59 protein-coding genes and 1 tRNA gene (1 of these 60 running past the window's edge) are annotated in these 54,293 nt (G+C 63.5%); 28 read left to right on the forward strand and 32 right to left on the reverse strand.

Translation table 11 applies throughout. From position 1 onward, the window contains the following. Window positions 1-189 precede the first annotated feature (189 nt). Complete coding sequence (locus LB525_RS24435; RefSeq protein WP_224548195.1) at window positions 190-741, forward strand: ankyrin repeat domain-containing protein; 552 nt, start codon at window positions 190-192, stop codon at window positions 739-741. Window positions 742-769: 28 nt separating this feature from the next. On the opposite strand, the gene LB525_RS24440 is transcribed toward LB525_RS24435, so the two are convergent. Both LB525_RS24440 and LB525_RS24445 read right to left on the reverse strand, forming a co-directional pair. Further along, window positions 770-1,297 (reverse strand): gamma carbonic anhydrase family protein, encoded by a 528-nt coding sequence (locus LB525_RS24440; protein ID WP_224548197.1) that lies wholly within the window; start codon window positions 1,295-1,297, stop codon window positions 770-772. A 19-nt stretch (window positions 1,298-1,316) separates the two neighbouring features. Continuing rightward, window positions 1,317-1,661, reverse strand: a complete 345-nt coding sequence (locus LB525_RS24445) for a DUF6949 family protein (RefSeq protein ID WP_224548198.1) — start codon at window positions 1,659-1,661, stop codon at window positions 1,317-1,319. Between the two features lie 110 nt (window positions 1,662-1,771). Here LB525_RS24445 and LB525_RS24450 point away from each other — a divergent pair, with 110 nt between their 5' ends. The 3 genes from LB525_RS24450 (at window position 1,772) to LB525_RS24460 (ending at window position 4,660) form a co-directional block, all read left to right on the forward strand. Then, on the forward strand, window positions 1,772-2,500 hold the full coding sequence (locus LB525_RS24450) for a hypothetical protein (RefSeq protein ID WP_224548200.1): 729 nt from the start codon (window positions 1,772-1,774) through the stop codon (window positions 2,498-2,500). A gap of 162 nt (window positions 2,501-2,662) precedes the next feature. After that, window positions 2,663-3,901: a cytochrome P450 gene (locus LB525_RS24455; protein WP_224548212.1), complete on the forward strand. Its 1,239-nt coding sequence runs from the start codon at window positions 2,663-2,665 to the stop codon at window positions 3,899-3,901. 51 nt (window positions 3,902-3,952) lie between these two features. Further along, window positions 3,953-4,660 carry a transporter substrate-binding domain-containing protein gene (locus LB525_RS24460; protein ID WP_224548215.1) on the forward strand — a complete coding sequence of 236 codons (708 nt, stop codon included), beginning with the start codon at window positions 3,953-3,955 and terminating at the stop codon, window positions 4,658-4,660. Window positions 4,661-4,673: 13 nt separating this feature from the next. On the opposite strand, the gene LB525_RS24465 is transcribed toward LB525_RS24460, so the two are convergent. The 4 genes from LB525_RS24465 to LB525_RS24480 all read right to left on the reverse strand — a co-directional run bounded on the left by LB525_RS24465 (window position 4,674) and on the right by LB525_RS24480 (window position 7,918). Continuing rightward, window positions 4,674-5,018, reverse strand: coding sequence for a cupin domain-containing protein (locus tag LB525_RS24465; RefSeq protein ID WP_224548226.1), 345 nt, complete (start codon window positions 5,016-5,018; stop codon window positions 4,674-4,676). A gap of 1 nt (window position 5,019) precedes the next feature. Then, window positions 5,020-6,300, reverse strand: a complete 1,281-nt coding sequence (locus LB525_RS24470; protein WP_224548228.1) for an O-acetylhomoserine aminocarboxypropyltransferase — start codon at window positions 6,298-6,300, stop codon at window positions 5,020-5,022. A gap of 157 nt (window positions 6,301-6,457) precedes the next feature. Further along, on the reverse strand, window positions 6,458-6,979 hold the full coding sequence (locus tag LB525_RS24475; protein WP_224548229.1) for a CoA-binding protein: 522 nt from the start codon (window positions 6,977-6,979) through the stop codon (window positions 6,458-6,460). Between the two features lie 117 nt (window positions 6,980-7,096). Beyond that, window positions 7,097-7,918: an enoyl-CoA hydratase gene (locus LB525_RS24480; RefSeq protein WP_224548232.1), complete on the reverse strand. Its 822-nt coding sequence runs from the start codon at window positions 7,916-7,918 to the stop codon at window positions 7,097-7,099. A gap of 138 nt (window positions 7,919-8,056) precedes the next feature. Here LB525_RS24480 and LB525_RS24485 point away from each other — a divergent pair, with 138 nt between their 5' ends. The 4 genes from LB525_RS24485 to rpsI all read left to right on the forward strand — a co-directional run bounded on the left by LB525_RS24485 (window position 8,057) and on the right by rpsI (window position 10,419). Then, on the forward strand, window positions 8,057-8,521 hold the full coding sequence (locus tag LB525_RS24485) for a PaaI family thioesterase (RefSeq protein WP_095767634.1): 465 nt from the start codon (window positions 8,057-8,059) through the stop codon (window positions 8,519-8,521). 116 nt (window positions 8,522-8,637) lie between these two features. Beyond that, window positions 8,638-9,213: a LysE family translocator gene (locus LB525_RS24490; RefSeq protein WP_224548234.1), complete on the forward strand. Its 576-nt coding sequence runs from the start codon at window positions 8,638-8,640 to the stop codon at window positions 9,211-9,213. 271 nt (window positions 9,214-9,484) lie between these two features. Beyond that, on the forward strand, window positions 9,485-9,949 hold the full coding sequence (gene rplM, locus LB525_RS24495; RefSeq protein ID WP_224548236.1) for a 50S ribosomal protein L13: 465 nt from the start codon (window positions 9,485-9,487) through the stop codon (window positions 9,947-9,949). After that, on the forward strand, window positions 9,949-10,419 hold the full coding sequence (rpsI, locus tag LB525_RS24500; RefSeq protein ID WP_040983171.1) for a 30S ribosomal protein S9: 471 nt from the start codon (window positions 9,949-9,951) through the stop codon (window positions 10,417-10,419). The genes rplM and rpsI overlap by 1 nt, the downstream gene beginning before the upstream one ends. Before the next feature lie 91 nt (window positions 10,420-10,510). On the opposite strand, the gene LB525_RS24505 is transcribed toward rpsI, so the two are convergent. Beyond that, window positions 10,511-11,419: a LysR family transcriptional regulator gene (locus LB525_RS24505; protein WP_224548238.1), complete on the reverse strand. Its 909-nt coding sequence runs from the start codon at window positions 11,417-11,419 to the stop codon at window positions 10,511-10,513. A 95-nt stretch (window positions 11,420-11,514) separates the two neighbouring features. Between LB525_RS24505 and LB525_RS24510 the strand changes: the two genes are divergently transcribed. After that, window positions 11,515-12,387, forward strand: a complete 873-nt coding sequence (locus tag LB525_RS24510; RefSeq protein WP_224548249.1) for an aldo/keto reductase family oxidoreductase — start codon at window positions 11,515-11,517, stop codon at window positions 12,385-12,387. Window positions 12,388-12,601: 214 nt separating this feature from the next. On the opposite strand, the gene LB525_RS24515 is transcribed toward LB525_RS24510, so the two are convergent. Together LB525_RS24515 and LB525_RS24520 are read right to left on the reverse strand one after the other, a co-directional pair. Then, window positions 12,602-13,660, reverse strand: coding sequence for a glycerophosphodiester phosphodiesterase family protein (locus LB525_RS24515; protein ID WP_224548251.1), 1,059 nt, complete (start codon window positions 13,658-13,660; stop codon window positions 12,602-12,604). Between the two features lie 83 nt (window positions 13,661-13,743). After that, on the reverse strand, window positions 13,744-14,958 hold the full coding sequence (locus LB525_RS24520) for an acyltransferase family protein (RefSeq protein WP_224548253.1): 1,215 nt from the start codon (window positions 14,956-14,958) through the stop codon (window positions 13,744-13,746). A 124-nt stretch (window positions 14,959-15,082) separates the two neighbouring features. Here LB525_RS24520 and speB point away from each other — a divergent pair, with 124 nt between their 5' ends. Both speB and argC read left to right on the forward strand, forming a co-directional pair. Next, on the forward strand, window positions 15,083-16,084 hold the full coding sequence (speB, locus tag LB525_RS24525; RefSeq protein WP_224548273.1) for an agmatinase: 1,002 nt from the start codon (window positions 15,083-15,085) through the stop codon (window positions 16,082-16,084). A 29-nt stretch (window positions 16,085-16,113) separates the two neighbouring features. Next, complete coding sequence (gene argC, locus LB525_RS24530; protein ID WP_095767641.1) at window positions 16,114-17,046, forward strand: N-acetyl-gamma-glutamyl-phosphate reductase; 933 nt, start codon at window positions 16,114-16,116, stop codon at window positions 17,044-17,046. Window positions 17,047-17,098: 52 nt separating this feature from the next. Here the strand turns inward: argC and LB525_RS24535 are convergent, their stop codons facing one another. Continuing rightward, entirely contained in the window at window positions 17,099-18,190 is a 1,092-nt protein-coding gene (locus LB525_RS24535; protein ID WP_224530579.1) for a COX15/CtaA family protein, read from the reverse strand. A 151-nt stretch (window positions 18,191-18,341) separates the two neighbouring features. Here LB525_RS24535 and LB525_RS24540 point away from each other — a divergent pair, with 151 nt between their 5' ends. Further along, window positions 18,342-18,557, forward strand: coding sequence for a DUF2842 domain-containing protein (locus LB525_RS24540; protein WP_040999884.1), 216 nt, complete (start codon window positions 18,342-18,344; stop codon window positions 18,555-18,557). 33 nt (window positions 18,558-18,590) lie between these two features. On the opposite strand, the gene LB525_RS24545 is transcribed toward LB525_RS24540, so the two are convergent. Then, entirely contained in the window at window positions 18,591-19,649 is a 1,059-nt protein-coding gene (locus LB525_RS24545) for a polysaccharide deacetylase family protein (protein ID WP_224530582.1), read from the reverse strand. A gap of 90 nt (window positions 19,650-19,739) precedes the next feature. Between LB525_RS24545 and LB525_RS24550 the strand changes: the two genes are divergently transcribed. Next, window positions 19,740-20,969, forward strand: a complete 1,230-nt coding sequence (locus LB525_RS24550; RefSeq protein WP_224548276.1) for a GNAT family N-acetyltransferase — start codon at window positions 19,740-19,742, stop codon at window positions 20,967-20,969. Window positions 20,970-21,091: 122 nt separating this feature from the next. Further along, window positions 21,092-21,328 carry a hypothetical protein gene (locus LB525_RS24555; protein WP_073989633.1) on the forward strand — a complete coding sequence of 79 codons (237 nt, stop codon included), beginning with the start codon at window positions 21,092-21,094 and terminating at the stop codon, window positions 21,326-21,328. 371 nt (window positions 21,329-21,699) lie between these two features. Here LB525_RS24555 and LB525_RS24560 read toward each other — a convergent pair whose 3' ends face one another. Beyond that, entirely contained in the window at window positions 21,700-23,931 is a 2,232-nt protein-coding gene (locus tag LB525_RS24560; RefSeq protein WP_224530588.1) for a GumC family protein, read from the reverse strand. 263 nt (window positions 23,932-24,194) lie between these two features. Between LB525_RS24560 and LB525_RS24565 the strand changes: the two genes are divergently transcribed. The 6 genes from LB525_RS24565 (at window position 24,195) to LB525_RS24590 (ending at window position 30,413) form a co-directional block, all read left to right on the forward strand. Then, on the forward strand, window positions 24,195-24,758 hold the full coding sequence (locus LB525_RS24565) for a polysaccharide biosynthesis/export family protein (protein WP_095767646.1): 564 nt from the start codon (window positions 24,195-24,197) through the stop codon (window positions 24,756-24,758). A gap of 9 nt (window positions 24,759-24,767) precedes the next feature. Continuing rightward, window positions 24,768-25,898: a glycosyltransferase family 4 protein gene (locus tag LB525_RS24570; RefSeq protein WP_224530592.1), complete on the forward strand. Its 1,131-nt coding sequence runs from the start codon at window positions 24,768-24,770 to the stop codon at window positions 25,896-25,898. A 96-nt stretch (window positions 25,899-25,994) separates the two neighbouring features. Further along, a complete protein-coding gene (locus LB525_RS24575; protein WP_140842742.1) occupies window positions 25,995-27,530 on the forward strand; it encodes an undecaprenyl-phosphate glucose phosphotransferase in 1,536 nt (511 codons plus the stop codon). Next, complete coding sequence (locus tag LB525_RS24580) at window positions 27,527-28,795, forward strand: O-antigen ligase family protein (protein ID WP_224548277.1); 1,269 nt, start codon at window positions 27,527-27,529, stop codon at window positions 28,793-28,795. Before LB525_RS24575 ends, LB525_RS24580 begins: the two co-directional genes overlap by 4 nt. A gap of 54 nt (window positions 28,796-28,849) precedes the next feature. After that, a tRNA-Pro gene (locus LB525_RS24585) sits at window positions 28,850-28,926 on the forward strand. A 416-nt stretch (window positions 28,927-29,342) separates the two neighbouring features. Further along, window positions 29,343-30,413: an acyltransferase family protein gene (locus LB525_RS24590; protein ID WP_224548279.1), complete on the forward strand. Its 1,071-nt coding sequence runs from the start codon at window positions 29,343-29,345 to the stop codon at window positions 30,411-30,413. Window position 30,414: 1 nt separating this feature from the next. Here LB525_RS24590 and LB525_RS24595 read toward each other — a convergent pair whose 3' ends face one another. Next, a complete protein-coding gene (locus LB525_RS24595; RefSeq protein WP_224548281.1) occupies window positions 30,415-31,425 on the reverse strand; it encodes a sugar-binding transcriptional regulator in 1,011 nt (336 codons plus the stop codon). Between the two features lie 152 nt (window positions 31,426-31,577). On the opposite strand from LB525_RS24595, the gene LB525_RS24600 reads away from it, so the two are divergent. Further along, window positions 31,578-32,360: a hypothetical protein gene (locus tag LB525_RS24600; protein ID WP_224548283.1), complete on the forward strand. Its 783-nt coding sequence runs from the start codon at window positions 31,578-31,580 to the stop codon at window positions 32,358-32,360. 17 nt (window positions 32,361-32,377) lie between these two features. Here LB525_RS24600 and ptsP read toward each other — a convergent pair whose 3' ends face one another. The 5 genes from ptsP to LB525_RS24625 are packed head-to-tail and all read right to left on the reverse strand — an operon-like array spanning window position 32,378 to window position 37,094. Beyond that, window positions 32,378-34,363: a phosphoenolpyruvate--protein phosphotransferase gene (ptsP, locus tag LB525_RS24605; protein ID WP_224548285.1), complete on the reverse strand. Its 1,986-nt coding sequence runs from the start codon at window positions 34,361-34,363 to the stop codon at window positions 32,378-32,380. A 47-nt stretch (window positions 34,364-34,410) separates the two neighbouring features. Further along, complete coding sequence (locus tag LB525_RS24610; protein ID WP_140842734.1) at window positions 34,411-34,791, reverse strand: PTS glucitol/sorbitol transporter subunit IIA; 381 nt, start codon at window positions 34,789-34,791, stop codon at window positions 34,411-34,413. Window positions 34,792-34,816: 25 nt separating this feature from the next. Then, window positions 34,817-35,821 (reverse strand): PTS glucitol/sorbitol transporter subunit IIB, encoded by a 1,005-nt coding sequence (locus LB525_RS24615; protein WP_224548287.1) that lies wholly within the window; start codon window positions 35,819-35,821, stop codon window positions 34,817-34,819. 15 nt (window positions 35,822-35,836) lie between these two features. Beyond that, complete coding sequence (locus tag LB525_RS24620; RefSeq protein WP_042643976.1) at window positions 35,837-36,604, reverse strand: PTS glucitol/sorbitol transporter subunit IIC; 768 nt, start codon at window positions 36,602-36,604, stop codon at window positions 35,837-35,839. A 52-nt stretch (window positions 36,605-36,656) separates the two neighbouring features. Further along, window positions 36,657-37,094, reverse strand: coding sequence for a transcriptional regulator GutM (locus LB525_RS24625; protein WP_095767894.1), 438 nt, complete (start codon window positions 37,092-37,094; stop codon window positions 36,657-36,659). 189 nt (window positions 37,095-37,283) lie between these two features. Here LB525_RS24625 and LB525_RS24630 point away from each other — a divergent pair, with 189 nt between their 5' ends. Next, on the forward strand, window positions 37,284-37,925 hold the full coding sequence (locus LB525_RS24630; RefSeq protein WP_224548288.1) for a hypothetical protein: 642 nt from the start codon (window positions 37,284-37,286) through the stop codon (window positions 37,923-37,925). A gap of 88 nt (window positions 37,926-38,013) precedes the next feature. Continuing rightward, window positions 38,014-38,685, forward strand: a complete 672-nt coding sequence (locus tag LB525_RS24635) for an HAD family hydrolase (RefSeq protein WP_224548290.1) — start codon at window positions 38,014-38,016, stop codon at window positions 38,683-38,685. Here the strand turns inward: LB525_RS24635 and LB525_RS24640 are convergent, their stop codons facing one another. The 7 genes from LB525_RS24640 to LB525_RS24670 all read right to left on the reverse strand — a co-directional run bounded on the left by LB525_RS24640 (window position 38,686) and on the right by LB525_RS24670 (window position 45,876). Beyond that, complete coding sequence (locus LB525_RS24640) at window positions 38,686-39,828, reverse strand: DUF930 domain-containing protein (RefSeq protein ID WP_224548372.1); 1,143 nt, start codon at window positions 39,826-39,828, stop codon at window positions 38,686-38,688. It abuts the gene before it with no gap. A gap of 135 nt (window positions 39,829-39,963) precedes the next feature. Further along, window positions 39,964-41,334, reverse strand: a complete 1,371-nt coding sequence (locus LB525_RS24645) for a pyruvate dehydrogenase complex dihydrolipoamide acetyltransferase (RefSeq protein WP_224548291.1) — start codon at window positions 41,332-41,334, stop codon at window positions 39,964-39,966. A 3-nt stretch (window positions 41,335-41,337) separates the two neighbouring features. Further along, the gene (locus LB525_RS24650; protein ID WP_224548293.1) at window positions 41,338-42,336 is read right to left on the reverse strand and encodes an alpha-ketoacid dehydrogenase subunit beta; all 999 of its coding nucleotides are present in this window, start codon (window positions 42,334-42,336) and stop codon (window positions 41,338-41,340) included. Then, window positions 42,336-43,367 (reverse strand): thiamine pyrophosphate-dependent dehydrogenase E1 component subunit alpha, encoded by a 1,032-nt coding sequence (locus tag LB525_RS24655; protein WP_224548295.1) that lies wholly within the window; start codon window positions 43,365-43,367, stop codon window positions 42,336-42,338. The genes LB525_RS24650 and LB525_RS24655 overlap by 1 nt, the downstream gene beginning before the upstream one ends. Window positions 43,368-43,369: 2 nt before the next feature. Further along, a complete protein-coding gene (locus tag LB525_RS24660; RefSeq protein ID WP_224548305.1) occupies window positions 43,370-44,698 on the reverse strand; it encodes an NAD(P)H-dependent oxidoreductase in 1,329 nt (442 codons plus the stop codon). 247 nt (window positions 44,699-44,945) lie between these two features. Further along, window positions 44,946-45,404, reverse strand: a complete 459-nt coding sequence (locus tag LB525_RS24665; protein ID WP_224530640.1) for a YbaK/EbsC family protein — start codon at window positions 45,402-45,404, stop codon at window positions 44,946-44,948. 205 nt (window positions 45,405-45,609) lie between these two features. Continuing rightward, window positions 45,610-45,876, reverse strand: a complete 267-nt coding sequence (locus tag LB525_RS24670; RefSeq protein ID WP_095767666.1) for a helix-turn-helix domain-containing protein — start codon at window positions 45,874-45,876, stop codon at window positions 45,610-45,612. A 298-nt stretch (window positions 45,877-46,174) separates the two neighbouring features. Here LB525_RS24670 and LB525_RS24675 point away from each other — a divergent pair, with 298 nt between their 5' ends. Both LB525_RS24675 and LB525_RS24680 read left to right on the forward strand, forming a co-directional pair. Further along, window positions 46,175-46,783 carry a hypothetical protein gene (locus tag LB525_RS24675; RefSeq protein WP_224548307.1) on the forward strand — a complete coding sequence of 203 codons (609 nt, stop codon included), beginning with the start codon at window positions 46,175-46,177 and terminating at the stop codon, window positions 46,781-46,783. 303 nt (window positions 46,784-47,086) lie between these two features. Then, window positions 47,087-47,347 (forward strand): hypothetical protein, encoded by a 261-nt coding sequence (locus tag LB525_RS24680; RefSeq protein WP_224548309.1) that lies wholly within the window; start codon window positions 47,087-47,089, stop codon window positions 47,345-47,347. 71 nt (window positions 47,348-47,418) lie between these two features. Here the strand turns inward: LB525_RS24680 and LB525_RS24685 are convergent, their stop codons facing one another. The 7 genes from LB525_RS24685 to LB525_RS24715 form a co-directional block, all read right to left on the reverse strand. Next, window positions 47,419-47,721 carry a YqjD family protein gene (locus tag LB525_RS24685; protein ID WP_224548311.1) on the reverse strand — a complete coding sequence of 101 codons (303 nt, stop codon included), beginning with the start codon at window positions 47,719-47,721 and terminating at the stop codon, window positions 47,419-47,421. 97 nt (window positions 47,722-47,818) lie between these two features. Further along, complete coding sequence (locus tag LB525_RS24690) at window positions 47,819-48,358, reverse strand: MerR family transcriptional regulator (RefSeq protein ID WP_140842716.1); 540 nt, start codon at window positions 48,356-48,358, stop codon at window positions 47,819-47,821. A 131-nt stretch (window positions 48,359-48,489) separates the two neighbouring features. Continuing rightward, window positions 48,490-48,813 carry an integration host factor subunit alpha gene (locus tag LB525_RS24695; protein WP_040983242.1) on the reverse strand — a complete coding sequence of 108 codons (324 nt, stop codon included), beginning with the start codon at window positions 48,811-48,813 and terminating at the stop codon, window positions 48,490-48,492. Window positions 48,814-48,917: 104 nt separating this feature from the next. Further along, on the reverse strand, window positions 48,918-49,889 hold the full coding sequence (locus LB525_RS24700; protein WP_095767671.1) for a beta-ketoacyl-ACP synthase III: 972 nt from the start codon (window positions 49,887-49,889) through the stop codon (window positions 48,918-48,920). A 9-nt stretch (window positions 49,890-49,898) separates the two neighbouring features. Next, window positions 49,899-50,966 carry a phosphate acyltransferase PlsX gene (plsX, locus tag LB525_RS24705; protein ID WP_224548313.1) on the reverse strand — a complete coding sequence of 356 codons (1,068 nt, stop codon included), beginning with the start codon at window positions 50,964-50,966 and terminating at the stop codon, window positions 49,899-49,901. A 129-nt stretch (window positions 50,967-51,095) separates the two neighbouring features. Continuing rightward, entirely contained in the window at window positions 51,096-51,644 is a 549-nt protein-coding gene (locus LB525_RS24710; protein WP_224548315.1) for a YceD family protein, read from the reverse strand. 11 nt (window positions 51,645-51,655) lie between these two features. Beyond that, window positions 51,656-52,198, reverse strand: coding sequence for a ubiquinol-cytochrome C chaperone family protein (locus tag LB525_RS24715; protein WP_224548316.1), 543 nt, complete (start codon window positions 52,196-52,198; stop codon window positions 51,656-51,658). Between the two features lie 117 nt (window positions 52,199-52,315). Here LB525_RS24715 and LB525_RS24720 point away from each other — a divergent pair, with 117 nt between their 5' ends. The 3 genes from LB525_RS24720 to LB525_RS24730 form a co-directional block, all read left to right on the forward strand. Further along, window positions 52,316-52,840, forward strand: coding sequence for an outer membrane protein assembly factor BamE (locus tag LB525_RS24720; protein ID WP_095767674.1), 525 nt, complete (start codon window positions 52,316-52,318; stop codon window positions 52,838-52,840). Window positions 52,841-52,978: 138 nt separating this feature from the next. Further along, window positions 52,979-53,524 carry a dTDP-4-dehydrorhamnose 3,5-epimerase family protein gene (locus LB525_RS24725; RefSeq protein ID WP_224530664.1) on the forward strand — a complete coding sequence of 182 codons (546 nt, stop codon included), beginning with the start codon at window positions 52,979-52,981 and terminating at the stop codon, window positions 53,522-53,524. 1 nt (window position 53,525) lies between these two features. Next, window positions 53,526-54,293, forward strand: the 5' portion of a protein-coding gene (locus LB525_RS24730) for a glycosyltransferase family 2 protein (protein WP_224530668.1). Its footprint extends 222 nt past the window's final position; the window shows 768 of its 990 coding nt (coding positions 1-768); the start codon lies at window positions 53,526-53,528; its stop codon lies beyond the right edge, outside the window.

A 54,293-nucleotide genomic window follows, 5' to 3' on the forward strand; every position in this document is an offset into this window, starting at 1 on the left:
CACCCTCCCCGTCCCCAACGACCGGGTTTTAGGAGCCGGCCCCTGTCCCCGGGGCCGGCTCCGCCATTTCGGTCGCCGCCCGCCGGCTGCAACCAATCGGCGCGGCGCTGCCGAAGCGCCATGGTCGGCACGCCCTTCCCCGCCGAGGCGGATGGGAGCAGTATGGCTTGTTCGTTGCGGATGAAGGCGATGCTGGAAGTCCCTGAGGATCGCGGCGCAAGACACCGTCTTTTCAAGGCTATCGACAACGCCTTCAAGGCGGGCGACTTCGAAGGCCTTGGCAAGGCGCTCGGCGGCTCTGCGCGCTGGTTCGACGAGCGGATGCCGTTCGAGCTCGGCCTTGGCCATCCGCTGGAATACGCGATCTACTGGAGCCCGGCCGCGTTCATCACTGCGCTTCTCGATGCCGGCACAAACCCGAATTATGAAGACCCGGCCGGGTTTCCATCGATCATTGCCGCGCTGTCGACGGAACGGCCGGACCGGTTGGACGTCATCCATATCCTGCTCGCGCATGGCGCCGACCCGGATATGCGCGGCATGAACGACTGGACTCCCCTGCACTATGCAGTGTCCCGGCGCGACGCCGAGGCGATCAGGCTGCTGCTGTCGGCAGGCGCAGACCCATCACTGAGGACCCGCATCGACGATTATACGACGGCCCTGGAAGGCGCCGAGCAGGCCGGCTTCGAAGCGGGCGCCCTTCTGTTGCGTGAAGCGATGAACAGCCGCCGCGGATGAAGACAGGCGGAGTTGCCGCCTGCCGCCGTCACACTGTCTTGAGCTTGGTCTTGAAGCGTTTGGCATTGGCCACGTAGTGGGTCGCCGAGACGCGCAGCCGCTCGATCGCCGCTTCGTCCAGCGTCCTTATCACCTTGGCGGGCGAGCCGACGATCAGCGAATTGTCCGGAAACACCTTGTTTTCCGTCACTAAGGCGCCGGCGCCGACCAGCGAGTTGTCGCCGATCCTGGCGCCGTTCAGCACGATGGCGCCCATGCCGATCAGGCTGTTGTCCCCGATCGTGCAGCCATGCAGCAGAGCGCGGTGGCCGATCGTGCAGCCTTTGCCGATGGTCAGCGGAAAGCCCGGATCGGTGTGCATGATCGTGTGTTCCTGCACATTGGTGTCGGCGCCGATGATGATCGGTTCGCCATCGCCGCGGATGACAACGCCGAACCAGAAGCCGGCATTGCGGCCGATCCTGATATGGCCGATCAGCGTGGCGTCGGGCGCGATCCAGTTCGTATCGGCGTCCTCGAACTCGGGCGCTTTCCCATCGATCGCATAGACCGGCATTGTTCGTCTCCGAATCGTCTCAACCAGCGAATTCGAAAGACCCTAAGTTGGCTGTCGCCCAGGATGCAATGGCGATGAGGACGACGCCTAGCGCCAGCGCCCAGGCAATGGCCGTGCAGCCGCAGGACAACAGCGCCATCGTGCCGATGCGGCCCTCGCGCCGGGCGGCCAAGGCCTCGTTGGTGAGCATGAACGGCCCGGCACAGGCCGTTGCCGCAAGCGAACGCAGGATATGGACCGGCGAAACATAAGGCTCGGCAAAGGCTAGGCGCCGGCCGGCCAGCAATTCCATGGCCGATCCGGCCAGTCCGCAAGCCGTGAGACCAACCGCGAAAGCGTAAAGAACAAGCACAACGGGATCCATATTTACCAACCGTTTACCATGAAAACGCACAGTCGTGCCACCGCGCTGCAAGAGCCATGCCGCGCAAGCTGTGCCGCCGAAGGACAGGTGGGCGGATCGGGGAAGAGCAAATGAGAGAGGCAAATGTTGCCGAGAGCGCTGACTTCGAGGTCGTCAACTCGACCTTGATGAAGCGGGTCTTTTATATCTTCGCGGCGCTGGCGCTGCTTTCGATTGCCATCAGCGTCGGCGGCAAATGGCTTGGACGGTCGATCGCCATGGCCGGCTATACGGATGACACGACGGTGCGCCAGATCGTCATGGGCAACAATCTCATCAGCGTGCCGGCAAACTTCATCCGCTTCGACCAGGCCAGGCGCGACGGCATCGCCTCGCGGCTCGACCTCTATCTTCGCTATCCCGAGATGGACGGCTACAGCACGGCCGCGCGCGACGACTTCAACCATGCGACGGCCAGGAAGATCATCTTCCTGTCGTTCGAGCCGCGAATGATGTCGCGCGACATGAGCGGCCGTTTCGCGCCCATCTACAGCGCTCTGATCGAAAAGCCGGGGACGCCCGGCCCGGGCGGCACGACGGTTTACGCCTTCACGGAAAAATCAGGCTATCTCAACGAAGTGCTGGCTGTTGCCGAGCGTCCCGGCAAGGATCCGTTCGTCGCCCGCTGCCTGAGCGGCCCGAGTGCCGAGGAATCGCTGGCGCCCTGCGAGCGCGACATCCAGGTCGGCGACGATCTCAGCCTTACCTATCGCTTTCCGCGCGAGCTGCTCGCGAACTGGCCGGCGCTCGACGCGGCGATTGCAGCCAAAGTCGCGAGCATCCTCAAGACAGGCCATTGACAACTCACCCAATCAATTAGCCGGCCATCAAACTAGATCATTTCGGCGCGCAGCCGACCACGATCACATACCCTTCCCGGCTCACCTGGCTCAACGCTTCAGCTTCACGGGCGCCTGGATACGGTCTGGCATCAAGCTGACAAGACGCGCTAATGGTCAAGCATGATGCCAGCTTATCTCGCCTTCGACCCGACCAGTCGCCGCCTGCGTCTCGACCCGCACGAGCCGACCTTCGTGCAGAACCCGTACGAGGCCTACGCCTTCCTGCACGGCACTGCCAACGCGTTTTTCTGGGAAGACTACGGGTTCTGGTGCTTTGGCGGCTTCGATGACGTCAACCGTCTGCTGCGCGACCGCCGTTTCGGCCGCCAGAATCCGGCGGGGATTCCCGACAGCCGGGGCGTCGGCGACGACCGCTCGCACCTCGTCGCCTTCGACGCGATCGAGGCCAATTCCATGCTGGAGCTCGAGCCGCCGGTGCATACGCGGCTCAGAACGCTGGTCAATCGCGCCTTCGTCTCACGTCAGGTCGAGCGGCTCAGGCCGCGCATCGAGATTTTGGCCAACGAGCTGGTCGACCGCTTCGAGCCAAGCGGCATCGACCTTCTGCCCGCCTACGCCTCGCCTTTGCCGATCACCATCATTGCGGAAATGCTCGGCGTACCGGTGGAGATGGGGCCGCAATTGCTCGACTGGTCGCATCGGATGGTCGCCATGTACATGCATGGCCGCACGCGCAAGACCGAGGAGACGGCGAACCGCGCCGCACGCGATTTTTCCGACTTCCTGCGGGGCTATATTGCGGTGCGGCGCAAGAAACCCGGCGACGACCTGCTGTCGCTGCTCATCGAAGCCCAGGACAACGGTCAGAAGCTTTCGGAAGACGAGCTGGTTTCCTCAGCGATCCTGCTTCTCAATGCCGGCCATGAGGCGACCGTGCACCAGACCGGCAATGCGGTGCGCTCGATCCTGGCGCAAGGCGGCGATCCGCGCCGCTTCTTTGCGACACCGGAGGCGAATGTCGCGACGGTCGAGGAATGCCTGCGCTACGACCCGCCGCTGCATATGTTTCTGCGCTATGCCTATGAGGAGATGGAGGTTTCGCCAGGCATCCTGGTCAAACCCGGGGAGATGGTCGCGCTGCTGCTCGGCATGGCGAACCACGATACCCTGGCTTTTGCCGAGCCCGGCATATTCAATCCGGCCCGCACGGATCAGAAGAACGTCTCCTTCGGCGCCGGCATCCATTTCTGCATCGGCGCGCCGCTGGCCAGGCTGGAGTTGCAGGTGTCGCTGAAGACGCTGTTCGATCGGCTGCCCAACTTACGCTTAGCGGAGACACCGCGCTCCCGCGACACTTACCATTTTCACGGGCTGGAACGGGTCGCCGTTACCTTTTGACCGGCGAACGATCCGCCTCGCACAGCTGAAATTATCGTTCGGAACTCAGACATGAAATTCGCCTATCTGCAGGAGCCGCCTTTCTGCTTCACCGATGCCGGGGGCAAGCTCGGCGGCTGCGACGCGGTGCTCGCCGAGAAGGTTTGCCAGATGCTCGACCTGGAGAACTTCTCGCCGATCGAGGCGGAATTCGCCGAACTGCTTCCCGGTTTGGTGGACGGCCGCTGGGACATGACGACCGGCCTGTTCATCTCCGAGGAGCGCAGCAAGCTCGTGGACTTCACGCGGCCGATCTGGTCACTGCCGGACGGGTTGATGGTCGCCAAGGGCAATCCGCTGGAGCTGAACGGCTATCGCTCCGTCGCCCAACATCCTTCCGCCGTGCTCGCAGTTATATCGGGCCAGATCCAGCAACAGACCGCGCTGCAGAACGGCGCTCCGCCCCAGCGGATCAGGATATTCGCCACGCAGGCCGAAGCAGCCGAAGCCGTTGCGGCAGGCCATGCCGACGCGTATGCCAGCGTCGCCATGGCGCATCGCGGCTATGTCAACGGACGGACTGGCGAACCGCTTGCTGTCATCGACATCCCGGCCTTTGAAAAGCAGCCTGCGGCAGGCGCTTTCGCCCTCGCCAAGGGCAACGACGCGCTGCGCCGGCGCGTCGATCAATGTCTCGGCGATCTGCTCGGAAGTGCATGGCACCGGGAGATCATGAGCAAATACGGTTTTTCCGACGGCGATGTCGATCGGCTGCTTTGATTGCTGGAAGCATTCAAAGCCGGATCACATATTCCTTGCGCGTCGTCTCGAGCACTTCCCATGTGCCCTTGAACCCTGGCCTCAGCACGAAACTGTCGCCGGCCCGCACGGTGCGCGCCTCGCCGCCATCCTCGGCGATCACCGAGACACCGGACAGGATGTGGCAGAACTCCCATTCGTCATAGGCGATGCGCCATTTGCCCGGCGTCGCTTCCCAGACGCCGGCATAGAGGCCGCCGTCGCCCTCCTCGACATTCCAGGTGCGGAATTTGGGATCACCCGAAATCACCCGGTCCGGCGGCGGCGCGCCGGCCTCCGGTTCGACCGCATCGATGTTGAGCGCAAGAAAGGCCGACATATCAGACCTTGCCGAGCGCCTGCTCGAGATCGGCAACGATGTCGTTGACGTCCTCGATGCCGACCGAAAGGCGGACGGTGTCAGGTCCGGCGCCGGCCTTGACCTTCTGCTCGTCGGAAAGCTGGCGGTGCGTGGTCGAGGCCGGATGAATGACCAGCGATTTGGTGTCGCCGACATTGGCGAGGTGCGAGAACAGTTCGAGCGCCTCGACGAATTTGATGCCGGCCTCGTAGCCACCCTTGAGGCCGAAGGTGAACACCGCGCCTGCGCCCTGCGGCGAATATTTCTTCTGCAGCGCGTTGTTCTTGTCGCCTGGAAGGCCGGGATAGTTCACCCAGGCTACCTTCGGATGGCTCGACAGCCAGCCGGCAACGCTCGCGGCATTGTCGCAATGACGCTGCATGCGCAGCGGCAGCGTTTCCAGGCCGGTCAGGATCAGGAAGGCGTTGAAGGGCGAGATCGCCGGGCCGATGTCGCGCAAACCAAGCACGCGGGCAGCAATCGCGAAAGCGAAGTTGCCGAAAGTCTCGTGCAGGACGAGGCCGCCATATTCAGGGCGCGGCTCCGACAGCATCGGGTATTTGCCGGACTTCGACCAGTCGAAGGTGCCGCCATCGACGATGACGCCGCCGATCGAATTGCCGTGGCCGCCGATGAACTTGGTCAGCGAATGCACGACGATGTCGGCGCCGTGCTCGATGGGCCGCACCAGATAGGGCGAGGCCAGCGTGTTGTCGACGATTAGCGGCAGGCCATGCTTGCGGGCGATGTCGCCGATCTTCTCGATATCGACGAAGACACCGCCGGGGTTGGCAAGGCTCTCGATGAAGATCGCCTTGGTCCTGTCATCGATCTGGCTCTCGAAGGTCGCCGGATCGTTTGCCTCTGCCCAGCGAACTTCCCAGCCGAAGTTCTTGAAGGCATGGCCGAACTGGTTGATCGAGCCGCCATAAAGCTTGTTGGCGGCGACGAAGTTGTCGCCCGGCTGCATCAGATTGTGGAAGACGATGACCTGCGCGGCGTGGCCCGAGGCGACGGCAAGTGCCGCGGTGCCGCCTTCGAGCGCCGCGACGCGTTCCTCGAGAACCGCCTGGGTCGGATTCATGATGCGCGTGTAGATGTTGCCGAAGGCCTTCAGCCCGAACAGCGAGGCGGCATGGTCGGCATCGTCGAAGACATAGGACGTGGTCTGATAGATCGGCGTAGCGCGGGCGCCGGTTGCCGGGTCGGGCTTTGCGCCGGCATGAACGGCTAAAGTGCTGAAACCAGGCGTACGGGTCATCGAAATCCCTCTCCTAACGTTCGAAAATCGCCGGGCATTCTTGGCGAAGCGCGGCCGGGAATGCAAAGAAGAAAATGCCGTTCGGGGCGCGATCTGCGACGAACGCCCGGGAAAGTCCATTTCGTCCCGGAATAATTTTGCGCGAACTACCGCGTGCTTATTTCTGTCTTACGCCGAAGCTCTGAAATCCCTGGCGCATCAGGGGTTTTTTCGACGACAGCACGCCGGAGTTGACGCCGGTCCAGCCGATCTCGCCGGATAGCTTGCCGTATTCGATCTTCGGGCAGCGGTTCATCACCACCTTGATGCCGACAGCTTCGGCGCGGGCAGCCGCCTCATCGTTGCGCACGCCAAGCTGCATCCAGACGACCTTGGGCAGCGGGTCGAGCTGCAGCACCTTGTCGACGACGCCGGGCACCGCCGCCGAGCCTCGAAAAATATCGACCATGTCGACCGGCTGCGGCAGGTCGGCGAGGCTGGCGTAGACAGTGCGGCCAAGGATTTCCTTGCCGGCATGGCCAGGATTGATCGGGAACACCGAAAAGCCCTTACCTAAAAGATATTTCAGCACGAAGTAGCTTGGCCGCACATCGTTGGGCGAAGCGCCGACCATGGCGATCGTCTTCACCGAATTCAGGATGCCGGCGATGTAGGCGTTGTCGTAGCTATCGTGATTCATGCTGCGATGGTCTTCCTGCGGTAATGGTAGCGATAGAGTTCGCGGTTGAAGCCGAGAGAGTTGTAGAGCGCGCGTGCGGGCGTGTTCAGCGATAGAAAAGCCGGGCATGCGGAAGAACTATTCGTCGGTCCATTCTGGCTTGCGCTTGCCGATGAAGGCGCCGATGCCTTCCTCGGCGTCGCGAGCCAGCATGTTTTCGACCATCACGCGGCCGGTATAGGCATAAGCGTCGGCCAGCCCCATTTCGGCTTGGGCGTAGAAGGCTTCCTTGCCGGTTTTGACGACCAAAGACGATTTCGAAGCAATGGTTTGCGAGTATTTGTTGACAACCTGAATCAGATATTCGCGCGGCACGATGCGGTTGATCAGCCCGAACTCCTTGGCGGTCGCAGCATCGATCGTCTCGCCGGTGAGCAGCATTTCCATGGCCTGCTTGCGCGAGACGTTGCGCGACAGCGCCACCATCGGCGTCGAGCAGAACAGGCCGATGTTGACGCCAGGCGTGCAGAAACTCGCCTCGTGCGAAGCGATGGCAAGATCGCAGCTGGCGACCAGTTGCAGGCCGGCGGCGGTGGCGAGGCCGTCGACCTCAGCGATCACCGGTTTCGGGTGGCGCACGATCGTCTGCATCAGGTTCGCGCAAGCCGCGAAGGTCCTTTCGAAGAAGGCCTTGCCCCGATCCGGCTCGGCGCGATGCGCCGTCATCTCCTTGAGGTCATGACCGGCACAGAACACTTTTCCCGACGCCGCCAGGATGATGACGCGCACGGATCTGTCGGTCTTAACGCGATCGAACTCTGCCTGCAGCGCCGCCATCGTCGCCAGCGAGAGCGCATTGGCCGGCGGGCTGGCGAGCGTCAGGCGCAGGATGTCCTTGTCCTGGCTGGCTAGAACGGGGCCGTCGGCGACGGCGGGCTTGATGGCGACGACTTCGGCCACTTTCAAAAACCTCGTGCTTATGGAGCAACAGAACTAGCACGCTGCCGGTTGAAGAACAGCCGCGAGACGTGTTTTCTCCGTCGCACCGTTTGGTCCAGGCGCACCGCCCGGGACTGCACATTCATATAGGACGCCGCCATGCCCGCCCAAAGCGATCTGAAGCCAATGCTCAACGCGGCGGAAGTCAATGCACTGATGGCAAGCGTCTATCCGCAGCTCAACGACAATTTCACCTCCTATGAGGCGATCGACGTTTTTCCGGGCGGCTGCACAGTGCGGCTGAATGCCGACGAGCGGCATCTGCGCCCCGGCGGCACGGTATCCGGTCCGGCGCTGTTCACGTTGGCCGACATCGGCGGCTATGTCTGCGTGCTCAGCCATGCCGGCCCGGACGCGCTTTCGGTGACGGTCAATCTCGACATCAATTTCATGCGCAAGGCCGAAGCCGGTCCGATAGATGGCCATTGCCGGATCCTGAAGCTCGGCAAGAGCCTGATGGTGTTCGATATCGATATTGTCGCGGGCCCGGACGGACACACTGTCGCGCACGCCACCGGCACCTATTCGATCCCGAGGAAGCGAATAAGCGACAAGCCGGCCTGACATCTTGCCGGAACTCCCAGTCGATAGGTTCGTTCTGCGGCATGCCCGATGTTACGACCTACCTTGCCTTCGTCGGCGCCGTGCTCGCCTATCAGCTTTCTGGTGTCGGTCCGGACATGATGCTGGTGATCAGCCGCGGCGTCGGGCAAGGCTGGCGCCATGCCCTGGCGACTGCAGCGGGCTGCGTATCGGCCGGCGTCGTCCAGATTCCATTGCTGGCAATGGGGCTTGCCTCGCTGATCACATCCTCCCCATCTCTTTACAGCTTCCTTCAGATCGTCGGCGCCATCTATCTGATCGCCATCGGGATCAAATTCCTGTTGGCCCGTCGGTCGGGCAAAGGTGACGGTGCGTCTACCTTTGCCGAGACGAGCAGTATCCCAGCCGCTTTCCGGCAAGGCGTGATCTGCAATCTCACCAATCCGACGACGCTCGCTTTCATGCTGGCCGTGCTGCCGCAATTCGTTCATCCCTGGGTCGGTTCGCCTGCACTGCAGTTCATCATTCTCGGTACGACCATGAAGATGATGGGACTGGTCGTCCTCAGCGCTGTCGCGTTGACCTCCGGTGCGGTTGGCGGCTGGCTGGGGCGCCGAGGCACGTTCGTCGTTTGGCAAGAAAGGCTGGCAGGAGCCTTGATGATCGCGATCGGCGTCAAGCTTCTCCTTGCCGCCGTGACCGGGCGGCGGTGAACGAAAGAGAGCTATTTTGACAAATAGGTGTGAGGTAAAATAATACCTTCTACCTTAGCTATTGAATATAAAAGGCTTTTCGCGACCATAAACCGTAACCGACGCTTGACGCGCCAAACACCCTCGCCTATAAGCCGACCCGAAGCAGCGGCCCGCAAAGGCCGCCGTTTTGTTATTGGCGGAGCGGCTCCGGTCATCCCGTCAATCCAAGCAACAAGAAACGCCTTCTCTGTCCCTCCTGGACGGGAAAGGTCAAACCTGAGAGCAAAACATGGCTACCTTTTCGCAGAAGCCTGCGGATGTGGTGAAGAAGTGGGTGCTGATCGACGCCGAAGGTCTCGTCGTCGGTCGTCTGGCCACTGTCATCGCCAACCATCTGCGCGGCAAGCACAAGCCCACCTTCACCCCGCATGTCGATGACGGCGACAATGTCATCGTCATCAATGCCGACAAGGTGGTGTTCACCGGCAAGAAATACACCGACAAGATCTATTACTGGCACACCGGCCACCCCGGCGGCATCAAGGAGCGTACCGCGCGCCAGCTGCTCGAGGGCCGCTTCCCCGAGCGCGTCGTCGAGAAGGCCGTCGAGCGCATGATCCCGCGCGGCCCGCTTGGCCGTCGCCAGATGAAGAATCTCCGCGTCTATGCCGGCGCCGAGCATCCGCACACCGCCCAGCAGCCCGTCACGCTCGACGTGGCCAAGCTGAACTCCAAGAACAAGAGGGCCTCGTAATGGCTGAGCTTTCCTCGCTCGCAGAACTCGGCACAGTCGCCGCGCAGCCGGCCGCGCCCGTGCATGTCCAGAAGCTCGACAAGTCGGGCCGCGCCTATGCCACCGGCAAGCGCAAGAACGCCATCGCGCGCGTCTGGGTGAAGCCGGGCTCCGGCAAGATCACCGTCAACGACAAGGAATTCGCGAGCTATTTCGCGCGTCCGGTGCTGCAGATGATCCTCAACCAGCCGATCGTCGCGGCCAACCGCGCCGGCCAGTACGACATCGTCGCCACCGTCATCGGCGGCGGCCTCTCCGGCCAGGCGGGTGCGGTGCGTCACGGCATCTCCAAGGCGCTGACCTACTACGAGCCGGGCCTGCGCTCGGTGCTCAAGAAGGGCGGCTTCCTGACCCGCGACAGCCGCGTGGTCGAGCGCAAGAAGTACGGCAAGGCGAAGGCCCGCCGCTCTTTCCAGTTTTCCAAGCGCTAAGGAGCGCTTGGGGGCAAGTTCTCGAAGCGCTAAGCGCCGCGAAGTCCAAGCATTTCGAAAAGGCCGCCTCCGGGCGGCCTTTTTGTTTTTCTTACCAGTGCCCGGCCGGCGTCCTGATGTAGTCGATGAAGGCGCGCAGCGGCGCCGGCACCAAGCGGCGCCCGGGATAGTAGAGAAACGGCCCGGAGAATTCCTGCCACCACGGTTCCAGCACAGGTTCCAGCGCGCCGCTCTCGAAATGCGGGCGTACCCAGTCCTCGAAGAGCCAGAGAATGCCGACGCCGGCGATCGCCGCATCGATGGCGAGATCGACGCCGCCGCCGATGCTGACGACCAATGGCCCCGTGGTATCGACCCGCACCACCTCGCCGTCGCGCTCGAACTCCCAGGGCGTCATGACCCCGCTCGGGAAGCGGCCGCGCACGCAGGCATGGCCAAGCAGGTCACGCGGATGCTGCGGCCGACCGTGCCGATCGAGATAGGCTGGCGCGGCCGAGGTGGTGAAACGCTGCGTGCGCGGCCCGATCGGCACGGCGATCATGTCCTGCTCCAGCCGTTCGTCATAGCGGATGCCAGCATCGCAGCCGGCCACCAGCAGGTCGACAAAGTTCTCCTCCGCGATCACCTCCAGCCGGATGGCCGGATATGCAGCGAGAAATCCCGGAACAATCTTCGGCAGCACCAGCCGCGACGCACTTATAGGCACGTTGAGGCGCAAGGTGCCGGCAGGTCGGTCACGAAAACCGTTCACGACGTCGAGCGCGGCCTGCACCTCACCCAGCGCGGGGCCAAGACGCGCCAGCAGGCTGGCGCCTGCCTCGGTCAGTGCAACACTGCGCGTGGTGCGATTGAAGAGCCGCACACCAAGTTGGGTTTCCAGACGGCGGACGGCTTCGCTGAGCACTGAGGCGCTGCCTGCAGTCACGCGGGCCGCTTCGCGAAAGCCGCCGGCGCGAGCGACGGCCATGAATGCCTGGAGATCGTTGAGATCAGCCGCCATTGTTCTTATTTCCGCACAGGTCGTGCCGGTTATACCCGGTTATCGGGACAGCAGCCATCCCTTATCTCCCTCGCCGACAGCGAAGGAGAGCAACAATGTCCAGTGTAGACAAATCCGGGACTTATAAACTCGGCGACCGCTCGGTGCATCGCCTCGGCTATGGCGCCATGCAGCTTGCGGGCAAAGGCGTGTTCGGCCAGCCGAAAGATCATGACGCGGCGATTGCCGTGCTGCGCGAAGCGGTGTCGCAAGGTGTGAACCATATCGACACCAGCGACTACTACGGGCCTTATGTCACCAACAAGCTGATCCGCGAGGCGTTGGCGCCCTACCCCGACAACCTCACCATCGTCACCAAGATCGGCGCCCGTCGTGGGGAAGACGCCTCCTGGCTGCCGGCTTTTACAGCTGATGAGCTCGAACAGGCCGTGCACGATAATCTTCGCAACCTTGGCCTCGAGGTGATGGACGTCGTCAATCTGCGCATCATGTTCGGTGTGCACGGTCCAGCGGAGGGCTCCATCGAAGCGCAGGTCACCAAGCTTGCCGAGCTTCAGCGCAAGGGCCTCGTGCGCCATATCGGCTTGAGCAACGTCACCCGCGCGCAGATCGCGGAAGGCCGAAAGATCTGCGACATCGTCTGCGTGCAGAACCAGTACAATCTCGCGCACAGGGACGACGACGCGCTGATCGATGAGCTCGCGCGCGACGGTATCGCCTATGTGCCGTTCTTCCCGCTCGGCGGCTTCAGCCCGCTGCAGTCGTCGACGCTCTCGGACGTCGCGGAACGGCTCGGTGCGACGCCGATGCAGGTTGCGCTGGCATGGCTGCTGCAGCGCTCGCCCAACATCCTGCTTATCCCGGGCACGTCGTCGGTCGAGCATCTGCGCGAGAATCTGGCGGCGGCGGAGCTCGAGCTGTCGGGGGATGTGCTGCGGGAGCTGGAGGGCGTGACGAAAGCGGCGTGATGGACGATTAGCTGATCTCCCCCCTTGTGGGGGAGATGGCCGGCAGGCCAGAGGGGGGCGTGAAGGAACGCTAACCTCCGTTACCTGCGAAGGGCCATAACTGACGAAAAGCGTATTGCTATAAACTGAGATGCCGGCGGGACAGCGCCCCCCTCTGCCCTGCCGGGCATCTTCCCCACGAGGGGGAGATTGGCAGCTCCAGCGCCAACGCCAGCTAATTGATGCTCGCCGTATGCGCCGGCTCAGCCTGCTTGATGTCCGTCGTGTAAGGCACGCGATAACCATTGGCCGTCAGCCACGCGATTGCCGCCTTCGGCTCGTCGGTCTGGATGATGGTGGCGCCGCGGTCGACCCAGAAACCCCAGGCTTCGCGCGGCAGGCCGGCGGCGACGGCAAGCTCGTCGCCACGGCCGCCGGCGAGGAAGCCGCCGGGCTTGTTGACGACGGCGTAGGTGTCGGCCCAGAGGTGCCAGTCGCCCCGCGCCGCTTCCGCCCGCATGCCGGTGCTGAACAGCGGCCCGCCGGTCGACGTCAGCGTCTCGGCGCCGTTGCGCCAAGTGATCAATTCGACGGCGCACGGCGCGAAGGCCTTGTCGACCTCGCTGGCGAAAACTGCATCATGCACGGCGTCGTCGGCAAGGATCGGCATGAACTGGAAGCCGCCGCCGGCCTGGGTAAGTGCCGCGCTCGCGGCATCGATGCGCTGCCGGTTCCAGAGATTCTCCTTGACGATCACCTGGTCGGCCATGCCGAGATCGCGCGCCTCCGCGACCATGCCAGGCAGGTCGGTCACCTCCAGCTTGTTGTCGAGGTTGATCAGGATCCTGTCCCTGGTCGTCAGCAGCATCTCGCGCAGTGTCGACACGGTCTCTTTGGTGACGGTGCCCGTGCCCTCGACGACCAGCCGGCATTTCTTAAGCTCGGCCAGCGTGTATTTCACCACCTCGCCCTTGCACGTGGTCGTGCGGTCGAGCCAGCTGTCATGCATGATGACGAATTCGCCGTCTTTCGCGCGCCGGACGTCGACCTCGACGATCTCGGCGCCGATCGCGATCGAGCCCTCGACCGCGGCCAGCGAATTCTCGGCGTAAAGCGTCTTGCCGGCCTGCATGCTGCCGGCGCGATGCGCGGCGATCATCACATGGTCACGCCACTGGTTGGCATGCTCGAACCGGTCGAGGATCTGGCTGGCGCGGCTTTCACCGGCTAAGCTTTGCCCCGCAACGGTGGCAAGGGCGGAGGATAAGGCAAGGCTCAGCCAGAGTGTTCGCATCGGGGAATCGCTCCGTTCCGGGTTGGGACCCGGTTAGGCGATGCCAATGACAGCCCAGTGAACGAAGCCGGCTAGTTTTTGGATCAGATCCGCTTGGAAATGCGGCGGAACCAGGCCAGTGCCGGCATTTCGACGAAGCGCCATGTGAACCATGACGCGGCAATGACGGCGATCAACATCGCGGCCAAAGCCGCGAAGCCGATCCAGGGCGAGCCGGTGCCGAAGCCGGTCGCATGGTCACCGCGCAGCATCAGGTCGCCGACTATGCCGAGCCCGAGCTTGCGTTCGATCAGGCCGCCGACATTGATCATGCGGGTCTGGACGAAGATGTGGACCATGTAGATCGAATAGGAGAGCGAGCCGAGCAGCAGCATCGGCCGGCTGCGCAAGGCCAAGCTGGCCCACCCGCCCTCATGGGCAAAGAGATAAAGGGCCAGCGCGAAGATGACCGGCGCGGCAATGCCGGCGTCATTCGTTCCCGCCACCGAAACGAACAGCGCGATCACGACGATCATCGCCAGCTCCGCCAGCGTCCAGGCGAGGCGCCCTGCCCCGCCGCTCAGCGCCTGTCGCGCCTCTGCAATGGAATCGTGCTGAAACCAGGCAAGCAGCGCGCCGAGCGAGAAGCCGTAAAGACAGCGGAGGAAGCCGAAATCGAAGGACACGTCCATATGACGCGTCGAGACCGCGAGCAGGAAAAGCGGCGCCGTCGCGGCTGCGGCAACGAGCCATATCCAGGCGCGCTGGCCGGCGGTGAACACGACGGCGGCGAAAAGCAGATAGGTGAAGAACTCGGCCGAAATGCTCCAGCTCGGCGCATTCCAGCTCAGATGATCCTCAACGCCCATGCCCTGCAGAAGGAAAAGGTTGGCGACCAGGCTCTTCAGGTCGAAGCCTGCGGTGAAGGGCGCCGCGCCCGTTCCGTGAAGCGCCGGCAGCACGAGCCGCAGCGCCTCGAAGCCGGCGAAGGCGGCGAGCATCAGGAAATGCAACGGATAGATGCGGCCGAAACGTACGAGCGCGAACCGTGCAAGGTCGTCCTGCCCGGCGAGCCGCCCGCCATAGGTGCTGGCAATGACGAAGCCGGAGAGCACGAAGAAGAAATCGACGAACAGATAGGAGCCGCCGACAAAGGCGCTCTGCGACACTATCGAGGTGGTCGGGAAGTGGAACAGCGCCACCAGCAGCGCGCAGATGCCGCGCCAGGAATCCAGCACCAGGAAACGCTCTCCGGCCGTCGTGCCGACACGGGTCGCGGCGGGCGCGGATGCAAGGTTAAGCAAGGCGGTCTCAGCCATAATGATACAAATCCTGTGTTGCCGTGGCACTCGCCGAGCGCCGCTTCGTTTCCGCAAGCTGTGACTGGCATGTTGCGTGCCGGTTCTGTAGTTGTGGCTGCCCCGACGAAACCGAGGATTCCTAATGGCGAACAATGAGATCGACCACGCCTTCACCGCCCGCTCCAAGACGGGCGCGTCGTTCGAGCCGACCTATGCCGGCGCGCTGTCGTTCATGCGGCGCAAATATACGAAGGACGTGAAGGGCGCGGACGCGGTCGTGTGGGGCATTCCCTTCGACGCCGCCGTCACCAACCGGCCCGGCGCCCGCTTCGGACCGCAGGCGATCCGCCGCGCCTCGGCGATCCTCGACAACGATCCGCAATATCCATTCTCGCGCGACCTCTTCGAGCATCTTTCAGTGGTGGACTATGGCGATTGCCTGCTCGACAGCGGCAATCACCAGAAAACTCCCGGCACGATCGAGCGCGAGGCGGCCAAGATCCTGAAATCAGGGGCGTTCCTTTTGACGCTGGGCGGCGACCATTTCATCACCTGGCCGCTGCTCAAGGCGCATGCCGCGATCCACGGGCCGCTGGCGCTCGTGCAGTTCGACGCGCACCAGGACACCTGGCCCGACGACGGCAAGCGCATCGATCACGGCTCCTTCGTCGCCCGCGCGGTGAAGGAGGGGATCATCGACCCAGATCGCTCGATCCAGGTCGGCATCCGCACGCATGCGCCCGACACGTTCGGCATCAAGATCCTCTACGGCCATGAGGTCGAGGAGATGCGCGCCTCCGATATCGCCTATGCGATCGTCGAGCGCACCGGTGGCAAGAAGACCTATCTCACCTTTGACATCGACTGTCTCGACCCGGCCTTCGCGCCGGGCACCGGCACGCCGGTGGCAGGCGGCCCCTCCTCGGCCAAGATGCTGTCGACACTGCGCCAACTCGGCCAGATCGACATCGTCGGCGCCGACATCGTGGAGGTTGCGCCGGCCTACGATCATGCCGATATAACGGCGATCGCCGGATCGATCATCGCCATGCATTATCTCGGTCTGCTGGCAGAGCGAAAGGCGCGGCTCGACGAACTGAGCAACGGCAATCATGCCGCGGCAAATCACGCCTACGGCATATGACATTGGAATCGCGAGGAATTTGGCAAGGGATGAAACCGAAAATCTTCATTGACGGCGAACACGGCACGACAGGCCTGCAGATCAGGGCGCTGCTGGCCGACCGTGACGACCTGGAGATCATCTCCATCCCGACGGAACGCCGCAAGGAGACTGCCGCCCGCGCCGAGATGCTCAACGCGGCGGATGTCGCGATCCTTTGCCTGCCGGATGCGGCGGCCAAGGAAAGCGTGTCGCTGATTACGAACGATACGACCAAGGTGATCGACGCCTCGACCGCGCATCGCGTGGCCGAGGGGTGGGAGTATGGCTTCGCCGAAATGGACAAGGACCAGGCGAAGAGGATCGGCAGCGCGAAACGCATAGCCAATCCGGGCTGCTGGCCGCAGGGGCCGATCGCGACGCTGCGGCCACTGGTTGCGGCGGGCCTGCTGCCTGCCGACTTCCCGGTCACCGTCAACGGCATTTCCGGCTATTCCGGCGGCGGCCGCCCGATGATCGAGGACTATGTCGGCAAGGGCGAGGACGCGCCCGAGTTCCTACCCTACGGGCTGACGCTGCAGCACAAGCATGTGCCGGAGCTCCGCACCTATGCAAAGCTGTCGCACGACCCGATCATGCAGCCGGCGGTGGGCAATTTCGCGCAAGGCATGATCACCGTGGTGCCGCTGCAACTCGGCGGTCTCGACCGCGTGCCGACTGGCGCCGAGCTTCACGCGGCGATTGCCGACCATTATGCGTCGATCGATGGCGGCGTGGTCGAGGTCGCGCCCTACACCCATATGGAGCGCATGCCGGAGATCGATCCGGAGATCTATAACGGCACCAACCGGATGAAGGTCTACGTCTTCGCCAATGATGAGAGGGCGCAAGCACTGCTGATGGCCGTCTACGACAATCTCGGCAAGGGCGCGTCGGGCGCCGCGGTGCAGAACCTCGACCTGATGCTCGGCATCAAGCACTGAGCGGTCGTGAACCTGGAGCTTGCTACCGCCGAGGCGATCCGCAAGGTTCGCCTCAGCCTCTGACGCGTATATCGGTCGGCAGCGGATAGGCGCCCTTGGTGCCGCGCCAATGCGCGGCAGCGAAGCCAAGCAACACAAGCGCGATCGTCTGATGCGTCAATGCCATGTGCAGCGGCACCTGCATCATTAGCGTGCCGATGCCGATCGAGGCCTGGACGACCACCAGCGCGAACAGAAGCGTGGCCCGGCGGGCATGGGTGGTGCCAGGCTGGCGTCGCCACGTCGCGATCATATGCCAGAGCGCCACGACAAAGATCGTATAAGCGCCCACTCGGTGGACGAACTGCACCGTCTTCGGGTTTTCAAAGAAGTTCAGCCAGGCCGGCTTCAGAAGAAGCAGATCGGAGGGGATCACCTTTCCATCCATAAGCGGCCATGTGTTGTAGGAAAGGCCCGCATGCAGCCCCGCGACCAGCCCGCCGAGATAGATCTGGATCAGCGCCAAAAGCACTATGAAGCCGGCGAGCCGCTGCGTCGACCGGTCGGCGGCGGGCTCCGAATGCGGCGCCAAGCCTCGCGCCACCACCATTGTCGCCGTGAAGATCAGCGCGGCAAGCGTCAGATGCGTCGCCAGCCTGTATTGGCTGACCGAGACGCGGTCGACCAGGCCCGAAGCCACCATCCACCAGCCGATGCCGCCTTGCAGTACACCAAGCAGAAGGATGCCGACCAGCTTCGACCCAAGGCCTCGTTCGATGCGGCGCGTCGCCCAGAAGAACAGCAGCGGCAAGGCAAAGACCACCCCGACGCCGCGCGCCAGGATGCGGTGCGCCCACTCCCACCAGAAGATCGATTTGAAATCCTCGACGATCATGCCCTTGTTGATCTCGGCATATTGCGGGATCTGCTGGTAGCGCTGGAACTCTTCCTGCCATTCGGCGTCGTTGAGCGGCGGGATGACGCCGTGTATCGGCTGCCACTCAGTGATCGACAGACCCGAGCCGGTGAGACGAGTGGAACCGCCGACCAGCACCAGCGCGACCAGCACGAGCAGCACGACGTAGAGCCAGCCGCGCACCAAAGCGCGGTTGTGCAGGTCGCGGTCGCGTGTGGCATAGGGGGCTGTGGCGGTGATGGCAGCCATTTCGCATTCCCGGCGGTTGAAACGCGAGATTGGTGGACCAAGGCCGCTCAACTGGCAAGACTGGACAGCGCGGCACGCCGTCGCGCCGGGTCGCGACGGTTGCGCGCTCTTGTCATTCGGCCTAAGCGGGGCGGGTCAACGGAACCGCGACATGCCCATTCGCCTGAAAAAGCTGATCGGAACCATATTGCTGGTGGCGCTGGTCGTCATCTACGCGCTGATCGCCTCCGCCGTCGCGGTCACCAGGCTCGCCGAATACGGGCCCACGGCGCATCTCCTGTTCTTCCTGCTCAGCGGCTTTCTCTGGGTTCTGCCGGCCATGGCCATCATCAAATGGCTGATCATCGAGCCGCGCCCGAAGGGATGAACCTTGCCGGCGTCAGGCAAGCGTGAAGCAGGCCTAGACCGTAACGACCATCTTGCCTGCATTGGCGAGCGGCGTCGTGATGCCGGACAGCATCGTGCGGATATGCGCAAGGCTTTGATAGCGGCCATTGACGGAGATGCGCGGCAGCGCGTGCAGGAAGCCGGCATGCTCGGCGCGCAGCACACCATGCCGCGTGGTCACCGCCGAGGCATAGCCTGCGTCACGGGCAAAGCCCACCTCGCGGCAGCTGACGGCGCTGGCATAGCCATAAGGGTAAGCTAGATGACGCGGCTCCTCGCCGAGTTTTTCCGCGAGGACGCGGCGGACGTCGCCGATCTCATGGCGCGCATCGGCCTCGGACAACCGCTTCAAGTTCCGATGATTGACGGTGTGCGCACCGATGGTCACCAACGGGTGCGCGGCCATGATGCGAAGCTCATCCCAGTTCATCAAGGTGCATGGGCGGCCCGAGCCGATTTTGAACCCAGTCGAACGGGCGAGCTCGCGCAGCGCTGCGCCCTGCTCCTCCTCGGGGACTTCCAAGGTCAGCCAGGCGTTCAGCCGCGCGACGGCCTGGATCTTTCGGCCTTGTGTCGAGCAATCGATCGCCGTCGACTTGCCCCCCATCGTCAGCGTCAGGCGCGAGCTGGTGTCGACGATGTCCTCGATCACGTCCCACCAGAGATCGACGGCGCCGTCGATCAGGCCGGGGGCGACGTAGATGGCGATCGGCGCGCCGTGTTTTTCCAGGATCGGAAGCGCCTCGGTCATGTTGTCGCGATAGGCGTCGTCGGCCGTGATCGTGGCGAACTGGCCGCCTTTCCCGCCCGTCTTGATGCGTTCGATCGCCTCATCAAGGGAAACAAAGGCATAGCCACGCCCCTTCATGTCCGAGATCAGCTTGTCGAGGAAAGTGGGAGCGATGTTCAGATGCCGATTGACGCTGTTCGGCTTCTCCGGTGTCGCGGTGACGCGGTGCAGCATCAGGATAGCGCCGATGCCGCCGACAAACGGCCGCGCCAGAGGAGCAAGGCCGGAGTAGCGGGCAAGGTTCAGCGCCAGCTTCCGGATTGCATCGCCCCCGTCGATCATTCCTTCACCTTTTGCGCCTAGGCTTATTCAAGCAAGACATTCGCCTATGCGAACCCCAGGTTGCAACCAATACGTCTTAAGGATTGAGGGATGGTTGACGCCACCGCGTCATTTGATGGCAATCGGGTCGCGGCCAACGAGGCTTCCGCGCGCCCGGTGCGAGCCGACCGGGACCGGTGGATTGCGACCGCAAGCGGCGGCACCGGTGTTGCCGACTATGTTCAATTCTGCGCCTCGGCGCTGTTCGCGCCGGCGCAAAGCGCATTTTGGGTGAGCAACTGGGCGGCCGCGACCGGTGGCGACATGGTTGTCGCGACGCTGTCCTGTGATGGCCGCCCGGCGCTGTCGCTGGCCCTGGAGATCGTGGGGCGCGGCCCGTTCAAGGTTGCCCGTTTCGCCGGCGGGCGCCACGCCAACGGTAATTTCGCCGCCGCCGACCCGCGTTTCCTGCCTTCTATCGAAGGCCAGGCGATCCGCTCGATGTTCAAGGCAATCGGGCGGGCGCGGCCGGATATCGACCTGATCTCGCTTGAAAGGCTGCTGCCAGACCTCGACGGCGTCGCCAACCCGCTGACCGCGCTGCCCGGCTTTCCAAGTCCGAACCTCGCGCTTGCGGTCGATCTCGGCGGCGGGTTCGACGCGCTGCTGTCGCGCGCGAGCGGCAAGCGCAAGCGCAAGAAGCACCGCTCGCAGACGCGCAAGTTCGAGGCGGTCGGCACCTTCTGCCGCATCGAGGCCCGCACCCGCGAGGAGGTCGACAGGCTGCTCGATGCCTTCTTCGAGATGAAGGAAGCGCGTTTCGCCAAGATGGGCATCGCCAATGTCTTCGGCGACAGGCAAGTACGCGACTTTTTCCGGGCGCTGTTCGCCGATGCGCTGGCCGAGGAAAAGCCGCCCTTCCTGCTGCACGGCTTGGATGTGGCGGGCAAACTGCGCGCGGTGACCGGCTCCAGCCGGTCCGGCAAGCGGCTGATCTGCGAGTTCGGCGCCATCGCCGAGGACGATCTCTCGTCCGCCAGCCCGGGCGACTTCCTGTTCTTCGACAACATCCAGGAAGCCTGCGAGCTTGGCTTCGATGTGTATGACTTCTCAGTCGGCGACGAGCCTTACAAGCGGCTCTGGTGCGACATCGAGGTCCAGCATTTCGAGGTGCTTGCGCCGCTGACGCTGAAGGGCCGGGTGCTGGCGGCAGGGCTGCGGCAAGGCGCGCGCGCCAAGGCCTTCATCAAGAACAACCCGACGGTCTGGAAGCTGACCAAGATGCTGCGCCGCAAGGCTGCCGGACAGGCGGCGCCTGTCGCGGCCGAAGACGACAGCTAGGCCTGGTCAGAGTCGCACAATCGCCGTCGTGTTCCCGGCGCGATGCGCGCAAGCGGGACCTGAGTGACTCAACGGAACCTATCGAGCGCCGGGAGGTTTTCGCACCCAGAAGGAGAATGGCCATGGCTAAGTGCGACCAGTGCGGCAACGACTATGACAAGGCATTTCTTGTGAGCCTGGGCGGGCAAACCTACACGTTCGACAGCTTCGAGTGCGCGGTCCAAAAGCTTGCGCCGACCTGCCCTCACTGCAGGGTGCGGATCATGGGACATGGCGTCGAGCAGGGCGATGTCATCTATTGCTGCGCGCACTGCGCCGGGCAGGAAGGAGCCAACGCTCTGACCGATCGCGCGCCGTGACAATCGCGATTCCGCTGCCCCTTCAGGCCACGCGAGAATGCCTTTCCGAACGCGCCCTTGACCGCGACCCTGCGGCAGGCGTTCAGTTCTGGAGCGGTTGCACCGTTTCACGGAAACGGCGAGCCGCGCTGTCTCTTTGTCTTTGACGCAATTCCAGCCGGAAGGCTGCGGCGGGGGCCGGCCTAGGGTTCACGGTTCCGCTCTCGATCATCCACGCACGAAAAATGCGCAGCGCGAAGCATCAAAACTAGGTGCCTCGCCACCGATGTAAAGTGCAGGAGTCGCCGAGAAATGCCGCGGTTCGCCCTTGTAGCTAAGAATTGCCTCGGGGCTGAGCCGTGTCCCATTCGTCGCGGTGCCGGCCTCCGGTCTTATGCGGCCGACCGGCGTCGGGGCGATGGGTCTCCCGGTTCATGGCCGACCGGTGTGACCAGTGTCAGGTTGGGATAGCCGTTCTCGATCAGCTTGACCGCGGCCTGCGTCACCTGGTCGTCGGCCTCCAGCATGGACAGGAAGACTTCGGTGCCGTCACCGACCAGGCGGCCGATGCCTTGCGCGTCGGCCGGGCCGCATTCGACCACGACGAGATCGTAGGCCGTGGTCAGCGACTGCATGATGATCGGCAGCCGATCGGCGGCGCGCATCGCGCGGACGGGGTCGGCGGTGCCGACCGGAATGACATGCGCATCCGAATAAAGATCGGGGTGGATGACGTCGCTGAACTGCGCTTCGGAAGCGAGCAGATTGGTGATGCCCGGGAACAGGCTCGAGTCCAGCATCGGCCGCGACGCCGCGCCCGATGCTGTGAGGTCAAGCAGCAGCACGCGCAGGCCGGCGTCGGATACTTCACGCGCCACGAGCACGGCGGAGGCGGCCGCCTCGTCGCCTTCCGGCGATACGAAGATCGCGCGCGCGGCGCCGGAACCGATCAGCTTCTCGGCAGCCCTGTCGACATCTATCTCGCCGAGCCTGGACGGACCCGGCTTGGGTTCCGGCTCGGGCATTGGTTGCTCTGCCGCAACGGTGTCGGCTTCAAATGTCTCATTCTGCGCGATCGGCGGCTGTCTCTCCGGACGTCGCTCGCTGGCCGTGGACGTCTCATAGGATGCGAAAGAACTGTGGTCGTCCTCGATTTCGGCTACAACCGGCTCGGTGCGCGCAGCGGGCATCGCCACCTGCTCGATATCGGTGAAACGGGCGCCGGCGGCCGGACGCATGGCACGGCCCGAGAACAGCTCGCCAAGCAGCGTGCCGATCGCCATCAGCAGCAGCGAAGCGGCCGCGGCGGCCCCGGTGATCGGCCCGATCTTCGGAAAATAAGGTTGCGACGGCACTTGGGCCTGCGCGATCAGGCTCGCCGCCACAGGCGAGTATCTGCGATCCTTGCGCGAGGCTACCGCATTGTAACTGGCCATATAGGATTCAAGCTGTTGGCGCTGAACGTTCGCGTCGCGCTGCAAGGCATCCAGCTGCACCTGCTGCTCGCCAGCGCGCGCTGACGCGGCCTTCAAGGTGTTGACGTCCGCGATCAGCTGATCCTCGCGGGCCTTCGCCGTCTGAGCCTGAGCCGACAACCCCCGGATGATCTTTTGCGCCTCGTTGCGAATCTGGCCGTCGAGGTCGGCAAGCTGCGACTTCAGCGCCCGGATGCGCGGATGGTTGTCCAGCAGGGTTGTGGAAAGATCGGCGATATTGGCCCGCAGCTCCACTTGGCGCTCGCGCAGGCGCTGGATCAACTCGGAAGACAGGACCTCCGGCACGCTATCCAGCGAACCGCCATTCCGCAGCGCCCGGCGCACGCTCTCGGCACTCGCCTCGGCGGCGGCGCGGCTGGCGCGCACACGCGACAATTCGCTCGACAGCTCAGAGAGCTGCTGAGTCGGAAGCACCGAATTGTTGCCGCCCATCAGCAGGTCGGACTGGGCGCGGAACGCGGCGACCTTGGCCTCGGCATCCCTCACGCGATTCTGCAGATCGGCGATTTCCGGCGCCAGAAAGTTGGTCGCGGCGGCGTTCGATTCGAGCTTGGCGTCACTCTTCGAGGCGATATAGGCCTCGGCAATGCCATTCGCGACCGCTGCGGCAAGCTTGGGATCCTTCGAGGCGAACTCGATCGCGATCGCGCGCGTCTTTTCAACGGCGTAAACATTGAGCTTGTCGTGCATGGCGTTCAGCACACGCTCGTCCGGCGGGATATCGAAGGGATCGCTTTTCAAGCCGACGAGCACAAGCACACGCCCGAGCGACGACATTTTCAGCGTTTCGTCGAACTCCGGCAACTTGTCCAGGTTGAGCTTGGTCGCCACCTGCTTGAGGATGTCGGGCGAGGAAATGATCTGGACCTGGGTGGCCACGCCCTGCTCGTCGAGAATCGGCTTATCGTCGTCGTTGGTGCCCGGTGGCCGCGTGTATTCCGATTCGCGCGAGCCGATCTCCAGCTTGGCTGTCGCCTTATAATAGGGCGTCGCGAGCCAGGCGAAGGCGAAGGCCAGCCCGGTGACCAAAAGCGTGACAAAAACAATGCGCAGCCAGTTCCTCGCCAGGCTGGCGAAGAGCTGTCTCAGATCGACATCGACGTCTGCGGCCGCTGACTGAACGGACATGCATCCTGCTCCGAGCTTTGAGTCGAAGCTGGACCGTAAAGAACTATGGTAACTCACCCGTTAAGATCAGAATGAATGCTTATTAGAGGGCACTCAAAGAAGATTGCTCGAAAGCAATAGAACAATTGGGCTTTTTACCGATCTCCGCTCTCCCGGACCGCGCTCCTTTACCGCCCATTAACCCTAACAGGATGATAACGGTCGCACTTTCCTGGGGTTGTGCCGCGGCTTGCGGCAAGAGCGATGAAGGTTCCTGGCCGGTCATGAAAAGCACTGCTTCCCTCTTTCGCGCTTTGCTTGCCCTGTCGCTGCTCACCGGCTGCTCGAGCTACCGCCCGACACCCGCCGCCTTTCATGAAGTGCTCGATCAGCCCTACCGACTCGGCGCCGGCGACCGCGTCCGTGTCACGGTGTTCGAGCAGGACGGGTTGACCAACACCTACAGCGTCGACCAGTCCGGCTATCTGTCCTTTCCGCTGGTCGGCGCGGTGCCGGCGCGCGGCCACACCGCGCAGCAGTTGGAAAAGGCGATCGCCGACAAGCTGCGCCAAGGCTATCTGCGCGATCCCGACGTTTCGGTCGAAATCGACCGCTACCGGCCGATCTTCGTCATGGGCGAAGTGGGCGCTGCCGGGCAGTATTCCTACGTGCCGGGACTCACCGTGCAAAAGGCGGTCGCCATTGCCGGCGGCTTCACGCCGCGCGCCAATCAGGAGAGCGTCGACATCACCCGCGATATCAACGGCAAGGTGATGACCGGGCGGGTGCTGACATCCGATCCACTCCTGCCCGGCGACACCGTCTACGTCCGCGAACGGCTGTTCTGAAAAACCGTCGTGGCGGTGAACCTCAGGATCGTGCACTGCTTTCGCTCACCTGTCGGAGGAATCTTCCGGCACGTGCGCGACCTGACCGAGGCGCAGGTCGCCGCCGGCCATGCGGTGGGAATCGTCTGCGACTCGACCACCGGCGGCGACTATGAGGAGCGCTTGTTCGAGGCGATGAAGGACAGCCTCGCGCTCGGCATCCATCGCACGCCGATGCAGCGTCATGTCGGGCCGGGCGACCTCGCCTCGGCCTGGCGCACCTATCGAATCATCCAGGAATTGCGGCCGGACGTGCTGCATGGGCACGGCGCCAAGGGTGGCGCCTATGCCCGGCTGTTCGGCTCACTGTTGCGGGTATCAAGGTTTCGCGTTGCCCGCCTCTATTCGCCGCATGGCGGCTCCCTCCACTATGACGAAACGACGGCGATGGGAAAGCTGTTCTTCGGCCTGGAGCGCTTCATGGCGCGCTTCACCGATTGCCTGCTGTTCGTTTCCGACTACGAGCGCAACACCTATCGCCGCAAGGTCGGCGAGCCGCCCATACCCAACACGCTTGTCTATAACGGCCTGCGCGCCACCGAATTCGAACCGGTGACGGCGGCGGCGAATGCCGCCGATTTTCTGTACATCGGCATGATGCGCGACCTGAAGGGCCCGGATATCTTCATCGATGCGCTGGCTATGGCCGGCGACGAGCTCGGACGCCCCTTAAGCGCCGTGATGGTCGGCGACGGCGACGACCTGCCGCGCTACCACGCGCAAGTGGAGCGACTCGGCCTGAAAAGCCACGTCCGATTCCTGCCGCCCATGCCGGCAAGAGATGCTTTCGCGCAGGCCGAGATGATCGTCGTGCCGTCCCGCGCGGAGGCGATGCCCTATATCGTGCTCGAGGCTTTAGCCGGCGGCATGCCGATGATCGCGACCGCGGTCGGCGGCATTCCGGAAATCTTCGGCGAAGGCTCCCCTGCCCTGATCCGCCCCGACGCATCCCAGCTCGCCGCCAAAATGGGGACGGCGCTCAGCGATTTTGACGGCTATCGAAAACTGATGCCGCAAGCCGATGAGCTGAAGGCCCGATTCGGTGCGGATGTCATGGCCGCCGATATCGAGAAGGCCTATTTCGCGGCACTGAACAAATAGGCCGCGGGCCGCAACAACTCCAAAACCACCGGTTGTTTCAAGGCTTTCTTAGCTCTCTTTTGCTATGCAGTTGCGCGAAGCTCGCGGACAGTTCCCATGAATGAGATCGACCCCGCGCACCGCTTTTCCATGGATGCGGTGCGCAACTACGATGCTCCCGCCGATGGCGAAAAGCCTGGCGGCATCAACGATGTGGCGCGCCAGGTCGCTTCGCAATACCGGCGTGATACCATGTCGCCGATCATGGTCAGCGGCGTGCTGCGCATGGTCGAGTTCGCGATGCTGTTCCTGTCTGGGCTCGGCGTCTATTTCTACTATGTCGGCTTCTTCAGCTATCTGGCCTGGCAGTATCCGTTGGCGATCGCGGCTACGTCGTTCCTGGCCGTGGTGCTGCTCGACGTGACCGATTGCTACCAGATTGCGGCGCTGATGCGCCCCCTCGCGAATTTCGGCCGCGTGCTGCTGGTCTGGGCCGGCAGCTTCGCGCTGATGGCGCTCACCGCCTTCGCCATCAAGGCGTCGGAAGACTATTCGCGCCTGTTGTTCGGCACCTGGTTCGTAGCCGGCTTCGCGCTGATCTTCGGCCTGAGACTCGTGATGTCCAGCCTCATCCGGCGCTGGGCGCGCGACGGCCGCATGGAGCGCCGCGCACTCATCGTCGGCGGCGGCAAGGCGGCCGAGCAGCTGATCCGCTCGGTCGAGAAGCAGCCCTACAACGACATCCGCATCTGCGGCATCTTCGACGACCGCAACGACAAGCGCTCGCCGCCGATCGTCGCCGGCTATCCGAAGCTCGGCACCATCTCCGAGCTCATCGAATTCGCCCGCATCGCGCGCATCGACATGCTGATCGTGTCGTTGCCGCTGACCGCCGAATCGCGCGTCTTGCAGCTTCTGAAGAAACTCTGGGTGCTGCCGGTCGATATCCGGCTTTCGGCACATTCCAACGCGCTGCAGTTCCGGCCGCGCGCCTATTCCTATATCGGCTCGGTGCCGATGCTCGATATCTTCGACAAGCCGATCAACGACTGGGATTCGGTCGCCAAGCGCGCCTTCGACATCGTCTTTTCACTCATCGGGATCATCGTCTTCTCGCCGGTGATGCTCGTCACCGCGATCGCCATCAAGCTCGACAGCAAGGGCCCCGTGCTGTTCAAGCAGAAGCGGCACGGCTTCAATAACGAGATCATCGAGGTCTACAAGTTCCGTTCGATGTTCACCGACCGCTCCGATCCGACCGCCAAGCAGACGGTGACCAAGAACGATCCGCGCGTCACCCGCGTCGGCCGCTTCATCCGCAAGACCTCGATCGACGAGCTGCCGCAGTTCTTCAACTCGCTGTTCGGCTCACTGTCGCTGGTCGGGCCGCGCCCGCATGCCATCGCCGCGCAGTCGCACAACCTTCTCTACAACGAGGTGGTGGACGGCTACTTCGCCCGCCACAAGGTCAAGCCCGGCGTCACCGGCTGGGCGCAGATCAACGGATGGCGCGGCGAGATGGACACCAACGAAAAGATCCGCATGCGCACCGAATACGACCTCTATTACATCGAGAACTGGTCGATGCTGTTCGACCTGCGCATCCTGTTCCTGACGCCGATCCGCCTGCTCAACACGGAAAACGCCTATTGAGCGCCATCGCCAGTGAATTGCCGCCGCAGGCGGTTAACGCCAAGCTGATCTCGCTGATCGCATCGGCTGCGATCGGCGTCGGCATCCTGCTTTCCGGCTTCGTCATCAGCGAGCCGGCGCCCTATGAAATCTACATGGCCGGGCTGATCGCGGTCTGGGCGCTGTTCGGCCTTCGAATTTCGCGCGCGATCGTGCCCCTGCTGGTGCTTCTGGTGGCGATGAATATCGGCGGCATGATCGCCATGACGCAGATGGCCGACCTGGCCAACACGCCGCTCTATCTCGCCGTTTCGCTGTTTTTGGCCTTCAGCGCGGTGTTCTTCGCCTCGGTGACCTCGGTCCAGCCGAGCCTCTACCGGCTGATCTTCATCGCCTATGTCTTGTCGGCGGTGGCGACGTCGCTGCTCGGCATCGCCGGTTACTTTCATGCCTTTCCGGGCGCGGAAATGTTCACCAAATACGACCGCGCCGCCGGTGCCTTCCAGGATCCGAACGTGTTCGGGCCGTTCCTGGTGCTGCCGGGCACCTATCTGCTCTATCTGCTCTTGACCGGCCCGGTGTCGCGGATGCCGTTTCTGGCGGTGCCGCTGCTCATCATCACCGCCGGCATTTTCTTCTCGTTCTCGCGCGGCGCCTGGGGCATGTTCGCCGTGTCGGCGGTGCTGCTCACCGCCTGCCTATTCCTGCAGAGCGCCAGTGGCAAGTTCAGGCTTCGCGTGGTGGTGATGACGATCGCGGCCGCGGCGCTGCTGGTCATCGCCCTCATCGTCATCCTGCAGTTGCCTGGCGTGTCGGACATGTTCACGCAGCGCGCGCAGCTTGAGCAGAGCTACGATTCGGCGCGGCTCGGCCGCTTCGCCCGCTATTCGATCGGCTTCCAGCTGGCGATGGAGCACCCGTTCGGCATCGGCCCACTGGTCTTCGGCACGATCTATGGCGAGGACACGCACGACATCTGGCTGAAGGCGCTGATGGATTATGGCTGGCTCGGCTTCGTCTCATTCCTGACGCTGACGCTATGGACGATCGGCGCCGGCTTCCGCATCCTTCTGCGCGACCGGCCGTGGCAGCCCTATCTGCTTTGCGCCTATGTCGCCTATCTCGGCAATATCGGGCTGGGCACCTTCATCGACATCGACCACTGGCGTCATCTCTACCTGCTGATGGGTCTGGTCTGGGGCGCGATCGCGCTGGAGTACCGGCACCAGCGGGAATTGCGGCTGGCGAGGTCTGCATCCCTGCCTGCAATTTCACCTGCGCGATAGGCACCGAATTCGGTTGACCCGCACCGCCTTATCACGATACATCGCCACCCGGTCCGGAGTGTAGCGCAGCCCGGTAGCGCACTTGACTGGGGGTCAAGGGGTCGTCGGTTCGAATCCGGCCACTCCGACCATTTGAAAGAGAACTTCCCCCAAGTTTTTAGGTTGAGCCGAAGGCTTCCGCTCCTTGGGCAACCGTTTGGTCCAAGAACGGCTTCTCGTTGATTTTAGAGTAGTTCCGCGACTTGTCGGCAGAAGCTTGGGGGCTGTCACGCGAGCGGAAGATCTATCTGGCCAGGAGGCCGAAGAACAAGAAGATCGTTGTCCGTCCGCCAGTGGGGCATGCGGTGCGCTTCTTCATCGGCGATGAGAATCGTCGACGCAGTCACGTGCCTGGCGCCGAGCAGCGCCTCGGTTCTCCCCCATGGCGCCGGGCGCTGACACCGGCGTGGAGCGTTAACGGATTTGTTAATGCGGCTCGGCGTATAGGATTCCACGCAGTATCGACAGTTCTGAGCACCGCTTCGCGCTTACAGCAACGGCACTCTGTATGAAACCGAAGCCTTGTTCAGCGGGATCGAGCCTCACACAGCTGACCAGCTTGCGATTTTTCGCCGCTCTCTATGTGCTTGCCTTCCACTCGGCAGACATTGACGGAGCGCCGCCCCCGATCGCCAATTTTGTGCAGAACGGCTATCTGGGCGTCTCGTTCTTCTTCCTGCTGTCCGGCTTCATTCTCACCCATTCCTACTTCGACAAGATGTCTGACTGGTACGAGATCCGACAGTTCGCCTTAGCGAGGTTTTCCAGAATTTATCCAATCTATCTCCTTGCCCTTATTGTGGCTTTGCCGCTGACAAGCATGCCCTTGGATCACCCGCTTGCATCACTGGCGACACTTGGCCTTGTTCAGGCATGGGGCGGACCAACGACAATGCTCGGATTCTTCTGGAATCCTCCGGGTTGGACACTCTCGATCGAGTTCTTTTTCTATCTTGTGTTCCCGTTATTGCTTCCCGTCCTTTCAAGGCTTACGGGCGGAGTCCTGTGGATCAGCCTGGCAGCTTTGGTGCTGATTTTCGTAGTTATGTGTCTGCCGGGTCTCGGACCGACCGGCTACCTTGCGTTCGGCTGGATGAAGCTGGTGCCTCTCCCGCTGCTGAGGCTGCCCGAATTCATGACCGGCATCATTTGCGCTCTGCTGTTTAGGGCCGGCGCGTTCGATCGCTTCCGCAGCGACCTGGCCGCCATTCTGGCCATGGCGTTCACGGTTGCCACGCTTGTCGCGACACGCATGGTGACGACAGGGGGTTTCGCGGCAATCGGCTTTGTCGCGCTGATTGCGACATGCGCCGTGAATGACGGCAAGACCCAACGCGTGCTGTCGTACAAGCCGCTCGTGCTGCTGGGCAATGCAAGCTATCCCCTCTACATCCTGCAAATCCCGGTGCGAAAGTGGATTCCGGTGCTGTTCACCGGAGAATGGGATTCGGTCGGAAGTCTTTTGTACCAGCCTTTGCTGGTCGTTATCTCGGTCGTCGTTTTCATTCTGGTGGAGGAACCTGCCCGCAAGCACCTGCGCTCCTCAATTCCGCAGCGAGCGAGCCCTTCCGTCGCATGATTCAAGCGCCATGCGCCGCGAGCATGCGGCGCGCGCTTTCCTCGTCGGTGATCAGGATGGTCGGCGCAATCAGGTTCATGGCGCCGAGCAGCGCCTCGGTCTTTTCCGCGCCGCCGGAGGTGAGGATGCGGATCGGCGCCTTGCGCAGGCGGTCGACATCCACCGACATCACGTGGCTGTTGACGGGATGGTCGACCAGGTCGCCGTTGCGGTCGTAGAAATGAAACAGAAGGTCGCCGACCGCGCCGCGCGCCAGCAGGGCCTCGCGGTCGGCCTCCTTGAGGAAGCCGCCGCGCGAGAAGGTGGTGGCCGACGCGATGCCACCGACGCTGAGCAGCACGGCATCGAGCGCGTCGGCCATCTCGAAGATTTCTTGCAGGCCGCAGCGCTCGACCAGCGCGATCTTGGTCTCGACGCTGTCGACGACGGCCGGCGTCGGCATCAGATAACCGTCGCCCTGGAAGATCTGGGCAAAGCGCCAGGCGAATTCCGCCGGGTTGACCCGCCGCGCGACACCGACACCGCCAAGCAATGAAATCACGCTGAAATCGGTCAGCGATTTGGCGCTGATGAAGGGCAATGTGTTGAACAACGTCACGCCCCAGCCGACGCCAACCCGCATGCCGGATTTCATCGCATCGGACAGGAACATGCCGGTCTTGGCGGCGATCGCCGGGATCGGATCGGCCTTGGGGTCAGTGAGCGGCGCGACCAGCGCCTGCTGCAGGCCAAAGGTCCGCTCCAGCGCGCGCTCCAGCCGCACGATCTCCAGGAGCTCGCTCTCGATGGTGATCTTCACCTCGTTGCGCGCCCTCGCCTCCGCCAGCATGCGCACGATGGTAACGCGGCCGACGCCCAGCACGTCGGCGATCTCGTTTTGCGTCATCTGTTCGACGAAATACATCCAGGCGGCGCGGATCCTGAGGCGGTCGGTCCGGCTTTCGCTGACGACCTGCTCGGATGCCTCGGCCGCCCTGCCGTTTTCTGGTTCGCCCTGCCGTCGCCTGCCCAAGTTCCCCTCCAACTGCGGCGATGACACCGCCTCGCCGATTCTGCATGCTGGTTAAATATCGCCTATTGATCTACCAAGCGAGACGAACAATCTAGAGAGGGCGGCTGACGCCCAAAGCCGTGACAGGCTTCAGCATTTCGAGGCAATTGGCGATGCTGCGACAAATTTCCGAAGACGTCCGCGCCAACCTGAAGGACCGGCTTCGGGAACTGCGCGACGCAATCCGCCAAAGCCGCCACGACAGCGCCGGCGACCCCGCGCACGATCTCGCCGGCAATTTGCCTCCTTTCCCGGGCCGTAGCCTGCTCGGCCACGCCGCGAGCGCCGTCGACGAGGCGCTGACGATCGCCGAATCCTTCGTTCCGCATTTCCGGCCGCTCAAGGTCGACGGCACGACCGTGAAAAGCCTGCGGGCCTATTTCCCGCATGGCGATGAAGACCGGCAGATCAGCGGCGAGCGTCAGTTCAGGCGTGACATGTATTATCTGACCCGCGCGGTTCTCACCGGCTACGGCATCGACAATCCCCGCGTCCACGAGGCGAGTTTTTCCGCCGTGCATGTCGCGATGCGCAAGCGCCACGCGGATCTCCTGGCCGGCGCGACCGCGGAAACGGCCTCCACGGACCAGGTCGCGGCGGCCTGCGCGGCTCTGCTCGTCGAATGCCTCAACCACCGTCCTGTCCAGCCTGGCGAGATCGGCACAGGCCCGGCGATAGCCAGGGAGCGGTCTCTCGACATCAGGTGCCTCGCGCCCGTGGCGCTTGCCTGCGGACTGGCGACCAGGGCGGACGGAACGCCCGAGCCCGACATTCTCGAGATCGCGGTGCTGGCTGCCGAAGTGCGGGAGGACCGCATCCGGCAGGCCTGTGCCCAGGCCAATGCCGTCCAGGAACTGACACCGGTTCTCGCCACCCTGCTCGCGCATCTAGCGTAACCGTCGCGAATCATCCGCTACCGTTCGGCCGCCATGGCCGCGATGGTCTTCTTGGCGCGCTGGATCGAGGCCGGGCTCATGCTGAGCTCGGTCAGGCCCATCCCGATGAAGGTGGGGATCAGGTCCGGACGGCCGGCGGCCTCGCCGCACATGCCCACCATGATGCCGGCGGCGACGCCTGCCTTCGCCGTCAGCTCGATCGCCGACATCACGGCCGGATTGGTGACGTCGTTGAGCTTGGCCACCGTCGGATTGAGTCGGTCGGCGGCCATGATGTACTGGGTCAGGTCGTTGGTGCCGATCGAAAAGAACGCCACCTCCTTCGCCAACGCGGGCGCGATCAGCACGGCGGCTGGCGTCTCGATCATCACGCCGAGGTCGAAGCTCGCATGCGGCACGCCTTCGGCCTTGAGTTCGTCGGCGCATTCGTCGACCAGCGCGCGCGTGCGCGTGACCTCCGCGATCTCCGAGACCATCGGCAGCATCACCTTGATGTTACCGTGGACGGCGGCGCGCAACAGCGCCCGCAGCTGCTTCTTGAAGATGTCGGGGCGGTCCAGGCACATGCGGATGCCGCGCCAGCCGAGGAACGGGTTTTCCTCGTCGGGGAATTCGATGCCGGCGATCGGCTTGTCGCCGCCGATGTCGAGCGTGCGCACGATGACCGAATGCGGCGCAAACGCCTTGGCCAGTGCGCTGTAGGTTTCGGCCTGCATCTCTTCCGACGGCAGATGCATGTGGCGCATGAAGAGCAGCTCGGTGCGGAATAGGCCGACGCCCATGGCGCCGGCCTCCTGCGCCGCCTCGATCTCTTCCAGCGAGCCGATATTGGCCGCGACCTCGATCACCGTGCCGTCGGCGCGGGTAGGCGTCATGCCTTTGAACACTTTCAGCCCGGCGCGCTCCTGCGCCGCTGCCTCGACACGCCGGGCAAAGTCTTTGCGCGCGGCCTCGTCCGGATCGACGATCACATGTCCGGCACTGCCGTCGATCGCCACCTCCCTGGCGGTGCGCAGTTCGTTGATCTTGTCGCCGAGACCCAACACGGCCGGGATGCCGTGCGAGCGGGCGATGATGGCTATGTGCGAGGTGGCGCCGCCATGGCCGCAGACCACGCCGCCGATGCGCTTCAGCGGCGCGCGCGCCAGATCCCAGGCGCCGATGTCGTCGGCAATGAGGATCGCGCCCTGCGGGATGGTTTCCAGGCTGACTTCGTCCTGGCCGAGCAGCGCCAGGCAGATCTGCCTGCCGACGGCATGGACGTCGTCGGCCCGGGCGTTGAGATAGTGGTCGTCGACCGCGCTGAAATCGGCGGCGATGGTGGCCGCCGCGCCAATGACGGCGGACACCGCGTCATCGCCTTCCTTGATCAGCTTCTCCGCCTCGCCGGTCATGCTTTCGTCGGTGGCAATGTCGCGCAACGCGGCGACGATGCCGCGGTCGCCGGCGGAGAGATTGTTCTCGGCAAGCGTGCGGTCCATGCGCGCCTGGACGCTGGCGACTGCGCCGCGGAAGCGCTCGAGCTCGCCCTCGATCTCATCGGCCTGCAGGCGTCTGCCGGGTCCCGCGATCTCCGGCGGGAAATGGGCAAAGGCCGGCCCGATCGCCACGCCCTCGCTTGCGGCGACGCCTTGAAGTTTCGGGGTTCCATCCACCGCTGCGGCAGAAGGCTGCGCGGCCTCACGAGCGGGCGCCGGGGCTGCGGCTTGCGAGCCCTCATCACCTGCCTCGCCCTCGTCGTCGAGGCCAGCGCGCGGGTTCTCCAGATAGCCGATCAGCGCCTCGATCGCCTCGATCGCGTCGGCGCCGTTGGCGCGCACGGTGACTTCCTGGTTTTCCTTGACAGCCAGGAGCATCAGCTTGACCGAGCTCTTGGCGCTGACCGCCTTTCCGTCCTTGACGAGCTCGACATCGGATTCGAAACCCTTGGCGAGTTTCACGAACCGCGTGGCGGGACGGGCATGCAAACCTTCGTGCACTCTGACGATGGTCGAGCGTTCCATGGCAATACTCTAGGTTTGGGCGCCGTCGACAGACAGCGCGGATATTATCAGGCGGCGATGGTGATGACAGCGCCTGGCGTCAGCGCCGCTACGAGCGCCCCGGTATCGACCGCGGATGCGCAAACCTCGCCCGGCCTTTCGGCCTCGGATGCTCCGTTGAAGGAGATCACGACATGACCCATTTCGCGGACCTTGCTCCAGGCCGTGGAGCCAACCGCCGTTATCGTCGCCGAAACCGGTCCGAGCGTGATCGAGGCGCCTGTCGCCGGCGCATCGTCGCTCGGGCCTTCTTCCGTCCTATGCAGTACGGAAACTTCGGCCAGTTCGGGAGGCGAGCCATCCGCGAAAAGGATGACCACGCCGCCCTCGGCGAGGTCCGCCACTTCGGGTCCTATTGCTGTGACCCGTGTCTTGAGAAGAACCGACATATGGCGAACCTCGTTGTTACGCTTTTTAGAACACGATCAGGGAGACGATCCATGCGATCAGCACGGAAACCGGGCCCATGATCTGGCGGCTGATGAGCACCGCCGGCACGCCGATTTCGATCGTCTTCGGCTTGGCCTCACCGAGCGCCAGACCGACGGGAACGAAGTCGCAGCCCACCTGCGTGTTGTAGGCAAACAGCGCCGGCAGGGCCATTGCTGGCGAGATGGTGCCGTTGGCGATCTGCGGGCCGATGATGGCGACGCCGATGACCTGAGCGATAACGGCGCCCGGTCCCAGGATAGGCGACAGGAACGGCAGGCCGCAGATGGCCGAGATGACCAGCAGGCCGACGATGTTGTTGGCTAAAGGCCCCATCGGCTGCGCCAGCACGTCGCCGATGCCGGTATAGAGGATCAGGCCGATCAGCATGGTCACGAAGGCCATGAAGGGCAGCACGTTGCGGACGACCTGATCGATGGTGCGGCGGCCGGAATTGAAGAAGATGCCGACCACACGGCCCATGACGCGGCCGATCGAGCTGATCAGGCCGATAAGCCCGCCTTCGCTCGGCAGCGGCTCGGCCGCCCTGGCAGTGGTGTTGTTGCTTGAACTCATCGATGCTGCTCCCCCCGCAGTGGTGACCGCCTCGGATCCGTCCGCCATTGTAACGTTGGCCGGCTTCACGCCCGAAACGTAGATGTCTTCCGTGATGAACTGGGCGAGCGGACCCGCCTGGCCGACCGGCGTCAGGTTGACGGTCGGGATACGCTTGCGCGGATAGACGCCGCAGCGGGCCGTGCCGCCGCAGTCGACGACGACGACCGCCATCTCGCTTTCGATCGGCGGCGCCTTGAAGCCGTCGACCGCCTCGGCGCCGGTCATGTCGGCGATCAGCTGCGCCACCGGATGAATGCCGCCACCGGTTACCGACACGACCTTGTTGCGCTGTTCGGTCGGCTCGATCACCAGAGGCCCGCCCCACCCGGTGGAGCCCCTCGAGATCTTTACTGCCTTGTATGTCTTGGCCATGGTGTCCTCCCGCCCTTAGAGCTCGACGCCCTGGCGGCGTGCCATGATGGCCGTGATGCGTTCGGTCAGGATGCCCTTCAGCAGGATGACGACGAGGCCGACGATGGCGTACCAGATGGCCACCTTGACGTGATAGCCGTTGGCGATGACGCCCCGCTTCTCGAGATCGAGCAGCGCGACCAGCATGCCGCCCCAGACGAAATATTCGCCGGGGTTGATATGCGGGAACAGGCCGAGCGGCGGATGCACGTAAGACACTGCCGCGTCGTAGAAGGCAGGCTTGTGCTTTTCTTCTAGGAAGGAGCCGAAAGTGTAGGCCATCGGGTTGGTGAGGAAGAACACCGACAGGACCGGCAGCACGGTGTAGCGGGTCAGCGCGATACGGCCGGCGCCGCGCGCCAGGCCGTGGACGCGCTCCTCGCCGACCAATTCGGTGACGGCGTAGAAGGCGGTCATCAGCACGACCAGCGTCGGGATGATGCCGGTGACGAAGCCGGCGAACACTTCGCCGCCCTTCTGGAAGATGCCGATGAAATATTTGCCGATGGCGGTCAGCCAGCCGAGCTGCTCTTCCTGCTGCACATTCTTCAGCTGTTCCTTGAGCTGATCGGCGGTGACGGGCGCATTGTCGGTCGTCGCCTGCGCCAGGACCACGAGATGGTCGGTGGCATGCTCGACGCCGAGCTTGCCGTGCCAGGCAGCATCCGAGACCATGGTGCCTGCGACATGCAGGTTGTGCACCGCCAGGTCGGCATGCTGCGCCAATAACGAAATTACAGACATTTCTCCTCCTTATGACCCCCGCCGGTCATTCCCAGCCGGCTGCCGGCGTCGCTTAAGCCCTTGCTACGTTCAAACCGGACAGGCCCGGCTTCTTCCCCGGCTCCGACCGCGCGCGGTCGATCTGCTCGATCGCCCGTTTCACGGCCTCGGCCACACCGGGTTCCCCCTCCCCCATGATCGCAGGGTTGGACCGGAGTCGATCGAGGGGGATACCCTCGAATTCTTCATGTCGCTTGAACTTGGTGAGCACCGAACGGCCGCTCATGACCATCATACGGCGCACGATGAGATCGGGCGTCACGACGACGAGCGCGATGGTGCCCTTGGCGAGCCGGCCGCGGAAATTGCCGGCTCCGACAAAGCCGTCCTTGAACTCTCCGGTGACGCCTTTGAAGACGTCCGCATAATGCCGCATCTGCAGCCAGACGCCGAGCGATTGCAGCGCCCAGACGACAAACAGCAGAAGCAGCGCCCACTGCCAGATCGCCATTTCGGTTTCCTCCCGATTCTCTTCCTCCGGCACATATTGGACGGAGGTGAGATGACCCGAAAGTGAGAACATTTGTTTCCTAGAATGTCAACATGTATTATATTAGCCGCCGTAACGCTCCACAGGCGGCTGACCGATTTCGGCAACGGCAGCGCCTGTGCTAGCCTGTCGCCAAACGGGATATGAGACATGGATCTGCCTTTCAGGCACGAACTGGCGCTTATGCCGGACCTTCGTCACCGGCTGCGGCAGCTGCGCTGGTTTCGCGCCACCTTCCGCAGCAGCGCGAAGGTGGTGTCGGAAACCTTCGGCGTTCGTTTCGAGATCGACGAGGCCAAGCTGACACGCGCCTTTCTCGACTGGATCGACGTCATGGAAGCGCAGAAGCGATTCGCAGCTGTCGACCGCGCGGACTTCATCGTGTTCGCCGCCGGGCTGGTGCTGCGCGAGCTGATCCGGCAGGCGCCGGCGCGGGAGATCTCAGGACTCACCGAAATGATCGAGACCGAAGCCAATGCTGGCACGGCGGAAATCGTGCGCTTCTGGCCGGAGGGATTTCTCTATACCAACTACTGCGTGTCGGCGATTCTGGCTGTGCACGAGCAGGAGTTCGGCACGGCGCCCAGCATCGACAAATGCGCCGACGACCTGCGCACCTGGTGGTCCTACCGCGAGAACGCGACGGAAATGCCCGCCTATGCCGTGGCCTTCCTCGACCGCTTCCTCGGCGCCGAGCCCAACTGGATCACACCCGACCGCGCGCAGTCGCGCCAGGCCATGCAGCGCGCGCTTGGATCCACGCCGGTCAGCGAGGCGCTGCGCCAGCTTTGATGGGCAGGAGATGCATCCGCCTCACTATTGAACATCTGACTTTTTATCGATAGCGATGTGCGTATGGCACAGAGGCCGGGAGAAGCGCGTGGCGCAACCTAGACTGATTTTTGATTGCGACGGCGTTCTCGTCGACAGCGAACCGCTGGCCGCCAAGGCCTATGAGCGCGTCTATGAGAAGCATGGCATGCCCGGCGTCCATGGCGGCATCATCGCGCAATGCATCGGCATGAAGCAGGCCGACATCATTATCAAAATCAAGGAACTGACCGGCCATCAGTTCCCGCCCACCGCCGACGGCGACATCTGGGCCGAGACCAAGCTGCTCTTTTCGGAGGAGCTGAAGCCGACACCGGGGATCCTGCCGTTCCTGAGCGCGCTTGCTGGCGACCGCTGCGTCGCCTCGTCATCTTCGGTCGAACGCATCAACCACAGCCTGTCGGTGACCGGACTGTCGCGCTTCTTCGGCGAGGCGATCTTTTCCTCCTCGATGGTCAAGAACGGCAAGCCGGCGCCCGATATCTTCCTCTACGCCGCCGAGAAGATGGGCGCCAAGCCGGCCGACTGCGTCGTGATCGAGGATTCGCCATTTGGCGTCCAGGGCGCGGTTGCGGCCGGCATGATCGCGATCGGCTATACCGGCGGCGGGCATACCTATCCCGAGCACGGCGCCCGGCTGAAGGCCGCGGGCGCGGATTTCGTCTGCGCCGACTGGCACGACGTCAGCCGGCAGTTGGCCGGGCTTGGTGTCCCGGCCTGACTAGCGGAGACTTGGGAAGCGACGCCGCGTCCACTCCCCAGGCGGGACCAATCCCCCCACGCGGAAATTGAAGGACAGGACCCTCGTTGCATCGGCGTCGACCTCGCAGCGGAAGCTCAGATCATACCACTGGGTTGTCGTGCTGAAGGCAGCCTGCGGAGGGTTAAGAACATTGCCCTGCTTCAGGGGAATGGTCGGCAGCCATTTGGGCGAGTAATCGGCACTCTGCAATTCCTGGTTCAGAACATTGGCGCAAAGATTGGCAACGCGCTGATCGCGCGGCACGTTCTCCATCGAGCTTGTGGCAAACGCGTTGCCGGTCGCACCTGGCGAGTAAAGCTTTCTGACGCCCGGAAGGCCGGAATAGATCGGCGATCCCGCGACCTCGCTGTCGGCGGGGCTTGAGCTTCCCGGGTTTCCCCTTGGCGCTCTCAAAGCTCTTGCGGATTTGAACTTCATAGCTTTGGAAGGCTTGGGCTTTGCCTTTTCGGCTGGCGCAGGCTTGTCGCCGGCCTCGGCCGTCAACGGCTTTGGCGTTTCGGCAGCTTGCTTTTCGGCGGTTTGCGGCTGCTGTTTGTCAGTGTCCTCGGTTGCCTGCTTCTCCTCGCTTTGCGCGGGTTTTTCGTCCGGCGCGGTGGTTACCGGCTTCTCTTGAGCCTCGTTGGTGTCCGCCTGCTGCTCGGGCGTTGCAGGCGGAGCCGGCTGGTTGGGCGCGGGTTGCGATGAGACGGGCGGCTTCGCGGATTCATCCTTGGGCGGCGACGGGGCGTTGGCCGGCGCGCTGCCGCCGTCGGGAGATTTCTCCGGGCCGGTATCCTTCTCGCCATACTGGAAAACGCGCTTCAGAACTGGGACGTCCTGGGGTTTCGCCGGCTGCGGAGGCGGTGGCTTTTGCACGGCCTGCTCGGGCGGCTTTTCAGCCTTCTTTTCAGGCTTCGGCTCCGGTGGCTTTGGAGCGGGCTTCGGCTTGGGCTGCTCGGGCGGCACGATCGCGACGTTGACCGGCTGTTCCTGCTGGTCCGGCAGTTGGTCGGGTCTCGGCAAGCCGAAGAACAGGAACGCCGCGATCAGGGCATGCAGGAACAGCGATGCGGCCAAGGCCCATCGCCAATTCCGAAACCATTCCCGCATCTTGCCGTTCATTGCGCCCGATGTGGAACGAAATGACGGCGGCTTCAAGCACCGGGCCGGGATTTGCGCGAGCTGCCGGCCTGACAAGTCGGTGATCGGAGGGCCTGTGGCGTAAGCAAGCCGGATCAAGGCCCTGCAGGGATTGGCTTACACCAGCATGCCCATCGGGTTTTCGATCAAGCGCTTGAAGGCGCCGAGCAGCTCGGCGCCGAGCGCGCCGTCGACGGCGCGGTGATCGGTCGACAAGGTCACCGACATCACGGTGGCTATTCTGATCTCGCCCTTCTTGACCACCGCCCGTTCCTCGCCGGCGCCGACCGCCAGGATCGTCGCATGCGGCGGGTTGATGACGGCGGCGAAGTCCTTGACGCCGAACATGCCGAGATTGGACACCGCCGTCGTGCCGCCCTGATATTCTTCCGGCTTCAGCTTGCGGCTCCTGGCGCGGCTTGCCAGGTCCTTCATCTCGTTGGAGATGACCGACAGCGTCTTTTCGTCTGCATGCCGGATGATCGGCGTGATCAGGCCGCCGGGGATCGAGACGGCGACGCCGACATCGGCGTGCTTGTGCTTGACCATGGCGCTGTCGGTCCAGGAGGCGTTGGCGTCCGGCACCGCCATCAGCGCCATCGCCATGGCCTTGATGACCATGTCGTTGACCGAGAGCTTGTAGGCCGGAACCTCGCCCTTCTCGGTCTTCCGCATCGGGGCTGCGGCATTGAGCTGCGTGCGCAGCGCAAGCAGCGCGTCGAGCTCGCAGTCCAGCGTCAAATAGAAATGTGGAATGGTGGACTTCGCCTCGACCAGGCGACGCGCGATGGTCTTGCGCATGTTGTCATGCGGCACGAGCTCGTAGGAGCCTTCGGCGAACAGCTTCAGCACCTGGTCGTCCGACATCGGCTTGGCTGCGGCCGGAGCGGACGGGATTTCGACCGGAATCTCGGCGGCTGGCTGACCAAGGGTGGCCGCGCCTTTCGCTGCGACTGCGGCTTCAACGTCGGCGCGCACGACACGGCCGCGCGGACCGCTGCCTTGTATTTCGGCTATCTTAAGACCGGCTTCGCGAGCCAAGCGGCGCGCCAGCGGCGTTGCGCGCTCGCCCTGCGATTGGCCGATCTCGCCCCTCGTGGGGGAGATGCCCGGCAGGGCAGAGGGGGGCGCGAAGGAACGAGACGTTGGCGGGACAGCGCCCCCCTCTGCCGGCTTCGCCGACATCTCCCCTATTAGGGGGGAGATTGGCGCTCCGTTCTGCGGCGTCGTTCCTGATTCATAGACTTCGTCGTCTGCATAGATCCATGCCACCGGTTCACCGACCGGAATGTCGACGCGCTCCTTGCCGGTGACGTCGCGCAGCGTGCCGCTGGCCGGCGCATCGATCTCCATCGCTGCCTTGTCGGTCTCGATTTCGAAAAGCACGTCGCCTTTCTTGACGTGCGAGCCCTCCTCGGCGAACCAGCGCGAGATCTGTCCGGTCGCCATGTCCATGTCGACCTTGGGAAGAATGACTTCGGTCGGCATCGCTCAGCGGACCCCTTTCACGAGGTCGCGCGCGGCGGCGATGATGTCGGAAACCTGCGGCACCGTGGCCTTTTCCAGATCCGGATTGTAGGGGATCGGCGTCTCGGCGCCGCCAAGGCGCACGATCGGCGCATCGAGATAGTCGAACGCCTCGCTTTCGGCGACGAGCGCGCTCACTTCCGCGCCGATGCCGAGCGTCTTCACCGCTTCGTAGACGCAGAGCAATCTCGATGTCTTCTTCACGCTGTCGATCACGGTCTGCCTGTCGATTGGGCGGATCGTACGCAGATCGACCACCTCGATGTCGATGCCCTCGCCTTCAAGCACAGCCGCGGCGTCGAGCGCCTTCTGCACCATGATCGATGTAGCGACGATGGTGAGGTCGCGGCCTTCGCGGCGGATCTCGGCCTTGCCGATCGGAACGGTGTAATGGCCTTCCGGCACATGGCCCTTCATCTTGTAGAGCAGCTTGTGCTCGAAGATCATGACCGGGTCCGGATCGGCGACCGCGGCAAGCAGCATGCCCTTGGCGTCGTGCGGCGTCGCCGGCTGGATGACCTTGAGGCCGGGCACATGGCCGAGCCAGGCCTCTAAGCTCTGGCTGTGCTGCGCGGCAGCGCCCGTGCCGGAGCCGGCGGGGAAACGCATCACCACCGGCACCGAGACCTCACCGCCGAGCATGAAGCGCATCTTGGCCGCCTGGTTGACGATCTGCTCCATGCCAAGCGTGGCGAAATCCGAGAACTGGAATTCGAAGATCGGCCGCATGCCGGTGACGGCCGCGCCCACCGCGACGCCCGCGCCGCCCAGTTCGGAGATCGGCGTGTCGATCACCCGATCGATGCCGTAGCGCTCGACGAGGTCGCCGGTCACCTGGAAGGCGCCGCCATAGACGCCGATATCCTCGCCCATCAGGAAGACACGTTCGTCCATGTCCATGGCGATCGCCATGGCTTCCTGGATCGCCTGGGCGTAGCTCAGTTCACGCAGCGTGGCGTCCATCACGCAGGCTCCGTATAAACGTAGTTCTGAAGGGTGGCGATCTCGGGCGCCGGGCTCGCCTTGGCGAACTCGATGCCGTCGGCGATCTCGTTGGCGACCGCGTCGCGGATCGCCTGGATACCCTGGTCGTCGATGAAGCCGAAATCTCGGAGTTCCGTCTCGAAGAGCGTGATCGGATCGCGGTTCGCCATCCAATCCTCGATCTCTTCCTTGGTGCGGTAACGGTTGCGGTCGCTCTTGGAATGGCCGCGATGACGGTAGGTCTTGGATTCGATCAACGTCGGCCCCTCGCCGGCCCGCGCCCGCTCCACGGCCTTGAAGGACGCCTCGGCGACCTCGGAAAAGATATTGCCGTTGACAATGACGCCGGGCATCGAATAGGCGGCCGCCCGCTCGGCGATGTTCTTGACCGCGGTCGAGCGCGCCGTCGAGGTCGACATGCCGTAGCCGTTGTTCTCGCACACGAAGATCACCGGCAGCTTCCAGACCGCCGCCATGTTCAGCGCCTCGTGGAAGGCGCCCTCATTGTTGGCGCCGTCGCCGAAGAAGGAAACCACGACCTTGCCGGTCTTCATCATCTTGGACGAGAGCGCGGCGCCCACCGCGATCGGGATGCCGCCGGCAACGATGCCGTTGGCACCGAGATTGCCCTTGGCGACATCGGCGATATGCATGGAGCCGCCGCGGCCCTTGCAGTAGCCGGTGGTCTTGCCAAAGAACTCCGCGAACATGCGGCTGACTTCGGCGCCCTTGGCGATGCAATGGCCATGGCCGCGATGCGTCGAGGTGATCTGATCATCCTCGGCGAGCGGCATGCAGATGCCCATGGCGCTGGCTTCCTGGCCGATCGACAGGTGCATGGTGCCGTGGATGAGGCCTCGCGTGTAGCACTCTTCCGCGCCCTCTTCGAAGCGGCGGATGAGGTACATCTTGTGAAGCACCTCCCTCAGCTGCTCCGGACTGTACTGGCGATAGACGAAAGGCAGGTTGGCCCGGCTATCCACGACGGCGGCTTTGCTGGCTCCAGCCATGATCACGCCTCCACGGCGCCGTAAACGAGCTTGTCCTGGCGGGCACGCAGCTCGGCGATCTTCGAGCCCGGCGCGGGCGCCGCGTTGGCATAGGTGATGAGCTCGCCCTTCTTGATGGGTGCAGTCACGGAGCCGCCCTGCAGCAGGCCGCAGGGAACGGCGCGCGCCGCATGGGCTTCCGGGGCCGTCATGATCCAGGCGCGGTAGCAATATTCACCGATGGCATCGAGCTTGTCGCCGGGCTTCAGATCCTTCTTGGCAACGGCGCAGACTTCGGCCACGGGCTTGGCCAGCGGAACCATGTCGGCCTTACCATAAAGCACGACACGGGCGCAGGTAAGCGGCACTTCCAGCGAGGTGAGGTGATAGGGACGATGGAAGGTGAAATACGGACCCTTGCCCATCTTCAGGTCTTCCATGCGCTCCGAGATGCGCGGATGCGACATGTCGGCGACGACGAAGACGCCGGGCGCCACACCCTTGCCGATCGAATAGTCGACGACGCCGACCTTCGACAGCACGCCGCCGTCCTTCTCGGGCACCAGCACTTTCGACAATTCGCCGAGTGTCGCAGCCGGACCGTGCATGCCGGGCTTGTCGGGAACCAGCCCGGTCGCATTGGCGATCGCCGCCATCTCGACCATGGTCTTCGAACCGTCGACGAATTCGACCAGCATGCGCACGTTCATGTGCCGGCGCTTCGCCTCCTCCTCATAGTCCGGAGGCGTGGCGTCGATGTTGAGCGGATTGTTCTTGCCCTTGCCGGCGGCAACGATCGGGTGGCCCATGGCGGAGACGAACTCGATCAGCTCCATGCATGAAGACGGCTCGTCGCCGGCGCCCAGCGAGTAGGTGACGCCGAGGCGGTCGGCTTCGCTCTTGAGATAGGCGCCTATGGTGACGTCGGCCTCGACATTCATCATCACCAGATGCTTGCCATGCTCCATGGCGCGTAGGCCGATCTCGGCGCCGACGGCCGGAACGCCGGTCGCATCGATGACGACGTCGATGAGGTCGTTGCCGATGACGAGGCTGGAATCGTTGGTGATGGCGATCTTGCCGGCCTCCATGGCCGACGTCATGGCCGATGCGCTCGAAACCTCGCGCGCATGGCCGGTCTCCTGGAAGGCGATATCGACGGCCTTGCCGGCGGCCGGCAGGTTAAGTTCGGAAATGGCGCCGATCTCGATGCCGGACATGTGGGCGACGCGGGTGACGATGTCGGTGCCCATTTCGCCCGAGCCGATCAGGCCGATGCGAATGGGCTTGCCGGACTTGGCGCGCTCCTCGAGGTCACGGGCAAGGCCCGTCAACGAAATATTGGAAGCCATGCCGCTTATTCCTCCCACATCGCATGCTGTTTGATCGCTTGACGGGTATTGAACATCTGTATTTCTGTCAAGACTAATGTCCAAATCTTTGACCATCCTCGACGCTTTTCGAGTCGGTTGACGCGCGACGGCGAAAGGCGCGGATGCCTATACCAAACCAAATGGAGCGAGCGGGCCGCGCCGAATGTCGGTCAAAGCCGCGCTACGGCCCGCGACGAACCATGACGGGATATCTAGGCGGCAATTGCTACTGGCAAACGTCGACCCATACGGCGCCGACCAGATAGGCCATGCGCTGCGGTGTGATGCGCACCGCGGCATTGGTGGCGCCGGCTGCGGGAACGACTTCGTCGAAGGCCTTGAGCGACAGATCGCAATAGACGGGTAGCGGCGACGGCAGGCCGAACGGGCAGACGCCGCCAGGCGGATGGCTGGTGATTGCCAGCACCTCCTCGCCGCCCAGCATGCGCGGCTTGCCACCCATGCTGTCCTTGAATTTGCGGTTGTCGAGCCTGGCGATGCCGCTGGTCACGACCAGCATGGCCTCGTCGCCCACGCGCAGGCAGATCGTCTTGGCGATCTGCGCCGGCATGACGCCATGGGCTTCGGCGGCAAGCGCGACGGTGGCCGAACTTGCCTCGGTGACGATGACTTCGATATCGGGCGCATGCTCGGCAAAAAAGGCGCGAACCGATTCCAAACTCATGGCGACCCCTCGTCAGACCTGTCGAACACCGGCTGGCGAATCGCATGGCGGCGCGGTCATTGACAAGAGCCACGGCCGTGCGTTGCGCATCCTTGTCTTGACGCATGCCGTTTCCCCAAAACCGCAGCGCATAGTTGGGCGACATGCATCAAAAAGCCCGCCAGGCATGCCTTGGCGGGCTTTCACATGGACGCTTGCTTGCATCCTATTGCTGCGTGGGCCGGTTCTCGGCGGCCGGCACTCTGATCAATTCCTCTTCCGGCACCTGCAGGGCGGAAGCGATGCGCCGAAGCTTGGCGGGGTCGGCGTCCTTGCCGTCCTCGATGTCGACGATCTCGCCCACGGCCAGGCCGCAGGTCAAAGAGAGCTCCTCGATCGTGTATCCCCTGGTTTCGCGCGCGGCTTTGAACGGGTTGAGGCCGGACGCGGCAATAATGTCGTTGGAAACAGCGTTTCGTACGGTGTTGGGCATGGCAACTCCTTGAGATGAAACAGGGTCGGATGAAATGTGGTGTTGCCTGAGACGGGCGGGAGAATGCTCGTTAACAAATGATTTGCCAAGAGCACCCATGCGGCGTCACGCGTTCGTGAAGCTGCGTTTCGGCTGATGCCTCGGGCTGCGTACATGTAAGGTCGCGCAGCGCTCAATCAAGTTCTTTTGAAGGTCCGCGGTCGGATCCGCCGGCATTTTCGACGTCTCGATTCGTTAGCTTGCCGTCACCGGCGGCAGACAGGCTAACGCCGGGCGTTTCTCAGAAGGATCGGATGCCATGAATTTGAAATCGTTCGCAATTGTGCTCGGCACAGTCTCAAGCGTCATCGGCGCGACGCAAGCGTGGGCCGCGGATGCCATACGTGTTCGAGGCACTGTCGTCAGCGTTGCCGGATCGACGCTGACGGTCAAGGATCGCGATGGCAAAACCAATGCGATCACGCTCGGCAACGGGTGGAAGATTTCAGGCGTAGCCACGGCCTCGGCAGCCGACATTAAACAGGGCGATTTTCTCGGCATCGCCTCGATATCCAAGGCCGACGGCGGCAGCGGCGCGCTGGAAGTCGTGATCTTTCCGGCTGCTCTGAAGGGTACCGGAGAAGGCGATCGCGACTGGGATCTGCAGCCCAACAGCCGCATGACCAACGGCACCGTCGCCGATGTCACCGAGATCGAAGGCCGCACCGTCACGCTCACCTATGACAACGGCCAGAAGAAGCAGATCGCTATCCCGCAGACGACACCGATCGTGACATTCGCCACCGCCACGCCGGCAGATCTCACGCCGGGCATCGCAGTGTTCGTCAATGCCGAGCGTGGCGGCGACGGCAAGCTGGTCGCGAATCGGGTCGTTGTCGGGAATCACGGCATCGCGCCGCCGATGTGAGGAGGCAGCGAGCAGCTCGAACAGCTTTGGCCGCTTGAACACTCGGCCTATCTGAGGCGGCGGCATCGCGGAGTGAGCCGCCTCCGTGTCGGGTGCCGCGCGCCGGATGCGTGGCGCGCGCCGAGGAGAGCCGCGCCCGGCTTTCCCAATCCGCCGATATCGCCGGTCAAATGAAAAAACTCGCGCATCATATGAACCTTTCCATTGGCCGCAGCACCAAGCGGTCATGGGCACCGCGAGGTGCTCCTCACCCCAACGGGACGCCAGGACGGCGATCCCAAAACCAATGGAAGGAAATGCCTAATGATCAACTTCAAGCGTATCACCCTGGCCGCGGCTCTCGTCGTCTCGGCTTTCGGCTCGGTCTCGGCTCCGGCTTTTGCGGGCACGCATCCGACCGGCGACGGCGGCGCGGTCTGTAAGGGCCATGGTTCTTGCCTGGTGCTGCAGCTGGATTGCAAAGGCACCTATACCGATGCCACCGACAAGAACGGCACCGTCTACGGCAAGTGCAGCCAGGTCATGAAGGTCGACCCGAAGACGCGGCTCAAGCTTGCGAACTGATCACCTGTAGCGGCACGGAAATGGTGGCCGTCGAGAACGGCCGCCATTTCTGTTTATATCCCCTCGATCGATCAGCGCCGGCCGATCAAAAGGCCGGCAAGCAGTCCGACCACGACCAGCCCGACGGCAGCGGCCGTCGCCGGATGATCGCGCGCCGTGCGCTCGATCGCCTTGCCCCTGCGCCTTATTGCCGGCAGCGCCTCGTGGAGGCGATCGGCAAGTTGCGAATAATAGTCGGACGCCGCCTCGCGGCCATCCCCGTAATAGGCGTCACCGCGCCTGGCCAGAACCTTCTTCAGGTCGTGCAGTTGTCGCGAAAGTGCCGCGACCTGCTTGTCGATATCAACGTCGGAGAGGGTCGAAAACGATGCCATGCTTGTTGTCCTTCTCTTCGAGAAGGCCTAACGCACCGGCGAAGAGCCCGTTCCGGCCGACCGACCGACCGAGTACCGTCAAGTCGAAGATGATCGTTCAACGAACCTGGTCTAGCAGGCGCTTGCATTCCAGCAAGTCGAACAGCGCCTCCTGCAGCAAGGCGCGATTGTCACGCGACAATCTCGACGAGTCGGGTTGAACCGGACCTTCGTCGTCGCTCTTGCCGAGGCCGAAGAAACGGCGGCTGGGCTTCACTTTCGGCTGGCCGACCAGCGCGTCCTCGTCGCCGCGCGGCTGCGCGGCCGCCGTCAGCGGCACCTGCTCGGCCTGGCGGCGCTGGGCGATGGCCTCCACCGCGGCCATGTCGCCATTGCCGATGGCGACCAGGAAATGGTTGCCGTTCTCGCGCAACAGCTTCTGCACGCCTTTGATCGTATAGCCCTGATCGTAGAGCATATGCCGGATGCCCTTGATGAGCTCGACGTCTTGCGGCCGGTAGTAGCGCCGGCCGCCGCCACGCTTCATCGGCTTGATCTGGGTGAAGCGGGTCTCCCAGAAACGCAGCACGTGCTGCGGCAGGTCAAGATCTTCCGCGACTTCGCTGATGGTGCGGAAAGCATCGGGGCTCTTGTCCATGGGCCAATCCTCCACACTGGACCACGATCCTGGCGTGGTGCCGAATCGCGCCTTATTTCAGCGATTTATGAAACGATATTCAAGCCCAGCTTGAAAACCACCGGCGGTTTTCAACCGCATTCGCCAGCAAACTACTTGCCGCCCTTGCCCTTGCTGTTCTGATGCGAACGCAGGATCCGGTTCTTGAGCACGTTCGAGGACTTGAACGTCATCACCCGGCGCGGCAAGATCGGCACTTCCTCGCCCGTCTTGGGATTGCGGCCTATGCGCTCGTTCTTGGAGCGGACATGGAAGGTGGCGAAGGACGACAGCTTGACCGTCTCACCGCGAACGATGGCTTCGCAGATTTCGTCCAGCACAGCCTCGACGAGTTCCGCCGATTCCGTTCGCGACAAACCAACCTTCCGGTAAACGGCTTCAGCAAGGTCGGCACGCGTAAGTGTCTTTCCCCCCATGCGACCGTCCCATCTGCTCGCAAAAACGTAAATCGATACAGGCAAAGGCTGAGCCTAAGTAATTGATCCGGCAAGGTCAAGGACCGAACCGGCGAGTTCGGCACTTACCAGCGGAGCAACACCGCGCCCCAGGTGAAGCCTCCACCCATCGCCTCGAGAAGAACCAGGTCGCCCTTCTTGATGCGACCGTCGGCGACGGCCACCGACAAAGCGAGCGGCACCGAAGCAGCCGAGGTGTTACCGTGTAAATCGACGGTGACCACCACTTTCTGCTCGGCAATCCCGAGCTTCTTGGCGGAAGCGTCAATAATCCGTTTATTGGCCTGATGCGGCACGAACCAGTCGAGGTCCTCGGCCGTTATGCCGGCCTCGCTGAAGGTCGCTTCGATGACGTCGGTGATCATGCCGACGGCATGCTTGAACACTTCACGGCCTTCCATCCTCAGATGGCCGACGGTTCCCGTGGTCGAAGGACCTCCGTCGACGAAGAGCTTGTCCTTGTGCACGCCGTCGGAGCGCAGGCTCGCGGCCAGCACGCCGCGATCGGTGATCGCGCCGGCGCCGTCTTCCGCTTCGAGAACCAGCGCGCCGGCGCCGTCGCCGAACAGCACACAGGTCGAGCGGTCGCTCCAGTCGAGGATGCGCGAGAATGTTTCCGAGCCTATCACCAGGACGCGTTTGGCCAGGCCGCCGCGGATATAGAGATCGGCAGTGGCAACGGCGTAAACGAAGCCAGAGCACACGGCTTGCATGTCGAAGGCAAAGCCGTGATGCATGCCGAGCCGGTTCTGGATTTCGACAGCCGTCGCCGGGAACGTGTTGTTGGGCGTCGAGGTCGCCAGGATGATGAGATCGATATCGGCCGGCGTCATGCCGGCGCTGTCGAGCGCGGCCCGCGCCGCATCCTCTCCAAGCGAGGCAGTCGTCTCGTCGTCGGCGGCGACGTGGCGCTGGCGAATGCCGGTGCGCTGGACGATCCACTCGTCGGAGGTTTCGACCATGCCTTCGAAGTCGGCATTCTTCATGATGCGGCGGGGCAGCGCGGCACCGTTGCCGCGCACGACTGATCTGATCAAGGCTCTTTCCTATCCCTCGGCGTCGGCGACGCCGGACTTCCTGTTTGCCTGCGCGTTCGGGTTGCGCGCATGGAACAGATCGAGGTCGGCCTCGATCCGGTCAAGCAGATTGTTGCGTACCATATCGTAGCCAAGCTCGATGGCGGCCGCGAATCCGTCCGAATCGGCGCCGCCATGGCTCTTCACGACGATGCCGTTCAACCCCAGGAAGACGCCACCATTGGAGCGACCGACATCCATTTTCTCGCGCAACCTGTCGAAGGCGCCCTTGGCGAAGACGTAGCCGATCTTGGCCATGAGCGTGCGGCTCATGGCGGCGCGCAGATAGCCGGCGATCTGCCTTGCAGTGCCCTCGGCGGTCTTGAGCGCGATGTTGCCGGCGAAGCCCTCGGTGACCACCACGTCGACCGTGCCCTTGCCGATATCATCGCCCTCGACGAAGCCGCGATAATTCATCGAGGCCATGTTGGCCTCGCGCAACATGCGGCCGGCTTCCTTGACCTCTTCCTGGCCCTTGATCTCCTCGACGCCGACATTGAGCAGGCCGACACTCGGCCGCTCAACGCCAAACACCGAGCGCGCCATGCCGGTACCCAGAATGGCGAAATCGATAAGCTGATGCGCATCCGCGCCGATGGTGGCGCCGACATCGAGCACCACGCTTTCGCCGCGCGTCGTCGGCCAGAGCGCCGCGATCGCCGGGCGGTCGATAGTGGCCATCGTGCGCAGGCAGAATTTCGACATCGCCATCAGCGCGCCGGTGTTGCCGGCCGAGACGCAGGCCTGCGCGCCGCCGTTCTTGACCGCTTCGACGGCCTTCCACATCGACGACTTCCAGCGGCCGTGGCGAAGCGCCTGGCTCGGCTTGTCATCCATGCGCACGGCGATCTCGCAATGGACGAACTCGCATATCTCGGCGAGTTTCGGGAACTTGGCGAGCTCTGGGCGCACCACGTCCTCGCGGCCATAGACGACGAAGCGGATGTCAGGGCGGCGGATGGCGACGGTCATCAGCGCCGGGATGACCACGCTCGGTCCGTGATCGCCGCCCATGGCATCGATGGAAATCCTGATCACGTAGTGCTTTTCTCACGGTTTGCCTGGCTTGCGGCGGACGCCTGCCGAGGTAAGGGGCCTCGCGAAGGTTCGGCGAAAATAGCGGTTTTGTGCCTGCGCACAACCAACTTTTCCAAAATCCGGACCACCTCAGGATTTTCCAAGCAGCGAACGCAGCTTTTTCTGGAATTCGCTTTCCTCGGTCTGATCGTCGCCGGCGACGTCGAGCGAGGCTCCCGACTTGCGCGGATAAGGGTCGATAGCCAGACCGAAAAACTGTTCGGCCAGCCCGCCGACATCGATGGTGTCGCCGGAAAATGTCTCCGGACTGTCCGGCCCGTCGGCGTCGAGGACGATCTCGCCGCCGCCTTCGAAACCTTCGCGCCCAAGCTTCGACTGCTCGGGCAGAAACAGCGCCTCGACGGGCTCGTCGATATGCGCCGCGACCGGATCCAGGGTGACGATGCAGGCTTGCGTGATGTCGGCCGCGACGCGACCGGTGACCTTGACGCCATTGCGCTTCCAGGGAACCACAAGCAGTTCGGCACGATAGCTCTCGACCGAAAGCAGATCATAGTCGGCGGCAAGCGCCTCGCGCTGGCGCTCATCGGCCTCGACAAGGACAGGCAAGCCCTTTTGCGGCAGGCGCGCGACATTGGCGACGAAGGATACCGGGCTGCGCAGTTCGGCGCCTTTCATGTCGGCCTCCTTCACGCTGCCCCGGCCGCCGGGAACGCGGCGGTGCCGGCGGCGATCCATTCGGTCGGCTGGGCGGCAAGCTTGTGCGAGGCCTCGCAGACATAGTCCGCCAGCAGCGGCGCCTGCGGCCAGGCGCCGGAGTCCGGCCTGACGTTGCGCGCGAGCGCCGCCGCAAGCGCCACCCGATCGTCTTCCTTGAGCGCTTGGTCATAGGCAGCCGTACGGCCGTAAAACATCTTTGCCAGCCTCTTCATGCGTTTGGGCACGCCGACATCGCCAATGCCAAGTTCGCGCAGCGAATGCTCGACATCGAGGAAGAACTCGTCGATCAGCACTTGCGCGACCTCGGCGGCAACGCCTTGTTCGCCATGCAGCCGGTGCTGGACGAGATACATGTGCAGCGACAGCATCTCGAAGCGGCCGAGCGGCGTATCCGGCACATTCCAGTCGGAATAAAACACCGTTTGCCGCGCCGCCGCCACGATTTGTGCGTAGAGCGCGTCGGTGATAGCGCGGTTGGCATTGCGTTCGCGGCCAAAAAGGCGCTGGAACATTGAGGGCGGTCTCCCGGGGACCTGTTGTTTGATTTGGCCTTGTTGCATCGGCATGCAAGCTGGTTTACCGGTTTTGCGGCCCAGCGCAAGTTGCGGGGATGTGATGGAGATTTGTTGTTGGGTGCGCTGAAATTCAAGTCGTTCTTTGCGCCCGCCCCGGTGGGCGCGGCTTCGCTGCTGGTAATGGTGTCAGCGCTTTCCGCCTGCAATTCGTCCAAGATGTTCGGAGATCTCCATCCGAGCGAGACGCTGACGAAAGGCTACGTCATCGACCAGCAGGCAATCGATTCGGTGCCGGTCGGATCGAGCCGCGAGCAGGTGCTTCTGGCGCTGGGCACGCCGTCGACGACGGCGACCTTCGACAACGAGGCCTTCTACTACATCTCGCAAACGCGCAAGCGCTACGTCGCCTTCGACAACCCGCGCATCATCGACCAGCACGTGCTGGCAGTCTATTTCGGCGCTGACGGCCGCGTCACCCAGATCGCCAATTACGGTCTCAAGGACGGCAAGGTCTTCGACTTCATCTCGCGGACGACGCCGACCGGCGGCAAGGACCAGAACTTCCTGAGCCAGGTCATCAGCGGCGCCAGCAAGCTGGCGCCTGGCATTCCCGGCGGCGGTAGCGGCGGTACGCCCTGAGTTCGCTCGCACGGCAACCTGACTGAACGAAAGACTTCGATCGACGGCCTTTCGTCGCCTGCCGGCGACCGTCCGACTGCGCTTGCCTATACCCGTATAGCCACGTATGACGCTTTGGCGATTTCCGGGGGGCTGGATATGAGCAACAACGATCGTACCGTACCGCAGGGCTGGATGGCGACCGGCACGCCTGACCAACAGACGGTGACGCCGGACTGGCTTGCCGTCGATGCGCCGCCGATCGAGGGCGTCACATTCAAGGAAATCAGACCCGTCGCGACTTCCAACGGCTACCTGACCGAGATCTTTCGCGAGGAATGGGCTCTCGATCAATCGCCGGTCGGGCAAGTGTTCCAGCGCACCATGTATCCGGGCGCAGTGACGGGCTGGCACGCACATGCGGCGACCCTCGACCGCCTGTTCTGCTGCGCCGGCAGCGTGCGGATATCGCTTTTCGACGGGCGCAAGGCCTCGCCCAGCTTCGGCACGGTCTGGCACAAGATCGCCGGCGCCCTGCGACCGGCAATCGTTACCATTCCGCCTGGCGTCTGGCACGGTGTCGTGACCCTCGGACCGGAGACAGCGTTGCTGCTCAACCTCGTCGACAAGGCTTACGCCTATGACGCGCCCGACCATTGGCGCCTGCCGCCCGATACGGAACAAATCCCCTACAAGCTGGTGTAGTGTGGAACAGGCCGGTCAAGGCGCGCCAATCGGACCGATCGAACCGCTGGTCTCGATCGTGATAGCGACGCACAATCGTCCGGCGGTGCTGCATCAAGCCCTGAAGAGCCTCATTGGTCAGACCCTGCAGGACTGGGAGGCCATGGTCATCGGCGACGCGTGCCGCCCTGACACCGCGGCCACGGTCGCTGCATTCGAAGACGCCCGCATCTGCTATATCGATCTTCCCGTGAACTTCGGCGAGCAGTCGGGTCCGAACAATATCGGCTTTGCCCGGGCCCGCGGCCGCTTCATCGCCATCTTGAACCATGACGATCTGTGGTTTCCCGACCATCTGGCGTCCATGTGCGGCTGGATCGACGCCACCGGTGCCGATGTGGTGATCGCCCGAGGTGCAGTCATCGAGTCGTCCGCGAGCAAAGGCTCCAGGCATATGATCCTCGGGATGGGCCGGGACGGCTTCTATGACCCAGTTACCACTGTCGGATTCGGTTCCGCGCAAATGATCCGGCGCGCGTCGCTGCCAAGGCTTGGGCCATGGCGCCCGGCCAGCCAGTGCGTTTGCGAGAGTTCCCAGGAATGGCTGTTCCGTGCCTGGCGCAAGGGTGCGGTGATTGCGACAATGCCCCATCTAACCGTGCTCATGCTGCATTCGGGCAAGCGCGAAGGCAGCTACGCGCGAGATACGGCGCGGGAACAGGAAGAACTGATGGACGCGATGGATGCTCCAGACGCGTTGCGGGTCAGGATTCTCGGCAACGCCGAGGAG

This window comes from Mesorhizobium sp. CA16 (genome assembly GCF_020165175.1).
In the GTDB taxonomy this organism is placed as follows: Bacteria; Pseudomonadota; Alphaproteobacteria; order Rhizobiales; family Rhizobiaceae; genus Mesorhizobium.

Excerpts from the sequence above, each read along its gene's own strand:
- LB525_RS24435 (WP_224548195.1), top strand. The coding sequence starts at position 190 with ATGCTGGAAGTCCCTGAGGATCGCGGCGCAAGACACCGTCTTTTCAAG.
- LB525_RS24440 (WP_224548197.1), bottom strand. The coding sequence starts at position 1,297 with ATGCCGGTCTATGCGATCGATGGGAAAGCGCCCGAGTTCGAGGACGCC.
- LB525_RS24445 (WP_224548198.1), bottom strand. The coding sequence starts at position 1,661 with ATGGATCCCGTTGTGCTTGTTCTTTACGCTTTCGCGGTTGGTCTCACG.
- LB525_RS24450 (WP_224548200.1), top strand. The coding sequence starts at position 1,772 with ATGAGAGAGGCAAATGTTGCCGAGAGCGCTGACTTCGAGGTCGTCAAC.
- LB525_RS24455 (WP_224548212.1), top strand. The coding sequence starts at position 2,663 with ATGATGCCAGCTTATCTCGCCTTCGACCCGACCAGTCGCCGCCTGCGT.
- LB525_RS24460 (WP_224548215.1), top strand. The coding sequence starts at position 3,953 with ATGAAATTCGCCTATCTGCAGGAGCCGCCTTTCTGCTTCACCGATGCC.
- LB525_RS24465 (WP_224548226.1), bottom strand. The coding sequence starts at position 5,018 with ATGTCGGCCTTTCTTGCGCTCAACATCGATGCGGTCGAACCGGAGGCC.
- LB525_RS24470 (WP_224548228.1), bottom strand. The coding sequence starts at position 6,300 with ATGACCCGTACGCCTGGTTTCAGCACTTTAGCCGTTCATGCCGGCGCA.
- LB525_RS24475 (WP_224548229.1), bottom strand. The coding sequence starts at position 6,979 with ATGAATCACGATAGCTACGACAACGCCTACATCGCCGGCATCCTGAAT.
- LB525_RS24485 (WP_095767634.1), top strand. The coding sequence starts at position 8,057 with ATGCCCGCCCAAAGCGATCTGAAGCCAATGCTCAACGCGGCGGAAGTC.
- LB525_RS24490 (WP_224548234.1), top strand. The coding sequence starts at position 8,638 with ATGATGCTGGTGATCAGCCGCGGCGTCGGGCAAGGCTGGCGCCATGCC.
- rplM (WP_224548236.1), top strand. The coding sequence starts at position 9,485 with ATGGCTACCTTTTCGCAGAAGCCTGCGGATGTGGTGAAGAAGTGGGTG.
- rpsI (WP_040983171.1), top strand. The coding sequence starts at position 9,949 with ATGGCTGAGCTTTCCTCGCTCGCAGAACTCGGCACAGTCGCCGCGCAG.
- LB525_RS24505 (WP_224548238.1), bottom strand. The coding sequence starts at position 11,419 with ATGGCGGCTGATCTCAACGATCTCCAGGCATTCATGGCCGTCGCTCGC.
- LB525_RS24510 (WP_224548249.1), top strand. The coding sequence starts at position 11,515 with ATGTCCAGTGTAGACAAATCCGGGACTTATAAACTCGGCGACCGCTCG.
- LB525_RS24515 (WP_224548251.1), bottom strand. The coding sequence starts at position 13,660 with ATGCGAACACTCTGGCTGAGCCTTGCCTTATCCTCCGCCCTTGCCACC.
- LB525_RS24520 (WP_224548253.1), bottom strand. The coding sequence starts at position 14,958 with ATGGCTGAGACCGCCTTGCTTAACCTTGCATCCGCGCCCGCCGCGACC.
- speB (WP_224548273.1), top strand. The coding sequence starts at position 15,083 with ATGGCGAACAATGAGATCGACCACGCCTTCACCGCCCGCTCCAAGACG.
- argC (WP_095767641.1), top strand. The coding sequence starts at position 16,114 with ATGAAACCGAAAATCTTCATTGACGGCGAACACGGCACGACAGGCCTG.
- LB525_RS24535 (WP_224530579.1), bottom strand. The coding sequence starts at position 18,190 with ATGGCTGCCATCACCGCCACAGCCCCCTATGCCACACGCGACCGCGAC.
- LB525_RS24540 (WP_040999884.1), top strand. The coding sequence starts at position 18,342 with ATGCCCATTCGCCTGAAAAAGCTGATCGGAACCATATTGCTGGTGGCG.
- LB525_RS24545 (WP_224530582.1), bottom strand. The coding sequence starts at position 19,649 with ATGATCGACGGGGGCGATGCAATCCGGAAGCTGGCGCTGAACCTTGCC.
- LB525_RS24550 (WP_224548276.1), top strand. The coding sequence starts at position 19,740 with ATGGTTGACGCCACCGCGTCATTTGATGGCAATCGGGTCGCGGCCAAC.
- LB525_RS24555 (WP_073989633.1), top strand. The coding sequence starts at position 21,092 with ATGGCTAAGTGCGACCAGTGCGGCAACGACTATGACAAGGCATTTCTT.
- LB525_RS24560 (WP_224530588.1), bottom strand. The coding sequence starts at position 23,931 with ATGTCCGTTCAGTCAGCGGCCGCAGACGTCGATGTCGATCTGAGACAG.
- LB525_RS24565 (WP_095767646.1), top strand. The coding sequence starts at position 24,195 with ATGAAAAGCACTGCTTCCCTCTTTCGCGCTTTGCTTGCCCTGTCGCTG.
- LB525_RS24575 (WP_140842742.1), top strand. The coding sequence starts at position 25,995 with ATGAATGAGATCGACCCCGCGCACCGCTTTTCCATGGATGCGGTGCGC.
- LB525_RS24590 (WP_224548279.1), top strand. The coding sequence starts at position 29,343 with ATGAAACCGAAGCCTTGTTCAGCGGGATCGAGCCTCACACAGCTGACC.
- LB525_RS24600 (WP_224548283.1), top strand. The coding sequence starts at position 31,578 with ATGCTGCGACAAATTTCCGAAGACGTCCGCGCCAACCTGAAGGACCGG.
- ptsP (WP_224548285.1), bottom strand. The coding sequence starts at position 34,363 with ATGGAACGCTCGACCATCGTCAGAGTGCACGAAGGTTTGCATGCCCGT.
- LB525_RS24610 (WP_140842734.1), bottom strand. The coding sequence starts at position 34,791 with ATGTCGGTTCTTCTCAAGACACGGGTCACAGCAATAGGACCCGAAGTG.
- LB525_RS24615 (WP_224548287.1), bottom strand. The coding sequence starts at position 35,821 with ATGGCCAAGACATACAAGGCAGTAAAGATCTCGAGGGGCTCCACCGGG.
- LB525_RS24620 (WP_042643976.1), bottom strand. The coding sequence starts at position 36,604 with ATGTCTGTAATTTCGTTATTGGCGCAGCATGCCGACCTGGCGGTGCAC.
- LB525_RS24625 (WP_095767894.1), bottom strand. The coding sequence starts at position 37,094 with ATGGCGATCTGGCAGTGGGCGCTGCTTCTGCTGTTTGTCGTCTGGGCG.
- LB525_RS24630 (WP_224548288.1), top strand. The coding sequence starts at position 37,284 with ATGGATCTGCCTTTCAGGCACGAACTGGCGCTTATGCCGGACCTTCGT.
- LB525_RS24640 (WP_224548372.1), bottom strand. The coding sequence starts at position 39,828 with ATGAACGGCAAGATGCGGGAATGGTTTCGGAATTGGCGATGGGCCTTG.
- LB525_RS24645 (WP_224548291.1), bottom strand. The coding sequence starts at position 41,334 with ATGCCGACCGAAGTCATTCTTCCCAAGGTCGACATGGACATGGCGACC.
- LB525_RS24650 (WP_224548293.1), bottom strand. The coding sequence starts at position 42,336 with ATGGACGCCACGCTGCGTGAACTGAGCTACGCCCAGGCGATCCAGGAA.
- LB525_RS24655 (WP_224548295.1), bottom strand. The coding sequence starts at position 43,367 with ATGGCTGGAGCCAGCAAAGCCGCCGTCGTGGATAGCCGGGCCAACCTG.
- LB525_RS24660 (WP_224548305.1), bottom strand. The coding sequence starts at position 44,698 with ATGGCTTCCAATATTTCGTTGACGGGCCTTGCCCGTGACCTCGAGGAG.
- LB525_RS24665 (WP_224530640.1), bottom strand. The coding sequence starts at position 45,404 with ATGAGTTTGGAATCGGTTCGCGCCTTTTTTGCCGAGCATGCGCCCGAT.
- LB525_RS24670 (WP_095767666.1), bottom strand. The coding sequence starts at position 45,876 with ATGCCCAACACCGTACGAAACGCTGTTTCCAACGACATTATTGCCGCG.
- LB525_RS24675 (WP_224548307.1), top strand. The coding sequence starts at position 46,175 with ATGAATTTGAAATCGTTCGCAATTGTGCTCGGCACAGTCTCAAGCGTC.
- LB525_RS24680 (WP_224548309.1), top strand. The coding sequence starts at position 47,087 with ATGATCAACTTCAAGCGTATCACCCTGGCCGCGGCTCTCGTCGTCTCG.
- LB525_RS24685 (WP_224548311.1), bottom strand. The coding sequence starts at position 47,721 with ATGGCATCGTTTTCGACCCTCTCCGACGTTGATATCGACAAGCAGGTC.
- LB525_RS24690 (WP_140842716.1), bottom strand. The coding sequence starts at position 48,358 with ATGGACAAGAGCCCCGATGCTTTCCGCACCATCAGCGAAGTCGCGGAA.
- LB525_RS24695 (WP_040983242.1), bottom strand. The coding sequence starts at position 48,813 with ATGGGGGGAAAGACACTTACGCGTGCCGACCTTGCTGAAGCCGTTTAC.
- LB525_RS24710 (WP_224548315.1), bottom strand. The coding sequence starts at position 51,644 with ATGAAAGGCGCCGAACTGCGCAGCCCGGTATCCTTCGTCGCCAATGTC.
- LB525_RS24715 (WP_224548316.1), bottom strand. The coding sequence starts at position 52,198 with ATGTTCCAGCGCCTTTTTGGCCGCGAACGCAATGCCAACCGCGCTATC.
- LB525_RS24725 (WP_224530664.1), top strand. The coding sequence starts at position 52,979 with ATGAGCAACAACGATCGTACCGTACCGCAGGGCTGGATGGCGACCGGC.